The following is a 57,488-nucleotide window of genomic DNA, read 5'->3' as shown; positions in this document are numbered from 1 at the left end:
AAGGAATGTGAGTCCGCAGCCGACGGGCAAGACTGCCCTGAATCTGGCAATGTGCACCGGCTGGCCGGTCGCAGCGTCGTCAACCCGGTCAGTCTGCCCGCCCGCATCGCGCTAGGCAAGAGCCTGTACGCGATGTTGTTTGGCCTGCGCGCTGTGCACAGCGGCGCGCAGCGCTTCGCCGCGAGCGTGCCGCACACAGGCTCGCGCGCGGACTATTGGCCGGACTTGTTCACGGCCAATCCAGCGGAAGCTCTGACCCCTGCTGTCCAGGGGCTGCTGTCCAGGGGTCAGAGCTTCCCGAAGGCGAGACGCTGCCCGGCGGCCAGCGTCTCTATAGCCCCAAGCTGACGGACGCTTGGGGCGACGCCCCCTATGAACCAATCCTGCGTGAGGATTGGTTCAAGGACTGGGGCGCGCTGAACGGGATCAGCGCGCCGCAGCCGCCGTACCTGTGCGACATCAGTCGCGAGCACAGGTACGGCATAACAAAGGCGGCGCTCCCGGAGGGCGCCGCCGACTAAGCAACTTACATGGTTCCGCCTGTACCTGCTGAACCGCGCTGCAGGCGCATAAGCGGTCTGAAGACCTTCTGCAGTACCCGCGGATAAGTTCCCAGCTCTTCCTTACGGACAACGCGTAGAACGACGAGCAATACAGGATAGAGAGCCACCACCGCGACTCCGACGATACAGCATGTGATGAAGAAGGCCACACGACCTGGCATGAAGGCTTCCATCCCGATGCCAAGCTGATTCAGCCCATAACCAACTCCCGTCAAGGCAACGACAGTAAGCAGGAATCCTGCCCAGCGTCCTCCCATAATCGAGAACGGTACGATCTTCTTCATCGAACGCAGATTGAGCAGCGTAATGACGAGGAAGCATAAGGCTGTCGCAATAATAATGCCATAGATACCAAGTAGCGGAGCCAAGGCATAGCTGGCTGCCAGCTTGACGATAATTCCGATGATGACATGCACCATTGATAAGGTCGCCTTGTTAATCCCGAGCAAGATCGAGTTGCTCGTCATCATCGTAATCTGGAAGATCGTTGCAAAAGTAAGCAAGGCTACGATTCCACTTCCGTCACGTGTACTGAAGAGCAAACCGTTGACCGAGTAAGCCGCCGTCCCGAGAGCAAGAATAATCGGCATCCCAGTAAGTACAGCGACCTGCATAGCCAGAGTAACCTGCCGCTTCAAATGCGCCTGATCCCCGCGGGCAAAGGCTGCCGAGATGATTGGAACGAGTGACTGGCTCAGCGCAATAGCAAGAATCGGTGGAATACCAGCGATCATTTGCGCCCGGTTGCCGAGGATCCCGAGTACATAAGTCGCCTCATTCGGACCAATCTGTCCCGACAAGAGCGGCTTCAGGATCGAGTTATCAATGAAGTTCACAGCCGATACTGTCATCGAAGAGACGACGATCGGAATCGACAGCTTGAAGATCTCCGCGTAGATTCGGCCATAAGAAATCCTGGCCTGTCCATCATGAGCCTGTAGCGGTAGCTCGCTGCGGTCCTTCCGGCGAACCTTCATATTGTAATAGAGCATAACGAGCAGCGCGGCGACACCGCCAATGACCGCCCCGAAAGTAGCCCCGGCAGCGATTTTCTCACCCGAATAACCCCAATGATAGAATAGAAAAGCTAGAATCAGACCCGTTCCGACGCGAACGAATTGTTCGATGACCTGCGAAATACCACCGGCAATCATAATATTCCGCCCCTGCAAATATCCACGGATAATCGCGATCAGAGGAAATAACAGCAAGGCGGGCGCTAGCGCCCGAATCGTCACGGCTGTCTCGGGAATACCCGATGCCCGGGCATACACCGGGGCAAAGATATACAAGAGTACAAACATCACAATACCGGAAATAGCAGCAAACATCAGACCGGCATGATAGATTCGTCTTGCTTCCATCGGGCGGTTCAGCGCATGGCGCTCCGACACCATTTTACTAAGCGTACTAGGAATTCCCGCTGTTGCAATCGTCAGCAGCATGAAATAAGCGGCATTCGCCTGGGAGTAAGATGCGTTCCCGATATCGCCCAATATATGCTCCAAGGGAACACGCTGGAACAAGCCCAGCACTCTGGCGATCAATGCCGCTCCGGCAAGAATTAACGTGCCTTTGATGAATGACTCTTTCTTGGACAAAAATAATTCCTTCTTTCCAGGATTACTGCAAGAGTAATGCGCGATATAATAATTTAGATAATCCAAATAATAAATAGAATAATCATGACAAGCTGGAGGATAATCTTAACCACAAAACTGCTGAATAAACCAACAACGGAGCCGATGCCTACCTTAAAAGCTCTATCAATACTCTCCCCTCGGATCAGTTCACCGATCATTGCCCCAAGCAGAGGACCAAGCACAAGCCCAAAGGCTGGTATGACGAAGGGGCCGATAATGATGCCGATGGTACTTAACCAGATCGATAGCTTGCTGCCGCCAAACTTCTTCACACCCCAGGCTCCAACCGCATAGTCGGCCACCATCAGGACAACGACAATCAAGGTTTGAACGGTCCAGAACACCCACCCGAACGAATCGAATGAGAAGAACCAACCGTAGACGAAGAAGGCAAAATAGACAGCAAGTACCCCTGGCAAAATAGGATATACCGCCCCTGCCATCCCGATAGCGAATAAAGCGATGACCAATATCCAGCCCAGCACTGCCATGCAACGATCACTCCTAAGCCAAAATATAATCGCGGATAATTATCGCAATCCCATCATCATTGTTAGAAGCCGTTACGACATCCGCCTGTTCCTGCACTGCCAGTTGTGCGTTGCCCATTGCTACGCCGAGGCCTGCCGCCTGAATGACAGCAAGATCGTTCAAGCTGTCGCCAAACGCTGCGACCTCCTCCATATTTATACCGAGCAGTTCACATATCGTTCGGACTCCACTCGCTTTGTTAATTCCGGCAGGATTGATCTCCAAATTATAAGGGGAAGAATTCGTAATCTCAAGTCCGCCGATATTTTGCAGCTCCACCATTAAAGAATGACGCAGATCATCGTCCTCGGTGTAGTAACCGAACTTCAGCCATTGGTTCTGCTCAAGCAGCTCCGTCCTCCAGTTCTTCTCATTATAAGTTCCCTCTACCGCATCCGCCCAGAACCACACATGATGATCCCGGGACATTTGATACATCCGCTTCACAACCGACTGATCGAGTTGTTCCCGGTGATACAGTTCATGCGGAGAACGCCATACTTCACTTCCATTCACCGTTACCATCGGTGTATCCAGACCAAGCTGTTCACCGAACGGCACCGCATCAACGAATCTGCGGCCTGTCGACAAGCATACATGCACGCCAGCCGCCATCGCCTTGCGTAGCCATTTTTCCGTATCTGGGGAAATCTGATGTTCGTCCGTAAGTAAGGTCCCATCCATATCCAATGCCAGCAATTTATATTTCAACAGTAATCCCCCTGTCTGTAAGTAAGTGTTCAAAAAGGTCGGTTTTCAGCACCGAAGCATATGCTTCCGATGTGCGTTTTTTCAAAACGCTTCAGTTGGATGAAGCTAGGGTCTGAGGAGCGGAGCTACACGTTTTCGGAGAAAACGACTTCGAAAGCATATGCATGTAGTTGGTACGTTGTATAGCTATCATAGGCACAACATAACGTCATTTTATCATAATCCTCATCGCTCCACATAGACACTGCTCACAGGAGGCCATTTTTCCGTTAAATCCACCAAATTTGACGTCGCTCGGATATAGTTTTCCCTCGTAGATCGTCCGTATGAATCTCCCCATCATTTCTTTCACTGTAAAAGAAAAAAAGAATCCCCCACGACAGGAGATTCTTGTATTTTTACATTTTTTCTCTTCATTCATTCTACTGCCTGTTTCAAACTGCCCACCCGCATCTGCTGTCGTTTCGTCCACCGGGAGATTAGCCCATGCGAAGGCGAGAACAGGAACGCCAGAACGAACAGAATTCCACATACCGTGATCATCGAACCGGCAATCGAAGCATCGAACAGCTTTGCCATATAGTAACCACCAGTAGAGCTGATGGCCCCGATGATGACGCTGTACAGCAGCATTAGACCAAGACGGTCGGTCAACAGGTATGCCGTCGCCGCAGGGACAATGAGCATCCCGACGACGAGAATCGCTCCTACGCTTTCGAAGGAAGCTACCGTTGACAGCGAGACCAGCCCCATCAAGAGATAGTGGAACAATACCACTGGTATGCCCAGAGCTGCAGCGAGCGCAGGATCGAAGGCACATATTTTGAACTGTTTATAAAATAACACGACCGTAATCAGCACAATAAGGAAGGTTGCTCCCAGCATCCAGATAGCGACAGGACCTAGATTGTAGCCATTCCAGATCAAAGAATCCCATGGCACATAGGCAATTTCTCCAAACAACACACAATCCAGGTCCAGGTCTATATGCTGGGCATTTCGGCTGATCAGAATAACTCCGATCGCGAATAATGCCGTAAATACAATGCCGATTGATGCATCCGATTGCAATCCGCTGCGCTGCAGCAGTTGAATTAGGAACACCGTAATCAGTCCAAGCACCGCGGCCCCGAACAGCATCAGGAACGAATCCCGCGAACCGCCAATGAGGAAGGCAATTGCAATACCAGGAAGTACGGAATGACTGATCGCATCCCCTACCATTGCCATTTTGCGTAGGACGAGGAAGCAGCCAAGAATCCCGCAGGTTGCCGCGACCAAGGTACCGGTAAGTATAATCCAGAAATCCATCATCCGTCGAGCCCTCCTTCAACAGTTCCTGTACGATGGCGATTCGTCTCAATCGATTGGCTCTGTCGTATATGCTGCTTGGTGCGCGCCCTGCGCCACATTTTAGCTACAAGGCCCCGATTCGGAGCAAACACCGCCGAGACAAAGAACAGAGAGGTTGCAGCCAATACCGTAACTGGGCCGGTAGGTAGATTGGACAACGTCCCGCTGATCAATGTTCCCGTTACACCCGAGAATGCACCGATTACTCCGGCAATAATAACCATAACTCCAAGCGAGTCCGTCCAGTACCGGGCCGATACGGCTGGAGTGATAAGCAGCGCGGCTACCAACACAACGCCAACCGCCTGAATTCCTACGACAACAGCAATCACCGTCATGAATAAGAGCACCTGCTCCAGCAGCCCTACTTTCATGCCCATCCCCCTGGCAAAGCCAGGGTCAAAGCTGACAAGCTTGAATTCTTTGAAAAATATGAAGCATATCAAGATCAGCAACAGCGAGACAGCGCCCATCATATATACATCGGACTTCATCATCGATGCTGCCTGACCGAACATATACTTATCGAGTCCGCTTTGATTTCCGTTCCCACTATGCTGAATCTTCGTCATCAACATAACCCCAATTCCGAAGAATACCGATAAAACAATCCCAAGTGCTGCATCCTGCTTGATGCGTGAATATCGAGTTATGGCATAGATGCCGAAGGTCGCTATCATTCCCGACACGATGGAACCGATCATGAACAATCCAATCGATTTAACTCCGCTTAGCATGAAGGCGATGCATATCCCCGGTAATGCCGCATGAGCAAGCGCATCCCCTAACAGACTCTGCTTGCGTAAATAAGTGAATGAGCCGATAACTCCGCTGCCGATTCCAAGTAATAAGGACCCCATCAGAATCCACTGCATATTAGGATCGGTGAACCAGGTCAATAAGAAAGACATCATGTTCGGCTCACCGCCCCGATCGGTACATCCGCTCCTTCCGCTTCATCCGGTACACTCACACCGTTCGCCGCGCTCGTCAGGCCCGATCTCGCGTTGTTTGCTTTCTTCGCCGTCTTGCTTCTCTTCGGCAAGTCCGATCTCAGATTCTTCTCTTCTTCCTCTTCATTTCCTTGAATCTCCGCCCCGTTCGCTACATCCTGCAGCATGGCAATTCGTCCACCGTATGTCTTGTGCAGATTGGAGGATGTAAATGTCTCCTCGGTTGGACCCGCAGCCACCAGCTTGCCGTTAAGCAGCACTACTTCATCAAAGTACTCCTTCACGGTGGAGAGATCATGGTGCACAACAAGTACCGTCTTGCCTTGTTCCTTAAGCTCGTGGAGCAGACTGATGATCGCTTTCTCTGTCGTCGCGTCAACCCCGGCAAAAGGTTCGTCCATGAAATAGAGCGTTGCATTTTGCGCCAGGGCTCTAGCCAGAAATACTCTTTGCTGCTGGCCTCCAGACAGTTGACTGATCTGTCTGCCAGCGAAATCAGCCATCCCGACCTTAGCCAGACACTCCATGGCGATTTGTCGTTCCTTCATCCCCGGACGGCGAATCCAGCCCAGATGTCCATATCTGCCCATCATAACAACGTCCAGCGCATTCGTCGGGAAATCCCAATCGACCGATTCACGTTGTGGCACATAGCCAACTTTCTTCCGGTTCTCTTGATAACTGCGGCCAAATATCTTCACCGTACCTTCAACGACCGGGATAAGTCCCAGCACAGCCTTAAGCATTGTCGATTTTCCAGCCCCGTTTGGGCCGAGCACGCCGATCAGCTTCCCGGAAGGAATCTGAAACGATACCGAATTCAATACTGGCTTCTTCTGGTAAGCCACCGTCAAATTACTCACTTCAAGCGGGTGCATCTCCATAGTTATTTCCTCCTTATCTCCTTGGCGTAGTCACCGCCTATATTTATTTCAATGCGTCTACGATCGTACTGACATTGTGCCGGACCATTTTGATATAAGTATCAGCGTCTGAGCCTGGCTCTCCCAGGGAGTCGGAATACAGCTCACCACCGATTTCCACCTTATGCCCCTTCTCTTTGGCTCCGGCAATGACCGCTTCCATCGATTTCGTCGGAATACTGGATTCTACGAACACTGCCTTGATCTTATTGTCCACGAGGTAATCCCGCAGCTCGCTCACATCCTTGGAACCGTACTCTGCAGCCGTACTGATCCCTTGCAACCCCATGACTTTAATCCCGTAGGCTTCTCCAAAATATCCGAAGGCATCATGCGCAGTTACAAGTACGCGGCCCGCTTCAGGAATCTCGGCAATGGCTGTTTGCACCTCTTCATCCAATACTTTCAGCTGCTGAATATATTTATCCGCATTGTTCTTATAGAGATCGGCGTGCGCCGGATCATAGCTGGACAAGGCATCGCGGATCGTCTCTGTCGCTGAGATCCAGTGCTTCACATTGAACCAAATATGAGGATCATACTGTGTTCCTCCTGCATCCTCCCCAGAGCGAAGTATCGATGTATCGATTCCTTGGGATACGGCCACCGTCGGCTTGCTGCGCTCCAGTTTCTCGAAGATCTCCGTCATTTTCCCTTCCAGATGGAGGCCTCCGTAGAAGATCATATCCGCCCGATCCAATCGTGTCATATCTCCCTGCGAAGCTTTATATAGGTGCGGGTCTACCCCCGGTCCCATCAAGCCGATCGCTTCAACCTCTTCCCCGCCGACCTCCTGAACAACATCCGTAATCATCCCAATCGTGGAGACAACTTGAATTTTGTTGCCATCCTCGGCTCTTTGGAGATGGGAGGCTTCTCCCTCCACTTTGGAGCAAGCTGCAACGATGACCAGCACCAGCACACTTAATGTAATCTTCGCCCTCTGCATAGGGCCCTTCTTAACTGAAATTTGTCCCATAGATTAGTCCTCCTAATATTTCGAGCAGCGCGCTCTGTTTTTTGCTTAGTAGAATAAATGTTTCGTAGAGATATAATTGTTTCTCCTATTTAAAAAAGTTTCCCTAATGCAAATTCTAAATGATAAACAGGCCAAAAAGCAAGAACTATTTCCATTTTTACTGAAAATAGTTCTCACCCTGGCCCCTAATTTATTAAAATAACGATTGTTTATTAGTCCTTATCGTCTTGCTGCTGAAGGCTTTTCTTCGGAATACCGTCCAGCCCATACTCTTGATCATAAGCATCGAAAATTTTACGGGCTACTGGCGCGGCGCTCCAGGCTCCAAAGCCGCCCTCCGGGATAACTACAGCTACAGCAAGCTTCGGATTCACGCGCGGAGCAAAGGCGATAAATACGCCGTTATCCCGGTTAGCCCCAGCTCCCCACTGCTGCGAGGTCCCCGTCTTCCGGGCAAAATCATATGGGAATCCGGTAAAGGCCGATACATCGGTCCTCATCCCATCAATTACTGTGTCCCAATAAGCATCTTTAAACTCAACCTTATTCAGTACCTTCGGCTTAAATTCTTTAATGATATTCCCGTTCTCGTCCGTAATTTTATTGACGATATGCGGCTCCATTCGCGAGCCGCGACTTGCTAATGTCGCGGTGTATTGAGCTAATTGCATCGTCGTATACCTGGCTTGTTGGCCAAATGAAGCAAATGCTAAACGAGATAGTGGAGTTTCCCCCTCATCTCTATATTCTAATTGGCCTAAAAATTCTTTAGGAAGATCAACTCCGGTCGAAATGCCAAGGCCGAATTTTTCCATGTATTTCTCCCAAACGTCAATACCCTCCGGTCCATATTTTTTCCAGAGTTTCTCGCCCACCATATCGACCATAAAGGCATTGGAGGAATAGCGAATCGCTTCAGTGGGTTTAATTGGACCGTAAGCATGACTCCCCGAGTTGCGAACACTGGAAGAATCATTCTTACCAAAGTACGCGATACCTCTATCATTATAATAATCAGTCGTTGCAAACAGCCCCTCATTAAGACCAATCAATACAGACAAAGGCTTAATCGTTGAACCAAGCAGTACATTTGAGCCAAAATTATGTCCTGAAAGCCCCGAACTATACGGGGTAATCGTCCCATTCTGATAATTTTCGATTATTCTATCCCATACATCGGGATCAATCCCACCGGATTGCCATACGTTCGTATCATAGTCCGGCATGCTCGCCATGGCCACAACATTACCCGTGTCCACTTCCATCGCAACAGCATAACCGGTCTTCGCATAAGGGTGAACTTCACCGGATACCGGATTTTTATGCACCCAATCAATCTGATCCATAATCGCCTGCTCAGCGACCATCTGAATATTCTTGTTAATATTCGTATGCAGATCATAGCCCTTCTCTGGAGGAACGATCTCTGATACGCCTGTAGCCATATTTCGCGGGTCAATTGACACTTTCTTATAGCCATTCTTGCCGCGTAAATACTCCTGATAGTACAACTCCAGTCCATCAGCACCAACGAGCTCGTCACCTGTATAATCCAGAGCAGGGTTCTTGTCCTTTGAAGCATTTGCTTCACGAGTTGAATCGTACAACTTTTCAGCATCCATAAACTTAAATTTCTTCTGATATCCAACCGTCTGTACAGCTACCGTATCCTTATCGTAGTGCCGAACGCTATCCTCAACGACATCGATACCAGGGAATTCGGACTTACGCTCCAGGAAATAAGCAACCTCTTTCTTATTTAATCCTGACTTAATCAGCCTAGGAGAATATCCATTCCCTTGATTATAATTAAGATCCATCCTCTTTATAATTTCGTCTTCCGTCATCGGCTCACTGGTCTTATCACCGTACTTATCGAATACCTCCTTCAGCTTCTTGGCAATTTCCAGTGCTTCGGGTCGGTTCTCCTTGCCCCCCACCGACATGCTGTAGTCTTTCTGCAGTGTAATGTACAACGACTGTACCGCGGTCGAGTAAGCAAGCTTCTCGCCGCCTGCCGCTAAGATAGAGCCGCGAATTGGTGATAGCGGGACATCCTTAACCCGCATACTCGTCTCCAGCTGCGACAGACTTGGCCCTTCTACAAATTGCAAAATCGCCAGTCGAACAATAATGACCGTAAAAATGGCGAACGCACTGAAAAAGAAAAGATTCAGCCTGATATTAAACCGACTCTTCATCATTGCTTCCTGTTCACGTCGGTCTATCGGATAGACGATTTTCAATGAATTCCCCTACTTTCTTCCCACAGAACTGTTAATCGTTAAGATAAAGCCGCGGACAAGTTATAGATAAAAAAACAGCGATCTTTCCCAAGCTATGCCGTGAAAGATCGCTGATGTATCGTCTTTATTCAATTTTAAATTCTCATTGCGTGTTATTCGTTTGATCCGTATTCTGATTATCTGTCTGCTTATTTTGCGTCTTCTTCGGAATGCCATCAAGTCCATACTCTTGATCATAAGCATCGAAGATCTTCCGTGCGACCGGCGCGGCGCTCCATGCACCAAAGCCGCCTTCAGGAATAATAACCGCAACAGCAAGCTTCGGATTTTTGCGTGGCGCAAAAGCGATAAATACCCCGTTATCCCGGTTAGCTCCCGCTCCCCATTGCTGTGAGGTACCTGTCTTCCGGGCAAAATCATACGGAAATCCAGCAAAGGCCACCGGGACATTCGTCTCCATCCCACTGATGACTTCGTTCCAATAGGCATCCTTGAATTCGACCTTATTCAATACCGTCGGCTTGAATTCTTTAATGATATTGCCATTCTCATCTGTAATCTTGTTGACGATATGCGGCTCCATACGCGAACCTCGACTTGCAAGAGTAGCCGTATATTGAGCCAATTGCATAGCTGTATAACCCGCTTGCTGTCCAAAGGAAGCGTAGGCCAGCCGTGAAAGAGCTGTCTCCGATTCTGCATTCTTATAGTTTAGATTACCTAGGTATTCTTTCGGAAGATCGACCCCTGTTGAGACACCGAGACCAAACTTCTTCATATATTGATCCCAGACGTCTATACCTTCATTTCCATACTTTTTCCACAATTTCTCGCCCACCATATCGACCATAAAGGCGTTAGAGGAATGGCGGATCGCTCCAGAAGGTCTCAGTGAGCCATAGGCGTGCCTTCCTGAGTTACGGACGCTGGAGGAATCATTCTTACCAAAGTAAGCGATACCTGTATCATTATAATAAGTGGTCGTCGTAAACAGCCCTTCATTAAGTCCGACCAATACAGACAGAGGCTTGATCGTCGATCCCAATAACACCGTCGAATCGAAATTGTGCCCTGAACGACCTGAACTGATTGGAGTAATCGTCCCGTTCTGATAATTCGTCATAATCTTGGACCAATCGTCTGATGCAATCCCACCGGATTGCCATACATTCGTATCATAGTCCGGCATGCTCGCCATGGCCACAACATTGCCGGTGTCCACTTCCATCGCAACAGCATAACCGGTCTTCGCATTAGGGTGAACTTCACCGGATACCGGGTTTTTATGCACCCAATCGATCTGATCCATAATGGCCTGCTCAGCGACCATCTGAATAGTCTTATTAATATTCGTATGCAGATCATACCCCTTTTCCGGAGGAACGATCTCTGATACGCCTGTAGCCATATTCCGCGGATCAATCGGCACTTTCTTATAGCCATTCTTGCCGCGAAGCTCATTCTGGTAATACATCTCCAATCCGTCCGCACCAACAAGCTCCTCAGACGTATAATCCAGGGCAGGGTCCTTGTCTAATGAATTATTGGCTTCACGGATCGGGTCATACCATTTAACGTCATCCATGGATTTATATTTCTTGAGATATCCAACCGTTTGTACAGCTACCGTATCCGTGTCATAGTGTCGAACGCTATCCTCAACGATATCGATACCAGGGAACTCTGATTTTCGCTCCAAGAAATAGGCGATTTCCTTATCATTCAAGCCCGCCTTGATCAGTCTTGGTGAATAACCATTGCCCTTATTGTAGTCCAGGTCCATCGCCTTAACGATATCTTCCTCCGTCATCGGCTCATTGACCTTATCACCATACTTATCGAATACCTCTTTCAGCTTTTTGGCAATTTCCAGCGCCTCAGGCCGGTTCTTCTTCCCCCGTTCCGATTTGCTATAGTCTTTCTGTAGTGTAATGTAGAGCGACTGCACCGGGGTCGAGTAAGCAAGCTTCTCGCCGCCTGCCGCTAAGATAGAGCCACGAATCGGTGATAGCGGGACATCCTTGACCCGCATACTCGTCTCCTGCTGGGACAGACTTGGACCTTCTACAAATTGCAGGATCGCCAGACGTACAATAATAACCGTAAAAATAATAAATGTACTAAAAAAGAATAAGTTCAAGCGAATATTAAAATGACGCTTCAGCTTGGCTTCCTGCTCGCGAGGATCGTCATTGTATGAGTTCTTCATGGGCGTTTCTCCTCTTTCATGCTTCCATACTTCATCAACTATATTAACATAACGATTCAATCCGATGCGAGGTTACACCCGGCACTTCTATTTTTTAAGCTGTTTTGTCGGGGACATGCGTATCATAGAAAGCAGGCGAATTGAACCAATCCCCACTTTGCGCCCAAGTTGAATCAAGCGGAATCCACTTGTCCTTCTCTGTCAGATATACCTCATTCCAGGCGTGGGGTCCGTATCCTCCTCTACCGTCATATCCTAATCCGGTCACAACCTTCACTTTAAGACCCTGAGACCTAGCCATAACCGCATACAGACGTGAGTAATCGATGCATACTCCCTTCTTCGTATCAAAGGTCATCTGCGGCGTCTGTTCATGCCAGTCCCCCCGCTCTTCATAATCCTTAACCTTACCATAATCATAGCTCACTCTGGAGCCGACCCAGTCATAGAGACGCCTTGCCTTCTCTTCATCCGTACCCGCGCCTTCCGTCACTTTGGCCGCAGCCAGTTCGATATCCTGTGGAATATTGGCATCTATCACCTCATACTTCCGCTGCAGAATACCGTTGAGTTCCGCCTCCACACTGCGAGTGAACACCGGCAGCTTCTCCTTGATCAAGTCTCCGGTCAACGGCTCAATCACTGTGTGTGCTCCTTGTTGGTATACCGTAGAAGCCTGCACATATTGACTGAAGCTACTGTTCGGAAACAGTGTAACGACGATAAATAATAGGACGATCATCATCATACATCTGACCGTACCGATTACGGTACCAATGCATGCCCCGATAATTCTGCTCAGGAATGAAGCTCTAGCCCTTCCGCCGAAAGGAGCGCGCTCAAGCGAAGAACCTCCTAGTAAAAACGCTGAGAGCAATCCCAGTACAGTCCGGATCAACCAATAGCTAATAATAAACAACACAGCGAACCGCATCAGTGGAAAGTCGCGAATCGCGGTGACGATGGTGTAATATACTTGTTCCCATGTTGCCATATCACGCTGCGGGTACGTAACGGAGGAGAGCCAATCTTGTACCTTCGGGGATAACCATATGGTGAGAGGAACCGACCCGATTATACTCACAACAGACAGAATTCCCCCACTAACCAAGGTGAACAATCTTCCCGCCGTACGGGACGCCCCACGCGCCCATCCTTGCAGCACAGATATAAGCAAAATACATATTAGCAATGCGTTAATCCAGTTCATTTCTTGTAATTGTTGAGCCAAGACCATCGTCATGCTTGCCCCCTATCTTGATGACTTATGGTCATAATATTTAAGGCAGACCTTACCCGCTACTTGCGCTTTGCTTCTTCAATAAACGCCTCTATCGTATCATTTATCTTCCATTCACCCACAGATACGCCATGGAACTTAACCTTTACTTTACCATCACCGTCACTGCCTGTGACTTCAAGATTAGGCGTCTTAATCGTAAACGTTCCATCGCTATTCTGAGTGATTTCCGCTTCCGCTGCTTCCTTCTTCATCATCTGCAGAACTTCCGACTTGGTGATATCAGCAGCCTGGTCCTTCACCGTCTCTACCGCATTGCCAATATCCTTAAGAGATATGCCGCTGTATATAATGATGAACGCAGCGATGACAAGGACTAGCGCCCATTTGACTAAGGTCTTAACAAAATTCAGCACCAGAAATAGGATAACCAGGGCTACGACAATGACGAGCCAGTTTTGTTTTAGAAATTCAATCCACACATCAACATTCAAATCCATATCCATTAACACCCCTAAACTCTTAATCATTCATGTTCAAAAATGCCCGTATTCAGCACTTATTGAACTACCTTGCATATGTCAGAGCTACCCGATTAAGCTGACGCTCCCTTATTATACATGATGGCCAGTTCCAATGACAGCTTAACCCCAATTTAACAGGAAATCACAGAAAATTATGTACATCATGTACCGAAAGGGGGTATAAGTTCGTCCCAAGCAACGTACAAGTATAGCATAATGACTTTTAAGAGGTAACTCACTTTTAGAGGAGGGCAAGGCAGTGAAAATCGCTTTCTGGCTTTATTTTTTTATGTTCCTCGCTTTCTTCGACCTGCATGCGCAATATCCTATTCTGACGCCCTTTGCATTGTCACTCGGGGCTGCGCCTGCCTTTATTGGCTGGATGATGGGTATATATGCGCTAACACATCTGCCTGGCAATCTAATTGCTGGACAGGGCGTGGATCGCCACGGAAGCCGTGGCTATATGATATTCAGTCTGCTCTCTGGCGGAGCGATCCTCCTGCTGCAGGCCCATGTCACGGAGCCATGGCAGCTTCTCGTGCTGCGCTCGATTAGCGGATTTGTGCTTGCTTTCCTGTCCCCGGCCTGTCTGGCCCTGCTCGCTTCCCTGTCGAGCAACGCTGTGAAACAGGGGAAGTTGATGGCAGGACACGGGGTCATGCATACCCTTGCTTCCGTCGTCTCCCCGGCAGCCGGGGCCTTTCTTGTCGCCCGCACCGGTTTCACCCTTACTTTCCAGACGCTTGGCTGGCTCATGATCATTACCGGTGTTATCGCCATGTTCACGATCAAAGAAACGCCCAAATTAAAGACCACCCTACAGCAACCTATGAAGAAGGCACCTATGAAGCTCAATATCATTCCTATCTTTTTCTATTTGCTGCCCTTTGCCGTATCCTGCGCCCAAGGGATTCTATATTTTGAACTCCCGCTCCAGGCCGGTGGATTATCCGGGATCATGCACACTGGACTTTACTTCTCGATTATTAGCCTCGGGGCTCTGGCGACCTTATCGTTGTTGTTCCTGAATCACTTCTCGCCGTATATTAGAACCTATCTCGGAATACTCGGTATTGCTCTATCCTTCTTCTCCCTAGCAGCACTCGACTCGGTTCCGATTGTCATTTCGCTATTTGCCCTCGGCCTGGCCAAAGGTATCGTCTTCCCTGCCATGGCTTCCGTCTTTATCGACTTATGCGGGGGCAAACGGCTGGGAACCGTATTCTCACTGCAATCTATTGCGATGTCAATCGGTTCATTCCTCGGCCCCATTATTGCGGGAACGATGCATAATAACTACTCTCCTTACTTCTTTGCCTTCTTGCTCTTAATGCTGGTTATTATCGTCGTTCCTACCTGGAGAGCAAATATGCCTGCTTCCTTCACCGTACCAACGGAAAGATGAAGCAGTTGAGCAGGACTTTTTGAACAACCTCTATAGGGGCATTCACATATAATTTTGAACACGGTTAGGCCATTGCACAGGGCAGGAGCGTAGATTAAACATAGTATATTTTGTAGTTACTGACCCAAGCACAAAAAGGGAGGTGATCAAAAGTGGGTCATATCGAACCGTGTGGACCAGGCGGACCAGGCCCCGTCATCAGCCCAGGAGTTGGCGGGGCCTGGTCATCAGCAGGCACCATCTTGGTACTCTATATTTTGCTGGTGATTATCCTTCGTGCCCCTTTCTGGTAGGATGAAATCACTGCCCGCGGTCTGTCCCCCTCCCGACAGACCGTTTTTATCATGTTTTTGCATGTGATAGCGGTCAGGTATACACTATAAGTGCATGTTTTTGAACAACCTCTATAAGAATTAACCACCCCAACGTAATCGAGGTGAACCGCCATGCCGATCAGCATCATCGTCGAAGGCAAGAATGATCGCAGTAAGCTGCGCAGACTGCTTCATGAAGAGATACATATTCATTGCACCTTCGGAACCTTGAACAATCTCAAGCTGGAATCGCTCCGTAAGCAGGTTGGAGATGATGAAGTTTACTTATTTATGGACAACGACGCTTCTGGCAAGAAGATCCGTGCCATTTTACGGGACACCTTCCCGGATGCCTTCCAGATCTATACGAGAAGAGGCTATGCCGGTGTGGAAGGTACACCTGACGAATATATCATCGCCCAATTAGAAAAAGCCGGGCTAGAGGAATATATTGAATATCCTCCTCCCGGCTTCGTCTGAAAATGAGACAAGCCAATATGAAGCTGAATTACTATTCTTTGGCCAGATTGATAACCCCTTGGGCGATCTCCTGAGGCGTAGACTCTGGACGGTATATTTCCCGCAGGTTGCCGTCCCGGTCAACTAGACCAATCAGATCCATATGGACAAAATTGTTATTCTGATCTTTATTAATTAAAATTTTGAATGAGTTCATGGCCAGATCCATCGTCTTCTGCTGATCTCCCCGCAAGAAATACCAGCCTGAATAATCGGCCTTAAATTTGTCTCCAAATGCCTTAATCGCTTCGCGCGTGTCTCGCTCCGGATCGAAGGAAATCGAGATGATCTCGGCATCCTTGCCGAACACCCCTTTATCCTTGAGGAGGTCCTGTACTTGACTTAAGCGGAAGGTCGTGAGTGGACACACATCCGGGCAACTGGAGAAGAAGAAATAAAATAGCCGAACCTTGCCGTTCGTATCCTCTAACGTAATATTGCGCCCATCTACATTTTCCAAGCTGAAGCTCTCAACTGGCCGGATAATCGGCAGCTTGGGCTTGGCATAGGTAGTCCAGAGCAGATACCCCGCCATGATGATACATAACGCCAGCAAAATCCAGGTCCATTTATATTTCTTGAGCAACGACATCCTCAAACCTCCATTACAATCGTACTGTATCGAGAATCATGACGATCATGCTGACTGTCAAATAGTTGATTGAGAACAAGAATACCCGCTTCGCCCAAGCATCGTTTTCCTGTGAACGGAAGCCTTTTAGCGCCATCAGCAACCAGGATACGGACAGAAGCTCACCAATGATAAGGAACCACATTCCTGTATAATCGTAGACATACATTAATATAGGAATAGGCAGCAGTAGAACCAGATAAGGAATCATTTGCAATTTCGTTCTCGGAATTCCCTTGACGACTGGCAATAACGGGAAACCCGCCGCCCGATACTCCTCTACACGCCGGATGCCGAGCGCCCAGAAATGAGGAGGCTGCCATAAGAACAGCATCGCGAATAACAGAACAGCGCCGAGGTCAACCTTACCTGCAGCCGCTACATATCCGATCACCGGAGGCATAGCTCCTGAGATCGCTCCAACTGAGGTACTCCAGGTCGAGGAGCGCTTCAGCCATAACGTATACACAACGACATATACGAGCATGCCAACGACACCAAATACACCGGCCAGCAGGCCGTTGCCGATAAATAGTACAGACAATCCCAATATGCCTAGTATAACAGCATACCAGAGCACCGTCTTCGGCGACATCTTCCCAGTAGGAAGGACACGATTCTGTGTGCGGGCCATCTTCATATCCAGATCACGGTCAAAGTAGTTGTTGAATACACAGGAGGAAGCCATGACCAGTACGGTTCCCAGCAACATGAGGATCAGTTTGCCGTATTGTAAATGCCACCCTGAGGCCACCCAAAAGCCAGCAAAAGCCGCGATAAGATTTGAACGCAAAATACCTGGTTTGGTTAGCGCGATAAAATCCTTCCAAGTCGCTGTTTTTCCTGGAGGAGTAGGTCTCACGGACAATGCTGCCGATTCTGAAGGTGCAGTGTAAGAAATTCTGTCCATGTCAGATATTTCCCCCTAACTATAAAATTTGTCTTCCTATATAAAGAAGTTCACGAATAATTCAATGAATCCATATTACACTATAAACTTTATCATACCAAGAAGCAGAAATGTTTGACAATCATCCGATAAAAAGCAGTGATTGTGACAATTTAATGAACAGAAATTGTATAACAGAATTGCAATTTTACTATTAAAAAGCCCGGGCATCGATTATGCCCGGGCTAAGTTCTGAATTAATAAATATGTGATCAAAAGTGGACTTTTTAAACTTTCCCTTAGAGGAGGAAGCCCATCATTCGTTGTACATCCTGCAGTACCTTCTCCGCTTCCTCGTTAGCTCTCAATGCGCCTTGACGCAGAATGTCATGAATTTCTCCCGAGTTTCGGATTTCATGATAACGCTGCTGAAGCGGTTCAAGCACGCTAACGACAACTTCAGCCAGATCCTTCTTGAACGGCCCGTACATTTGGCCTTCATATTTCTGCTCCACCTCAGCCACGGACAAGCCAGAACATTGACTGTAGATCGTGATAAGATTGCTTACCTCCGGTTTCGCTTCCGTGTCAAATCTAACCTCACGTCCCGAATCTGTCGTCGCCCGGCTGATCTTCTTACGAATTTCATCCGGGGTATCGAGCAGTGCGATATAGCTTCCCGGGTTCGGGTTACTCTTGCTCATCTTCTTGGAAGCATCGTCAAGTGACATAATTCTGGCGCCAACCTTTGGAATATAAGGATCAGGGAGTGTGAAGTATTCGCCAAAGCGGCTATTGAAGCGCCCTGCCAAATCACGTGTCAATTCGAGATGCTGCTTCTGGTCTTCCCCTACCGGTACCAGATCAGCATTGTATACCAGAATATCCGCAGCCATGAGTGACGGATAGACAAACAATCCTGCACCTACAGATTCTTTACCTGCTGCCTTATCCTTGAACTGGGTCATCCGCTCCAGTTCTCCCATTGATGTCAAGGTAGTAAGGATCCATCCCAACTGAGCATGCTGACGGACATGGGACTGCATGTACACGTTGGATTTATTCGGATCAATACCAGCAGCTACGAACAGAGCCGCTACAGCCTCGGATTGCTCACGCAGATTAGCCGGATCTTGCGGAACTGTAATCGCGTGCAGATCAACAACCATAAAGTTACAGGAGTAATCATCCTGCAACGTAACGAAATTTTTCAGAGCTCCAATATAATTACCGAGCGTAAGCTTGCCGCTAGGCTGAATGCCAGACAGAACTTTTTTCATAAAAAACTGCCTCCTCCATATATTTAGATTTAAAGTTTGAAGTGAATGTTCATAAGTACGGTTTTCAGCACTGGACCACTCTCAAGTTTACTTCGTAATCAAAAGCAGACGCAAAAAAGGTCTCACATCCCTGTGAAGGGACGTGAGACCGTGGTGCCACCCTTATTCGTATAGAACGATAACCAACAGCCGCGACGATCTGCTCGCCTTAAGCCGCTGGAACTATACCTCTAATATCCGTAACGTGGATTGACCGTCCGGTAATACTTGCAAAAGGCTCGATTTCCTTTTGGGTTCATCCGGAACTCCGGGGTCCATTCAGCAAAGTCATTCCTACCGGTTCGCATCCAACCACCGGCTTTCTGAAGGAAATAAGAACATTGTCTACTTGTCCCCATCATCGTGTTCATTTATGATATTCTAAATTATACTCATCATAATTGGCTTATTATACAATGTCAAATCTATTTTTCGTCCTCGAAAAAAAGTGTTATGATAGTGCTAAGCTTTTTTAAAACCGATTATTTCAGATGAATATGTGGGAAAAGGAGCAACGATATGAAAAAAGTGACCAAAGGACAATGGAACGGTTATGACACGTACATTTTAAATAGCCGTGAACTTGAAGTCACACTGCTACCCCGCCTTGGTAATAATGTAATCAGCATTTGGGATCATGTTGAAAAGCGCCATGTTCTTCGTCATCCTGAGGAGAATGAGCTTGAATTCTACTTGCAGAAGCCTTACCATTTTGGCATTCCGATGCTCATTCCACCGGGTCGTATTCGCAAAGGACATTTCACCTATGCAGGACAGGAGTATCAATTTGACCGGAACACGGCCAATGACAATCATATTCATGGACTTCACCGTACACAGAGCTGGTGTGTCAGCGATATCGAGGAAGACGATGAAGGCTGTGCCGTAACTACTGAGTTTTTAACTTCCGATGACCCGAATTGGATGCGTCAGTATCCCGTTCCGCTCAAGTTAGAAATGACGCTCAGGCTTCAGGGTGCTTCGCTGAAGCAGACTTTCAAGGTAACCCATTTAGGTGATAAACCAGCTCCGTTCGGCTTAGGTTTACATACCTGGTTCCTGCTAGACGGCAAGCCTGAGGAGTGGACGCTCAAATTACCGGTATCCGCCATCTATTCCTCGAACGAGGAACTGATTACGACCGGAGATATCGCGCCTTTGGGCGAGCTTAATGCCCTTAATGACGGATTAAATCTGAGCGGTACCAACTTCGATACGATGTTCCAAATTGGAGACAAACCCGTATCGGCCGATCTGCTCCGCAAGGATGGATACGGACTTCATTACTCCGCAGATCCAGCTTATTTCAAGCATTGGGTGCTGTATACAAAAGGCGAAGCCGACCAATTCTTGTGTATCGAGCCCTATACATGGCTGCCAGATGCCCCTAATTCCAAGCATCCTGCCTCTGTCACAGGTCTGATTGACCTACAGCCAGCACAGACATTGGAATTCTATGTGAACCTGGATATGGTTTATCCTAGCTAAGCTACAGAATGATATTCAAGAGAGCCTTCCTTTATCGGAGGGCTCTTGTTTTTTTGTGTATAGGGTGCCTACAAATTTCAAACAATTACCACTTTGCAAATTAGCAGTTATACTGAATATTTTATTCTGCAAAAACCATACTAACATCACAAAGGCCAAAGGAGGTGACAAACATGGCAGGTCAAAACCAAGGCCGCGGAAACCGCTCTAACAACCTTGTCGTTCCTGAAGCAAATTCTGCATTACAACAATTGAAGATGGAAGCTGCACAAGAGTTGGGCGTATCGATCCCGCAAGACGGCTACATGGGTAACTATACTTCTCGTGAAACCGGCTCCTTAGGAGGATACATCACTAAACGTCTGGTTCAAATGGCAGAGCAGCAATTGTCGGGTCGTTCTAACATGTAATTCGCTCTCTCCTGTTCACACCTATAGAAAGACAGGTGATCTGCATCGGCAGGTCGCCTGTCTTTCACTATGATATCCAAGTTCCATAATTCACTTAAAAAATTATGAAGATAAATCTGATCCTTTGTATGTATTCGCTGCATTTACTTTTGGATACCTCTGAATCATTAGGTTTGCCATATTATAATTGGACTCCAGAATAGCATCAACCATAATGGTGCCCTTCTTCAATACGAACTCATAGCTAATCTCTCCATGAGTCCAATAGCGCTTGTACTTCAAAGCCTCAACTGCCATCACGCGAAAAGAATGAATCTGTTCCGAAGATAAGCCCTGTCCTTCTTCCTCCAAATGACCGTTGCGGCCAGTGATCGGATTGTGGCGAATGCCGAATTTACCAATTATATTATTGCGAATCTGAATAAATACAGTGCCTGATGTCATACCTCCAAGTTCTACGGATAATTCCTTAAATACAATATCGACCTGTCTTGCCAACGAGAGCTGATCGACTGTCAGCATACTCCCCCTCCCTTCCTATGTTATCCCCTTGAACTAGGGCTTATGTCTCATTATATTCCAGTATATTCTATTATTCAACAATTAAGAACAAAATTGGTTATAAATTACTATATAAATAACGACTTTATACCCTATTTTCCAGCTAAAATTACATAATTAAACAAAATTCTTCGTTAATGGATTCCCCCCATTCTCAGCCCATGCCTCTCATTCGTAATTACATTCCTCAATAATTGGGGTAGCAAACCGAATTATCATAAAAAAGCCGTCCCTGGTAGGAATGGCCTACTTGGGACGGCTCGTTCGCCTTACTTGGTCATATCAAGGAACATTTGCGCATCCGCGACAGCTAGAGCCATCGCCTCGCGCCAGAAATCAGGCTTCGTTAAATCTGCATTCAAGTGCTTGGACGCCAATTCTTCTACTGTCATGCGACCCGTATCACGAAGAATAGCATCATATTTCTCCGCGAAGCCCTCTCCTTCCTTCAGCGCCCGGGCATAAATGCCGGTACTAAACATGTAGCCGAAGGTGTACGGGAAATTGTAGAACGGCACATCAGTAATGTAGAAATGCAGCTTGGATGTCCAGAAGAGAGGGTGGTAATTTCCAAGCGCTCCATGATAAGCTTCACGCTGTGCTTCTTCCATCAGAGCCGACAGTTCAGAAGCATCCAGCATACCTGACTTCCGCTTCTCGTAGAAGCGGGTCTCGAACAGGAATCTGGCATGGATGTTCATGAAGAAGGATACACTGTTCTGCACTTTCTCGGCGAGCAGTGCCAGCTTCTCTTCTTCGCTTCCCGCATTTTTCAGAAGCGCATCCGCTAGAATCATCTCAGCAAAGGTTGAAGCTGTCTCGGCAACGTTCATTGCATAATCCTGATTGAATTGCGGCAGCTCTTCCATCAGATATTGATGGTACGCATGTCCCAACTCATGAGCCAGGGTAGAGACGTTCGAGTAGTTGCCGCCGAAGGTCATAAATATCCGTGTCTGCTTGCTGACCGGCAATGAGGTACAGAAGCCTCCCGGACGCTTGCCTGGGCGGTCTTCAGCTTCAATCCAGCCGCGGTTAAATGCCTCAGTCGCGAATTCAGCCATCTTCGGGCTGAATTTTCCAAATTGCTTCACAATATCTTCTGCTGCTGCTTGGTAGCTTATCTTCGTCTCCGACTTGGCAAGTGGTGCATCCACATCGCTCCAGCTAAGCTGTTCCACCCCGAGCATCTTGGCTTTACGTTCCAAATACGAGACAAAGATCGGTTTGTTCTCTTCTATGACCTGCCACATCATATTTAGCGTCTCTCTGGACATACGATTGATTTGAAGTGGTTCCTTCAACGCATCTTCCCATCCGCGCTTCTCATAAAGTTTCAATCGGAATCCAGCCAATCTGTTCAATGTATCCGCGCTATAATCGGCTACATCTCCCCAGGCCTTCTCCCATTCCACGAACGTTCTCTCGCGAACTGCACGATCCGAATCGCTCAGCTTATTGGCCGCCTGACCGACGGAGAGCGTAGATTTCTTCCCTTCATCATCAGTAAATTCCACGCCAACTTTGGCTACAATCGTATCGTAATGCTGTCCCCAGCCATGGTATCCATCCACGGCCAAATCCGCAGCCAGATTCTCCAGTTCCGGAGAGAGCTTCTCACGAGCGGAATTACGCTTCTCATTCATGATGAAGGCAATTGGGGCGATCTCATCCCGAGCGATCCATTCCAGCCAAACCTGATCCTCCGTATCGCGCAGCAAACTCTCGAACAATGTCATCACATTCTGCAGCCCTGCCCGCAGCGAGGTTACTTTGCCAGTTAGCTGAACCGCCTTCTTATCATGCTGGTCCTGAGCCGTCAGACATTCAACAAAGGCTCCTGCTTCAAGCACTCTTGCCTGGGCACTTTGCAGCCCCTCAATCGTCTGATCCAAAGCCCGTGTCTCATCTAGATTTCTTGGCGCTGACGCTTGCTTCAATGCCGAATGAAGTTCGGTAAGAATACGGCCCAATTCATCCAGAAACTTCGCGAATTCCTCTGAGGCAGAACCTCCTGGGAAGATGGAGTCCAGATTCCAAGTCTCTACAAGCTGGTCATTTACAGATACCTGTTTCATTGATATATCATCCTTTCTTCTTTTAACCTGCCTCGCAGGAACTGTGGAACTGATTCAAGTAAAAGTGTATAACTATAGGTATACGCTTATTCTAGACAGGAGGCATGTTCCACTATGAAACCATTGCAAATCTCGCCGGAAACGGCCGTGAAGCTGGCCGCAGAACTGAAAGTTCCGATCGAGCACCTAATGCATATGCCACAGCATATTCTGCTGAAGAAGATTGCTGAATTAGCCAGCAAAGACAGCGGGAGCAACCCTTCTGATGTTAAGGATGAATCAAAATGATTCCTTTTAATAAAGCTCTGCCTTATGACATCATTATGGGTGACGTTTATGTCCCGCAATGTCCTTTCTGCCAAAGCGATAACGTTCTGCTTGCCAAATTTAAGCCGGACGATATCGTTCGTGTGCGGGAGGGTAAGAAAAAACTCTTGGTCTTCCCTTGCTGCGGCAATAAAATTACGGTGCTAGACAGCGACAACGATTACTTATTAACCGATACTATCGTACGCAAGGATTAAATAACCAACGGTTAATTCATATGCAAAAAAATAGGGGCTATTCTATATTCATATTTGAATGATCAAGGATCGGATAAGCCCCTATTTTCGGTTAATTTTGCATCTCCTCAGGCAATTCATGCCCACCATTCAACATTTCTTCGCGCAATACTGCCCACTGTTCTCTCGAAGCCCGAATCATGGAAGCATCCATAATCTTCTTGTCATTAATGACTCTCGAGAACCATTTCACGGCATCATTATAATTGCCCGTACGGCGATTCAACTCTCCGATCAGATACATCAGCCTGGCGTCATTGCCAAGATTGCTCTCCGTCTCGTATACGCGTATGTAAGATTCTAATGAGTACTGTAAGAAACGCTGCTCCTGCTCACGATCTTCTTTATACCGATACAGCCAGGATATATGATGCAGAAGACTTGCGATGATCCGTTCCTTCTCATTAATCGTCTGGGCGCATAGTAATCCGAGCTTGTATGTCTCAAGCGCCGCGCTCCAGTCCCGCTTACCTCCATAATCCCGCTTGATCAAGCGCGTCTCAATTTCCTCATGAAAACGTGCAGTCTGTCGTTCATTAAGACGTTCGGTTGAATTTTCTGTAGAGGCAAACCCACAGAATGGGCACACCCGAACCACGTAATAATCCGGATTCTCATTGCGATAATATCCACAAAAATCGGTATCCGTTTTTATCGCTCTTTTGAAGCTGGGGCGGACACGGGAGGTCGTGAATTCATTCTCGCAATAGTTGCATGTCACTTTAATTGTAAAGAGAGGTTCTAGTTCCAAGCTGCATACTTCCTTTCCGTCTCTCATTAAAAAGGTTGTTTAAAAAGTCCCCTTTGATCACGAAGTAAATCATGAAGCTATCAAACAAGGCATCGATCTTGAATTCAGCCGGGCCTAAGCGAATACTTACGAAGTTATGTTTCCTACGGAAACATCTTAGGTGCTCACGTACAAACTACGTACGCTCCGCTCAGCCCTAGCTTCATTCAACCTTCTCGGTGCTGAAAGTCTGACTTTTTAAACTTGCACTTAAAGGGGTGCCACCCCTCAAGAAGTCAATCATTCGTGCTGCTTTCTGTATTCACAAAATGATGCGCAGGGCCCGACAGACGCTGGATAACGAAGCTTCGCAGCGGCTCATCCACCCCGATCTCCTCGAGCGCTGCACTCATGCAAGCCAACCAGGCTTCAGCTCGTTCGGGTGTAACAGGAAAGGCCATGTGGCGTGCCCGCATCATCGGATGACCGTGCATATCGGAATAAAGAGATGGCCCCCCGAAGAACTGAGTCAGGAACATATACTGCTTCTCCATGACCGGGTTAATATCTGCAGGGAATAGCGGACCGATAAGCGGATCAGCTACAACGCGCGGATAAAAAGCCTCGACTAAACGTCTGATCGTCTCTGCCCCGCCAAGATTATCGTAAATACTCAGATTGGGGTTCACCCTGCATTCATCTCCTATTCGTCTATAGAGCTAATTTATCGCACATATAGAAGCTGTACTTAGATAAATTATACCAAAAAAAAATAAAAGCTCCTATCGGAGCTTGTTACAAGTAGTAAATTTAGTTCGTTAGTAGCTACGCCAGTCCTCTTCACCAGGATGGACAAGAGAGGCACGAATGACGTATACAAAGGCGCATACGAGAACACCGGCAACAAAACTCATATTCAACACCCCATCCAAAAATGAATTTATAGTGCTATTTTACCATATGAAACCGAAAAAAACAGCACTTCATGTAATCGCTTTCCTATTTTTTTGGTGATGTTTGTCCCTCCGGGCTCATACACTGGACTATGACTCAAGTGGAGGCGTTATCCATGAACAAAAGCTGGACAAGAGCGATTATTCCTCTATTAGCACTTATTCTCATCGTGATGATGCTGATTTATCCTTCGGCCTCCTGGGAGGCGGGCGTACGTGGATTAGCTATTTGGTGGGACGTGCTCTTTCCGTCCCTGTTCCCTTTCTTTGTGATCTCCGAGCTTATGCTCGGTTTTGGAATTGTCCATTTTATAGGCAAACTGCTGGATCCTTTGATGCAACCATTATTTCGCATTCCTGGAACAGGCGGCTTTGTCGCCGCCATGAGCTTCGCCTCTGGCTATCCCGTCAGCGCCAAGCTCACCACCAAGCTGCGTAGACAACTGCTGATCGGACGCGAGGAAGGGGAGAGGCTTGTCGCCTTCACTACGACCTCAGACCCGATCTTTCTGATCGGAGCCGTATCCGTCGGCTTTTTCGGTAATCCGAAGCTGGCCGGCGCACTCGCCCTCGTTCATTACGGCAGCGCCATCATTGTAGGCTTTATCATGAGATTTTACGGCACGAAGCGAAGTACAGATAAATCAGCTAGTTCTGCGGACAAGAAGTCAAGGGAAACGCGCTTCAGTATCCGGCTTGCTCTAAGAGCCATGCATGAAGCAAGACTCGTGGACGGACGGAGCTTGGGAGAACTGCTGCGCCACGCAGTCACTTCGTCCCTTCAGCTTATGGTCGTCGTTGGCGGGCTGGTCGTCTTTTTCTCCGTCATCCTCGAGGTGTTGACTGCTGCAAATGTAATGGGCTTCTTCTATAGCACAGTGCAAGGGATACTTGCTATTCTACACTTGCCCCCTGAGTTAGCCCAAGCCTTTGTAGGCGGAACGTTCGAGGTCACACTTGGGGCTAAAGCATCAGCATCCCCCGCCGATGTCCCGTTCATGTTCAAGGCAGCCGCGGCAGCCTTCATTCTATCCTGGGGTGGTCTGTCGGTACACGCACAGGTAGCCAGCATCTTGAATGATGCGGATCTGCGCTATCTTCCTTTCTTCTTCGCCAGGCTGATACATGCTTTTCTGGCCGCGGCTCTTATGCTTATAGCTTGGAAGCCACTAATGGGTGCAAGCCCCTCCTTCAAGCCGCTGGAGCAGCCTGAACAGCTGCTGCAACGATGGAGCGAAGTGCCTAGCCTTTTTATCGTGTTCGTAAAAATTGTAGTAATACTGCTTATTTTATCTCTTTTGGCGCGAATCATTCAGCAGTTCCTGTCATCCTTGCCTAAACAGAAAGGAAAACCGAAAAAATGAAACGTTGTGTTATTTTTCATAATTGATTATGATCTTTACAGGTATTATAAAAGATTTGCAAAGGAGCCTATCACCTTGAGATATTACGTTCTGGACCGCGGAGATCAACTATCCAGAGATCTTAGCAAGTCCTTTCACAAGCTGGCGGGGGAGCATGGACTGATACTGGATGCCGAATCCCCTGATATTGTTGTGTCTATTGGCGGGGACGGCACGATGCTCCATGCATTCCACTCCTTCATTAACCGCGTATCTTCTATCGCCTTTGTTGGAGTACATACTGGCCATCTCGGCTTCTATGCCGACTGGAAAGCGGATGAAATCCCCGAACTCATCCAACTTATGAGCGGACAGAAAGACCGCCGGCAGTTGAATCCCAGAATCGTCCATTATCCTCTACTCGAAGTGGAAGTGGTCAAGAAATCCGGTACCTCCTCGTCCATCTGCCTCAATGAATTTACTCTCAAAAGTGTGGATGGCGGTACGATCGTAGCCCAGGTTGACATTAACGACCAGATGTTCGAAATGTTCAGAGGGGACGGTATTTGCGTATCTACCCCTTCAGGAAGTACGGCGTACAACAAGAGCCTTGGGGGCGCCATGGTACATCCTTCTATAGAAGCTATGCAGATTTCTGAGATTGCTTCGATCAACAACCGTGTATTCCGTACGATGGGCTCAGCTCTGGTGCTGCCTAAGCATCACCATTGTGATATATACTCACGCAAAGAACAGAATTTGATGCTTACTATTGATCATATCAATACGCCTGTGGATGACCTTATCTCGGTTCGCTGTCAGGTTGCCAAGCAGAAGATCAGTTTTGTACGCTATCGTCCTTTTCCATTCTGGAATCGGGTACGCAATGCCTTTCTAGGTTAATCTTATTTTGCAAAGGATGGACAATAATGAAGTTGAACAAGTTAGGTAGGAGATTACTAGTTCCTCTACTGGCCCTGATGCTTACCCTCCCGCAGGCTGCAAGCGCCGCTGCCGAAAGTACGGAACAGACCAAAGATTCAGAGCTTAAGATTCTGCAAGAGGTGCTCGATTATCTAGATGCTTACAATATCGAAGGGACACAGAGACAGGAATTTATCGATAATGCAATACGCGGAATGATCTATACCCTTGATGATCCATACAGTGACTATTTAACTCCTGAAGATATGGAGCAATTTGCCGGCAGCATCAACCAGGAATATGTCGGCATCGGCATCACGCTTAGATATGCTAAGGACAAATTGTATATTACAGGCGTACTAGACGGTTCTCCAGCTAAGAATACGGGACTCAAACAAGGAGATATCATTACGAAAATTAATGGTGTTCCCGTTGCCGATATGGAAGATATCGACCTGAGCGGACAAGCAGGTACCGTCATCCGCATTACAATTAAGCGCGGTTCTGACAGTCTTACTTTCCCCGTCAAGCGTACTGAGTTTTCACTCACATCGGTAACAGGAAAGCTCATTCCGTCCAGCAAGATCGGATATATCTCCATCGCTTCATTCTCGGAAGACTCGGATAAGGAATTCGCCAAGATATTAGCTTCACTGCGTAACCAAGGCATGAAATCGATGGTACTCGACTTGCGTGATAATCTGGGCGGCTATGTGGAATCTGCACAAAATATCGCCAGCCAATTCATGAAAAACGGTACACTTATGTACACATCGGACCAGAGCGGCAAGCTGCAGAAGGTAAACATCACGAACGGCAAAGATATTGGAATGCCGGTCACAATTCTGACTAATGAATGGACGGCCAGCGCCTCTGAGATTCTTACTGGTGCGCTGCATGATAATGGAATCGCCAAGGTCGTTGGTGCCCAGACCTATGGAAAGGCTCGGATTCAGAACGTCTTCCAATTATCCAATGGTGGATACCTCAAAATGACCATCGAACGTTATTTAACACCAAATAAAGAAGACTTCAATTATATCGGCCTGAAGCCCGACATCGAAATTACAGGCAATCCTGTCGCTCAGCTCGTTACCGCACTGTACAAAGCTGGACTGAAACATGTGGAACTTAGCGGCAGCGCCTATTCGTTGAAGGTGAATGGCGTTGAGCTGGGCGGTTATATTGACACAGTTCAAAACGGCAACAAAATCTACGTACCGGCCAAAGTGCTGGCGGCCCTTGTACAAGGCAACACTACTTGGAACAAAGCGGCTCAGAAGCTGGTTATTACCGATCAGAATGGCAAGAAGACCGGCTTCACTCTGGCCTCCAAGAGTATAAAAATAATCGACGATGAGTCCTATGTGGAACTCCATGATTTCGTGCAGAAGTTTCCTGATTTGAAATGGAGCTATCAGCAAGGCATTATCCATTTATCTTATTAAAAAATAACATAATATAACGGCTGCCGATTTACTCGGCAGCCGTTTTCTCTTCTTCTTGGACTGTTTTGTTGGAAGGTTCTTTTTGAGTATCTTTCATCTTCTGCAGAACAAAGTAGGCACATCCAAAATTGCAGTACTCGTTAATATACTCAGTAATGCTGGAATATGCTGAATCGCGTGTCACCTTCGGATGATTGTCACGCAGGAAGCCCTTCAGACGCAGCTTCTCATAGCCCCAATCGCCGATAATGTAATCATAACGATCCAACACTTCGCTGTATCTTTGCTTGAATGCTTCCTGATCCCAAGCATTCTTATGATTGTATATCAGTTCATATGTTCTGCCGCCAATGTGGATCATTGGCTTTCCCTCCTTAATCGCCCTTAAGACAGCGCAGTCGCGCCATCTTTGTGGCTCTTGGCCGATTTAACCTGCTCATGCGCATGATAAGAGCTGCGAACGAGTGGGCCTGATTCAACGTGGCTGAAACCGCGCTTCATTCCCTCTTCCTTCAGCTCTGCGAATTGCTCAGGTGTATAATACTTATCAACACGGAGATGCTTCGGTGACGGCTGTAGATACTGACCAATCGTCAGGATGTCGCAATCTACCGCCCGTAAATCATCCATCGCCTGTAGAATTTCGTCCCATTCCTCGCCTACGCCAAGCATAATACTGGACTTCGTAGGGATGTCAGGCTGCATTTGCTTCGCTCTTTGCAGCAATTCCAGGGAGCGGCGATATTTCGCCTTAGCCCGGACACGATCGGATAGGCGTTCTACTGTCTCGATATTGTGATTCAGAATGTCAGGCTTCGCATCCATCACGATACGCAGGGAATCCTCATCCCCCATAAAGTCGGGAATCAATACCTCAACAGAGCAGAGGGGCAGACGCTTGCGAATAGCGGCGACTGTTCCTGCAAAGATCGAAGCGCCCCCATCCTTCAGATCGTCTCTAGCTACGCTGGTAACAACGCAATGGCGCAGATTCATATTTTCAGCAGCTTCAGCAACACGTTCCGGCTCTTGCAGATCCAGTTCAGTAGGCATTCCCGTGTTTACCGCGCAGAAGCGGCATGCGCGTGTACAAATATCGCCCAGAATCATGAAAGTTGCTGTACGATTCGCCCAGCATTCATATATATTCGGACAACGTGCCTCTTCACAAACAGTATGTAAAGTTTTGGAACGCATCATTGTCTTGATGTCTTGATAGTTATCGCCGGTTGTCAGTTTAATTCTAATCCAGTCCGGTTTCGGTTCATTTGCGAGCTTCGACAAGATAGAAACCTTCCTTCTTTATTGGTTTGTATTGAAGATCATTGTAATCCCACAATGACATTTATTATACCATGAATCCACTAGGAATACCTACTTAATAAATTGGAATAAAAACACATCATTTGATCCAACCTAAGTGTGGAGCTACGTCTATTGACTATAAGCGTGTTTTCAAAAAGTTCGGTTTTCAGCACCGACCTGCCTCTACAAACCTCTCATTAAGGAGGAGACGATACCTTGAAGATAACCTTAACATCCCTATACAGCAAGACGATGGGCTGTCTTATCGCCGCTTCATTGGTGACAGTACCTTGGCCTTTTAGTGAATCCCCAGTCACTACGGCCCATGCCGCTACTCCGGAGAAGCCAGGAACAGCCCAAACCGGCCTGAGCGTCTATGAGCTAAGACGGGACCTATACGAGGAAATTAGCATTCAGACGCAAATTCCGTGGTACTGGCTTGCTGCTATCGATCAATATGAACGGACCATAACCCCGCGTTCTCGTAAAAAAGTGAAGCAGGAAGAGCAAACCGATCGATTAACGAGCATCCGATTTAAAGAAGGCATCTGGTCCGGGCCTATTAATCCCGATCCGGCCGACAAAAACCTGACCACGATTGCCTTGTTCGGCGGAATTGGCAAGGATGCATCGGCGGACGGAGCCGCCGACCCGACAGATGATCATGACGCCATGTTCACCATGGCCTCTTATTTGATCAGTATCGGTTATAAGGAAGAGGACTTTCAAATCGCTCTATGGCGTTATTATCAGAATGATTCCGCGGTGAAGCGTATCCGGCAATTTGCCAAAATCTACAAAGCATTCGGACCGATCAATCCTACCGCCAGCGCGTTTCCACTCCCGATCAAGAGCATTTACACCTATCGCGATACGTGGGGAGACCGGCGCGGATGGGGCGGCCTTCGCATCCATGAAGGGACAGACCTGTTCGCCTCCTACGGCGTACCGGTTCGCAGTGTATGCTATGGAATCATCGAGACCAAGGGATGGAATCCCTATGGCGGCTGGCGAATTGGCATTCGCGATCTGAATAATCGATATCATTACTACGCCCATCTGCAAGGTTATGAGAAGAAGATCGAGATCGGCGACATGGTCACACCGGGCCAGGTCATCGGTTGGGTCGGTAGCAGCGGATATGGCCCTCCGGGAACACAAGGGAGGTTCCCTCCTCATCTTCACTATGGGATCTACCGCGATACCGGTACCACTGAGTGGGCCTTCAATCCGTATCCCCTGCTTAAGCAATGGGAAAAGGCCGAGCGTAGCCGCAGCAAGTAAGCACCGGATTATCGGAACACTCATTTGCTATGGACTAGAATCAGCCTATTCTTTTAATGCTCCGACGATTGCATCGTATCTTGCCCGTTCACCTGCTCCCCATCTTTCGAGGGGGCGGTTCCCTCTATAGGCGAGTTGCTGCCCTCCTGAGGCAGCTGCTCGTCTGTTTTATTAGGAGCCGGTATGGCAATATTAGGCGCCCCGGCTTGATTGCCGACGGGATTTCCTTTGCTATCGTAGTAATACATCGGAACATCGCCGACGACGAGCAAGTAAGAGACAGGGATCTCGGTCTCAACAGATTGCGGCTCCATATCAAATGGAACGACGACAGCCAGCTCCGCTTTGACCCTCAAATATACCTCCACCAAGATCATATTAATGCCTGCATCCTGTTTACGGGTGCTCAAATCAACCTTCACGTCCCCCTGCGGCTCGATCTTAATCGGAATTCGCGGACCGAATGAAGCAAGAATCGGACTGCCTAGTGCTTGCCCTAGCGGAATCGTCTCCGATAAATGCGATACTTCCTCCAGCGTGTCCCGGACTGTTGCGATCGTATCCGATGTAATCTTCATGTGTGAAGAATAGTTCAACATGAACCCGGACACTTTCCCGTTGCCATCCATCTTCCAATCGATCAACCGGTCGACTTGATCTGTATTCGCTACCTGCGAAGTGATCGCTTCATTGATCGCATCCGTGGCCATCTGCTTCACACGGATACTGGCCAAATGCATAATCGGTCCTTTCATATGCTTCTCTACATAATTATAAAACTGTAAAAATCCAAATATGGTGATCACCACGATGATCAGCCACAACCACCGTCTGCTCCCAGACTTTCTTCTTGGCCGTCTCCTCCGGCTACGCCAACCCCTTCTGAATCGCAGCATCTCTCACCCTCCCAGCCAGCAGGCAACTTCTAGAGGTTTGTTGTTCAAGCCCGCTCTTGAACACACACTTCTAGAGGTTGTTCAAAAAGTCCGCTTTTGATCACGAAGTGAATCAGGAAGCAAATTCGACATCGAATCTTGAATTCAACCGGGCCTTCTGGTGCTCACGTACAAACTACGTACGCTCCGCTCCTCAGTCCCTAACTTCATCCAACCTTCTCGGTGCTGAGAACCGGCCTTTTTGAACACACACTTCTATACAAGTTATGCCGAACCTGGCCAAAAAAGAAGGACTGCCTTTCTAGGGGTCATTCTCTGTTAGCAGTCTCTGATAGGATAAAATTCATCCGAATAGTTGCATACAAGCAGCTATATTCCCTATTGAGGGTATAGAGGACAGAATCTATGGACAAAAAAAGACTGGATTAAGGATCGAGCAGGTTAGCTGATCCCATTTCCGGTCTTTGGTTTTCTTGGACACTGGTTTTTATCCTAATGGACACTTATTTAGGGTCGTGGACAGGAATTATTGTTCAGTTAAAATAACGCTGCCGCAGCCCTTCATACAACAGCACCGAAGCAGCCATGGCCACATTAAGCGATTCCGCCTGACCGCGCATCGGGATGATCAGTCCATCATCCATCAGCGCACGGACTTCTTCGCTAAGCCCGCCGCCTTCACTGCCGAACAGCAGCCAGACTGGGCCGGTAAAATCATATTCGTAGCAGTTAACCGCCGCCTGCAGACTTGTGCCAGCAAGACGAATGCCTCGTTCCTTGGCTTGCGGTAAGATTTCCGACAACCGGCCGCGCAAAATCGGCAGATGAAATAACGATCCCATCGTGGAGCGGATCACCTTGGGGCTATAAATGTCGGCGCTTCCTGAGCCGATAATGACGCCGTCGGCACCCACGGCATCCGCTGTACGAATAATTGTGCCAACATTGCCGGGATCCTGGACTCCGTCGAGCACGACAACAAGGCTGCGATCCTTGTTCAGCAGCGACTTCATCTGTACCAGCTCATCTGGCTTGCGCAGAACGGCAAATACCGGCTGAGGCGTCTTCGTATCGCTACACTTGGCGATCACCGCCCCGGACACAGCGATCCAGTTCACATCAAGCCGTGCAGCAGCAGCCGAAGATAACTCCGCCGGAATTCCGTTCTCCTTCTCATAACATATACACTCTATGTCCGCACCTGAACGAAGCGCCTCCTGAACTAAATGGATGCCTTCGATCAAGAATTTATCCTGCTTATCCCGATGCTTCTTCTCAAGCAGCAGTGCCCACTCTTTCACTCGAGCATTTTGCGGCGATAAAATTTCCATCATGTTTATTTCATCCTAACCGATCAAGATTCTGCATAAGCTAGTTCCAGCTTCGTTAAATCGTTCTTCTGTCCTACGATAATCAGAATATCGCCTTCCTCAAGACGGTCATCCGCTGTAGGTGAAATATTCATCTTCGTCCCCCGCTTGATCGCCATCACGTTACAGCCGAATTTGGCCCGAACGTCCAGCTCCTTCAGGTTCTGACCAAGCATGCCAGAAGTGGCCCGCATCTCTGCGATACTATATTCATCTGATAACTCAATATAGTCCAGAATATTAGGTGAAGTTAGATGATGCGCTACCCGAAGCCCCATATCTCTTTCCGGATAAATGACTTTATCGGCTCCGATCTTGTTCAACACTTTACCATGAAGCTCATTCTGCGCTTTTACGACGATCAGCGGTCCCCCGAGATCTTTTAATATTAGGGTAGTGAGAATACTCGCCTGAATATCCTGGCCAATCGCCACAACAACTACATCAAAATTACGGATGCCCAGCGCACGCAGCGCTTCTTCATCCGTCGAATCTGCGGATACCGCATGTGTTACAATATTGGATACAGCCTGGGTTCTTTGCTCATTTGCATCGATCGCAAGAACATCGAATCCCATGCCACTAAGAGCACTCGCGACACTAAGACCAAATCTTCCCATACCTATTACGGCAAATTGTTTTTTTTCTGTGCGTGCCACAATTATTCACCCCGAACTTTTGGATTCGATCTAGTATACCATATTCGATACAAAACTTGAATTTATACAGACCGGATCGGGAACATTAACGACTGGGCCTATACTATTTCAAGGAGGGTTCTCCATGTCAATTATGCTTGATCTGCGTCAGGCTGTCATTCACAAGGTACATGGCAAGGACAAGGAGGGGCTGCGTGAGATGATCGAGGGCTCCATAGACGCTCAGGAAGCAGCGCTGCCCGGGCTTGGTGTCATGTTCGAGATCATCTGGAAGAACATCGATCAGACCAAGCAGGACGAATTGCTCGACATTCTCAATCAGCAGCTTGCTCAAATGGAATTAAAGCCTTTGAAATAAGGTGGCTGCCCCATGTATAGAACAAGCCTTTACTAACCGATATTCGGCCAAGTAAAGGCTTGTTTTATATAGCGTTGTTTAAAGCTTTTTAAAGGTTACTTACGGAGCAGTCTCCTGGAACTTCGCATCCGGATTTTTCTCCATCGCCGTACGCATCGCATATTCATTCTCGAACAGGGCCACATAGTTGCCCTTCTTATCCGTTACAAGCGTTGAATTAATACGGAATTTGGACGGATCCACCTTCTCGGCAACGATCCAGCGTGCGAATTGAAATGGCATCCGCTGTAATTGTACATCCACACCATATTCATTCTTCATTCTGTACTCGAACACTTCGAACTGAAGCTGTCCGACAACGCCCAACAGCGTATCCTCAAACCCAACGGTTGTGAATACTTGGATCGTCCCTTCTTCGGTCAGCTGGTCGATCCCCTTCTGGTACTGCTTATGCTTCAACGCATTCTTTACAGTAACTTTAGCAAATATCTCTGGTGAGAAGGTTGGCATCTCATCAAAGACAACACCTCCACCCTGGCTTAACGAATCCCCGATACGGAAAATACCTGGGTCAAACAGACCGATAATATCTCCCGGATAAGCTTCACTCACAATATCCCGATCCTGAGCCAAAAATTGCTGTGGCTGAGAAAGCTTAATGTCCTTACCGGTTCTCATTTGCTTCACCGACATGCCGCGTTCGAATTTGCCGGATACAATACGCAAGAAGGCAATCCGGTCACGGTGAGCCGGGTTCATATTCGCCTGGATCTTGAAAACATAGCCAGAGAACTTCTCATTCGTAGGCTCAACGGGTCCATCCTTACTGCGACGTGGCTCAGGCTTAGGTGCAAGCTGCAGGAAATTCTCCAGGAAGGTCTGAACCCCAAAGTTATTTACTGCACTACCGAAAAATACAGGAGTAAGCTGTCCATTCTTTACTTTTTCCAGATCAAATGGGTCCCCTGCTACATCGAGCAACTCCAGATCCTGACATAGCTGATCATGCAAATATTCTCCAGCCATCTCACGGATGATTGGATCATTGTAACCTTCAACCTTCTTCACTTCAATATGATCGTGATCGTCTCCTTGGAACAGCTCCACCTGATTCTTCATCCGGTCATATACACCGCACAGTTCACGTCCAGAACCGATTGGCCAGTTCATCGGTACAGAACGAATACCTAGAACCTGTTCAATTTCCTCCATCAGATCAAACGGACTACGTCCTTCACGATCCAGCTTATTAATAAATGTAAAGATCGGGATTCCCCGCTTGGCACAGACCTGGAACAACTTAATTGTCTGTGCCTCGACGCCTTTGGCCACGTCGATCAACATGACGGCGCTGTCAGCGGCAGTCAATGTACGATACGTATCCTCACTAAAATCCTGGTGACCCGGAGTATCCAGAATATTAATGCGATGTCCTTTATAATCAAATTGCATTACGGAAGAGGTTACAGAAATCCCCCGCTGCTTCTCAATCTCCATCCAGTCACTCGTTGCATGCTTGCTTGCCTTACGTGCCTTAACTGAACCGGCTAGACGGATCGCTCCCCCGAACAGCAGCAATTTCTCAGTTAAAGTCGTCTTCCCGGCGTCCGGGTGGGAAATGATTGCAAACGTTCTGCGTTTATCCACTTCCTGCTGCAGCTCTTGCTCCAATGCTTTGCTCATTCTCACTTTCCTCTCGCTTCACAAATTCATGCCTTTTATTTTAACATATTTTTTTATACAAGTACGCATATTCCTTCACGCCACTCGGCAAAAAAAGACGCACCAAACTGTTTCCCGTTTGGCGCGACTCTCTACAAAGCTTATTATCGTTAAATCCAGTATCAGATATACTTACTGCTTGATCCAGATTACGTTGTCTTCTTCCTGTCCGTTCACCGGCCACCAGTGGAATCCATCCAGGGCAAGCAGCTCATCGGCTTGCTCAGGTCCCCATGATCCTGCAGGATACATCTGGATGTCAGATGGGTTCTTGGCCCAAGCTGAAGCGATGCGATCCACGAAGGACCAAGCTGCAGCCACTTCATCCCAACGAGTGAAGTAAGTAGAATCGCCGTTAGCCGCATCATAAATGAGACGTTCATAAGCTTCAGGCGAGTTAATGCCTACCTGGCAGCTTTGGCAGAATTCCATCGCGAACGGCTCGATCTTCGACTCCGATCCCGGCTTCTTGGCATTGATCTTGATATAAATGCCTTCCATCGGATTAACACGGATGACGAGCAGATTTGGCTCTAGATTATGCTTCTGACCCAAGTAAACGTTCGTTGGCATTTGCTTGAATTCTACCACGACTTCCGTAGTCTTCACGGGCAGACGCTTACCGGTACGAATATAGAACGGTACCCCAGCCCAGCGGAAGTTATCTACAAATACCTTAGCAGCAAAGTAAGTTTCCGTGTTGGAATCTGGATCTACTTTGTCCTCTTGACGATAGCCCGGCATTTCTTTGCCATGGCTCTCTCCGGACTTGTATTGACCACGAACGACATGAGCCTTCACATCTTCTTCAGATTCATATGGACGCAGTGAGCGAAGTACTTTAACCTTCTCATCACGGATATCCTCCGGATATAGACGGCTAGGCGCCTCCATAGCAATCATCGTCAGCATTTGCAGCATATGGTTCTGACCCATGTCACGCAATGCCCCCGCATGATCGTAGTAGCCGCCGCGCTCTTCCACGCCGACCGTCTCGCTCAGCGTAATCTGTACGTTGGCAATATGCTTATTATTCCATAATGGCTCGAAGAAGGAATTCCCGAAGCGAATAACCTCGATATTCTGAACCATCTCTTTGCCGAGATAGTGGTCAATCCGGAAGATCTCCTCTTCCTTGAACACTTGGCTTAATTCTTCGTTCAACTTCTGAGCAGAGCTCAGATCGTAGCCGAAAGGCTTCTCGATCACCAATCGATGCCAGCCTTCGCTAGCAAGCATGCCGCCCTTCTTCAGGTTGAAGGATACGCTACCGAACAATTCAGGAGCGAGCGCGAGATAGAACAATCGATTACCTGGTATATTAAAGCGGTCTTCCACGGATTCCGTCAAATCCCGCAATTCATGATACCCATCTATATTGTGGATATCCAACGATTTATAAGAGAAATGCTCCGCAAACTTCGCCCAAGTCTCAAGATCATTGTCTTTGACTTTATAACGGCAGAACTCTTGGATGGAACGATACAGATCGTCCCGGAACTCTTCATGAGAACGTGGTCTCCGAGCAACGCCGATAACTGCAAAATCCTCAGCCAGCTTCCCTTCGCGATACAGCGAATAGATAGCAGGAAAGAGCTTACGACGCGCCAAGTCCCCAGTAGCACCAAAAATAAAAAATACCGCTCCCGGTGTCTGAAGTGATTCTAGATTTTGATTTTCAGTCATGGCTCCTCATTTCTTTCTATATATTATAGTGTATATTTATTCAATTCCCATCAATACCATCACTTTACAAGGCATCACTAGGTAGTGATGTAATTTTAGCACATTAACGCGAAGGTTGCCATCATATTCATATCAAAAATTGTTGGGTTTCCTGAAAATTCATCTAATATTAATCTAACATTAATTTTAAGTTCATCTTATGCATTGTTTTTAATATTCTACCGTGAGCAGCGGGGATCCAAAGGAGATTTCCTTCTCTCCAGTGTCCGCATTATAATGTACTGCCATCTGAAGTGCGACATTATAATCTCCGCTGCGGACAGACATTAGCAGTCCATCAGCTTCATAGGAGCGGCTTATCGTCTGCGAGTCTTCATCAATATACTCTTCAGCGCTATGAAGCTTGAATGCCGATCCCGTCTTCTGTTCAATCTTATTCAATAGCTTCTGAATCGAGGCACTAGAATATTCAGGCGACTGAGCCTCCATCTCTAACTCTTTGGAAAGACCTGAAGCTACGGAACCTTGCAGGGCCGCATTCCAGTTCACATCAACCCCCTCATCCTGAAGCGAATGACCATAAGTGGTCTGTAATTCACTGAAAACATCAGCATTCGCACGGGCATCCCCTTCTATGAGCAGGATGACATAATAGGAGGTCCCTCCCTCTTCAGGCATAACAGATAACTTTGAATAGACGCCGGCGTTAAAACCTTGAGCGTTGTAGACGATATGTCCTTGAACTTCATTCTCTTCCGGTGTGGACAATCCAAGCCTTGTAGCTAGTGCATAAGCAGCTTCACTAGGCTCGAGTAGCGAAATCCATGTTCCCTGCCACTTCACTGTGGCGCGGAGCTCTCCTTCCGACGAGCTTTCTGCCAGTGCAAGCACGCTCGTCCATTGTTGATCCGCTGCATCGACTTTATTCACCTTACCCTCATCCAGTCCAGCAAAGCCAATGATCACCATTATAAGTGCAAAACCGATCATAACGAAGCCACAACGCTTCAAAATATTAAGTCCTGCTCGTTCTCTTCCCGGCATCTCAAGTCCCCCGATTCTGGAATCTACTAATCTATAAATCTAGGATTCCCTGCCAGGGAAGATTTATACTCGCTCAATTTGCTCCCTTTTCACTCTTTCATGCATGTTGCCCCCAAACAAAAAAGACCCGGCTATACGCTGGGTCCTAATTCGCAATTTATAGATTCCCATGTGGTCCATTTATTCCGCAAGCCCATTCTTGTAGGCATAGATCGCCGCCTGAGTACGGTCATCTACGCCAAGCTTGGCCAAAATATTCGTAACATGGAATTTGACCGTCTTCACACCAATGATCAGATCATCGGCAATTTCCTGATTGGACTTACCTTGTGCCAGGAGCCTGAGCACGTCCATCTCCCGATCCGTAAGCTCTTCATGGGCAGGTGTCTCCGCCTTCGGCTGTCTCAGCCGGTTCATCATCTTCGAGGCCACCTGCGATTCCAGCACAGACTGCCCTCTGGCAGCTGCACGGATCGCTTCGGCAATCTCCGAAGCACGCGACGTCTTTAGCAGATAGCTGAACGCCCCCGCTTCAATAACAGGGTACATCTTCTCATCATCCAGATAACTTGTCAGCACAATGACTTTGCAGTCCGGATACAATTTCAGCAACTGTCTTGTTGCTTCAATCCCATCCATCCCCTCCATCACAAGATCCATCAGGACCACATCGGGCTTATATTCCTGAGCGAGACGGATACCTTCTTCCCCGCTGCTTGCCTCTCCGACAACTTCGATTCCATCTTCGGTTCCAAGCACGGCAGCCAGCCCGATCCGCACCATCTCATGATCGTCGACTAGCAGTACCTTGATGTCTCTTTCATTATCTATCTCATTCTCCATGATGATGATCCTCCCCGTTCTCTTCGTTCATTAACGGAATTGTGATTTCTATACGAGTACCTTTGCCTGGAGCGGTAATAATCTGGATTGAACCTCCGACCTCAAGCACCCGCTCCTGCATGGTTGATAAGCCATAAGAGGCTTGCTTCTTATCATCTAGCTGAAAGCCCATTCCATTATCTCTTAGTGTGACCTTGACGACATCCCCCCGCCGATGAATACGAATCTCCATCTTGTCAGCCTTGGCATGGCGCATCGTATTCGACATCGCTTCCTGAATAATGCGGAACAGATGATTCTCGATCCCTTTCCCGAGATTAAGCCCTTCATCCATCTCCAGTATCAGCTCAATCGGTACCTTCGCTTTCAGTTCACTAACGAGCTCTAGCAAGCCCTGGGACAACTGCTTGCCCTCTAAATATACTGGCCGCAGATGCAGCAGAAGTGCCCGCATCTCGGACTGGGCTACTGAGGCCATCTCCTCAATTAGCTCCACCTGTCGCCTAGCTTTCTCAAAATCTCTATCCATGGTCCGTCCTACTGCTGTAGCGGTCATAGATATGGCGAACAACTGCTGGGAGACTGCGTCATGAAGCTCACGAGCCAGGCGCTGCCGCTCCTCGACGATCGCTGATACGCGAGCTTGCTCGGCAAGCTGCGCATTATGGGTCGAGAGGCGCTGCAAGGAGGTTACTTGCTCTTCCCAACGCTTGCCGATTCGTACAAGCTGCTCGCCTAACTGTCCGATCTCATCCTCACCCAACTCTGGAACTGTTCCGGTCTGGTTCCCCTTCTCCCATTGCAGCAGTGCATTGCGCATCGAATCTACTTTTTTCTTATATTTGTAGCCTTGCCAGAAGCCGTATACCGAACCTAAGCTGATCAGTAGCGTCAGCAGGGTTAGCCCTGCCATAATCGCTTTCTTCCAGGAATCGGTCAGTTGGAAATAACCGTATGTATATAGAACATATAGAATGATCGCTAATAAAATAAAACAGAAGAGGATCCCTCCGCGCATACTGCGTGAGACTATACTGACAGGCTTTTTTCTCTTCATGCGGCGCAGATCCTCCTCTTTCTAGACTAAGTTCAAGATAGACGTATATCAATATCCCCTATAATATAGGAAATCATTATTTTCACTTTTTGCTCACAGGCATCATAGTTCGGCGATCTCCAGTTCACCCGATTAAATATACCTGTGCGACGCTCTTGTCCCAATTCGATTTGCCCGAACAATACAAAAGCTTCGATCTCAATTCCATATCCCTCGAATAAGTTCATATCAATGTCCCCAACGACCCCTTGGAACATCAATACATTATGAGAACCTTCCACAATTGCCAGCGACAGATCAATATCCAATTCGCCAAGAATATGCCACATGCTCGTATTCTGCAGTACCCAAGGATCGCGGTCCCAATGGACGGAGGAAGTGATATTCTGTCTTTGTGTATAGCTGCCGTGCGGCTGAACCTTACGTACTTTCGCATAATAAAGGCCAAGTGAGATCATCAGGATGGCTACGACCAGCATGAAATTATTAAGCAGGATCAAACCGACACCAATAGCAAGCAGGATATATCCTGTCTTCGCTTCCTCTCCTTGGCGGACCTTATAAATGCCATAACCCAATAAGAAGAGCGCGACAATGGTAAAGAAGCTTAGCCCTTTCCCGAATATCATCATGACGCCGAGTACAATCAATCCCGCGGCTAAGAGTCTTTTTCGCTTATCCATGTCGCACCTCCTGCCGTTCTAAGAGTTGGAAAAGCCATAGGTATATTCTACCGTATGGCTTCACCACGTCTAGCATAACATATTGTCCATAAGACTTGTAGCTATTATTCTGCGCTCTCTTTACCCGCTGGGGTTGTGTTGAGTTTAGCCTTCAAGGCTTCCAATTGAGCATCTACTTTCAATTGCTTCTCTGCATCCGCAGGATTCACATAAGTCGAGGATGGATCTCTGCGGTATACTACACCTGCTACTTCAGCTTCTGCTTCCAACTGCATGATCTTCTCTTCCATGCGTTGGAAACCAAGCGATGCGCTGCCGCTGTCGATCGAATGCAAACTGCTGGCCTGCGACATTTGCTTTCTTGCTTTAGCCATTTGTGCACGGCTTACAAGCTCATTGCGTTTGTTGCGCAGCTTGTAGAACTCATCCTTCATTTCATGAAGCTGTTCTTTCAATTCAGCAGCATGAGCTTCAGAACTGGTATGCAGTTGGCTGAATTCAGCTTGCTTCTGATCATAGTGGAGCTTCTCTTCCAGCAATCTGCGGGCAACTTCCTCTTGACCATTCTTCAGAGCAGCTTCCGCTTGAGCTTCTCTCTGTGCAGAGATGCGTACAGCTTCTTCCAAGCGCTGTTTCATTCTGCGTTCATCCGCCATTTGCTTAGCAACTGTCACCTCAGCATCACGGATTTCCTTCTCCATGTCACGCAAGTATTGATTCAGCATGACAATTGGATCTTCCACCTTATCGAGCATATCGTTAACCGACGCCTTTGTGATATCCTTAATTCTTTTAAAAACTCCCATTTTATAAATCTCCCTTCTCGTATTTGGAGACCTTCTTGCGAAGCTCCTCGATTTCTTTTTTCATTGCCTTCATCTCAATGTCTTCCATCATGGAGTCCAGGTCCGAATTCCCGCGGTTAGCGGAGTTAACTCCTGGACCGCCGAATTGTCCTGATGGACCGTTATAGAAATTGCCGCCGTTAGGCCGGCCATTCCCGCCAAAGTTGCTTCCAAATCCTCCTGGACCGCCTGGTGCTCCTCCACCAGGACCACCAAAGCCGCCGTTGCCGTAACCACCGCGATTCTGCCACCCGCCGTTAAAATACGGGTCATGAGGGATATAAGGTTCTTTGGATATGACTAGGGAAGCAATCAGATAGATCATGATCGTCGTCCCGCCCGTAAAGAATACACTGAAGATCGTTATTACTCTAAGTAAAGCAGGACTTATTCCAAATTTCTCACCTAATCCGCCAAGCAGACCGGTGAACCATCTGTCACGTCTTGAGCGGTACAATCTATCCATACGTCTCACTCCTCTCCCTTGTCTTGCAGCTTCTGCTTCAGACGAGAGAGCTCTTCATCTAGCGTAGAGTTCGCTTGACCTACGAAATCTTGTCCTGTCTTGCGGAGTTCACGAAGGCTGCGGGCTTCCCATTCCATATCGGACACCCGATCCTCCAGACGATTGAACATTTTGGGCACATCCTGTGTTCCAAAGCCATTCATCCGCTGATTCATGCGCTGCTGCAAGCGAAGTGTTTCCATTCTTGCAAAATAATATTGTCTCTTGCTATAGACTACCTGATATTCGGTCTTTAATTCATTCAACTGACTCTCAAGATCTTGCAGTGACTGCCGGCTTTGTTCATAAAGGTCGGCGTACTGGGCAATTTTCTCTTCATACAGCATCTTCTCCTGCAGGGCGAGCTTAGCCAGATGTTCCTCTTCAGCCTTGAGAGCAAGCAGTGCTTGTTCTTCACGTTTATCGCGCATCACTTTAGCTTGATCAACCTGCTGCTTTAACTGTTTGGTGTGGCCCGCATATTGATAATGTAATTTCTCTGCCTCAGCTATCTCTTGGCGAGTCTCAATCAGAAACTGATCGATCAATCTGACCGGATCCTGTGACTCCTCCAACCATTCATTTAAATTCGCTAATGTAATATCCCGCACTCTACGAAACACGCTCATGGCTTTCCATCCCTCCTATACGATCGGTAATTCGTTCGTAAGTAAATTCGTTATTCATATCAATATCCATGGTTCCCTCTAAGTAAGGAGACACCGTAGATGATAATACCGATACCGATTGCCGGTACGATCAACCAGGCTAATTTAGAGATCAAGGACAGGATCCCGAAGAACAAGACGATCCATCCAAAAAATGCATTTCCACGGCGGATTCCATAATACCCTAGTGCAATCATCGCAACTGCGAACAATATTCCGAACAAGCCGCCAAGTACACTTCCCAGAAGCGGAGACAACTTGCCGAGCAGGATCAGAGCGCCCAGAGCAATAAGTATTACCGCAAAACCATTTGACCGGTTGGTTCTCATTTCATATTCACCGCCTTTCAAGTTGATTAACCTTATGTCTATATTGTAGGTGGAATCAAGCTTTCTCAAAACGGACCGAGGACGGTTCTTTATACTAGACCTAAGTCGGGGACACAGTCAGACCTTAGAGAGGTAGTTCAAAAAGCTCGCTTTTGATCACGAGGTATACCTAAAAGCGGACTCGATATCGATCGGGATTTGAAACTCCATATTTACATTCAAAACCATTTATAATAAAATATACAGCAGTGCAATTTGCACAACAGATTTAATACAACTTAAGACGACAGTTAACGGAGGAGCCTGCCATGTTGCGGGCTCTTTTTTGTCCTTGAAATCCATTCTCTGGATAATGTAGCCTTCACGTGGAAAAATAACGGCAATCCTATCTGTCATCGTTTGGAGGAAAATATGGAACATCAAGCAATATGGGCCATTGGTATATTCTTGCTCACCTATGCGCTCATCATTTCTGAGAAGGTTCACCGTACCGTGATCGCCATGATCGGTGCCGCACTCATGCTCATTCTCGGCATTATCAATCAGGATATGGCGATTCATCACATCGATTTCAATACACTGGGGCTGTTGATCGGCATGATGATTATCGTCAATACGATGGCCGAGACAGGGCTTTTCAATTATATAGGTATTTGGACGGCGAAGAAGGCTAAGGGCAAGCCTGTAATGATTCTGTGCTTACTTATGATAATTACAGCTGTAGGTTCTGCATTTCTTGATAATGTAACGACCATTATTCTTATGGTACCTATCGCTTTCAGTATTACCCGCAAGCTTGAGATCAAGGCGTTCCCTTATGTATTCTCGATGATTATTGCATCCAATATCGGGGGTACTGCGACCTTAATTGGTGATCCACCTAATATTATGATCGGAAGCGCCGCCAAAGATTTGACGTTTATTTCGTTCATAACGAACCTTGCGCCGATAGTCATCTTTATCATGGCCGCTACGATTCCATTAATTACTGTCATTTTCAAGAAAGGCATGACGACCTCTGAGGAGAACCGCAAAGTCATCATGAATATGAAGCTGGACGGCCTAATTACGGATTCCAAGCTCATGATTAAATCGCTGATCATCCTAGGCATAACCTTATTAGGTTTCTTCTTACACCAGAGCTTGCATCTTGAATCAGCGACGGTAGCCTTAACTGGTGCTTTCCTTCTCCTCCTTCTAACTGGAGAACAGGTCATGGAGAGAGCGTTCCAGTCCGTGGAATGGCCGACGATCTTCTTCTTTATTGGGTTATTTATACTTGTTGGTGGGTTGGTTGAAACGGGAACCATCAAGCTGCTTGCTGAGCGTACCGTAAATCTGACGGGCGGAGATCCGCTGCTTAGCTCTATGTTAATTCTGTGGCTCAGCGCGATCGCTTCCGCTTTTCTCGACAATATTCCTTTTGTAGCTACGATGATCCCGATGATTCAGGATATGGGCAACATGGGGATTTCTAATCTTGAGCCATTATGGTGGAGTCTTTCGCTCGGGGCATGCCTTGGCGGCAACGGCTCATTAATCGGGGCCAGCGCTAACTTGATCGCAGCCGGAATGTCAGCAAAAGAGCACGAGCCCATCAGCTTTATGAAGTTCTTGAAATACGGTTTTCCGTTCATGCTGCTGTCAATCGTGATATCCAGCGTTTACATCCTGCTGAGGTATTTTTAGCGACTCTTTTCTTTTGTGATATCAGGCGTTTTATGCTATCTTTAAAGTACCTAGCTATCAAAAGGGGGGGGCAGCCGTGACGACGAGCAATAGAGGAAATGTCGCAATCATTTTTCTTATTATTCTCAGTCTCGCCTTAGTCATGTCTGTCTCTCTTATTAATTACTCGGGAGAAACAGCCCCCGAACAGGGGGAGCATCAAAAGTCGGTCTATAAGCATATTTATAAGACGAACCATCCTACCCGACATTTTGTAAGAGCTAGCACTTTTTTTCCGAATAAACTTCCCCTCGAGAAAGCATTTGTTCAATTTCTCTGGGTACTGTCAATTACGGCATATTATTTGCTGACCACACCTAGAGGTTCCTTTCGACCGCTTTTCTCTCTGCGCCTCAAGCGCACCCTTTTAACACCTATAAAATTTACCAGCAAGTTTGTGACTTAAGCACAAGAATCCTTGTCGATTTGTTGCCTGTAACAATTTCGGAGGGATTTATTGCTATATGCTTTTCCTTATTTGTCATTTTTATAACTGGAGGCCTGAAGTAAAATGAATCTCAAAGAAACGGATTTGCCAGGAATCGGTAAAAAATTCGTAGTCGAAACCAAAAGCGGTGATAAGCTTGCCATTATTATTCATGATGACGGCAGACGTGAAGTGTTCCATTATGACAGAGATGACCATGACGAGATCAACTCGCTGGTTACACTTAACGATGATGAGGCAAGATATGTATCAGCTATTATTGGCGGAATAACCTATAAACCGACTGCTCTCGAAAATATCGAAGTTGCTCTTGGTGATCTTATTATTGAGTGGTACAGACTTGATCCTCAATATAAAGCGATCGGCAAGACGATCGGTGACCTGCGCATTCGCCAGCGCTCCGGAGCTACCATTATCGCGGTAATTGAGAAGAACCATTCCAAACACATCAATCCAGGACCGGATTTACTACTTACTTCGGATGCATTGGTAGTCGTTCTTGGCGAGCGTCTTCATCAGCAACAGATTAGACAGATATTATTGAGTGGAATTTCTTGATTTAGAGCACATCGGATTTGAAGTCAGGTTGGCGCAGACTCTTAGCACTACCGCCAGCCTGATTTAATCCGGCAAATCGATTATTTACTGATGACGTTCCTCCAGTACGATTGATGTACCCTATCACAAACGCCTGGTCTAACAAAGCATACTTCAGGAAGAGAACCGTCCTTCCTAAACCGCTGCTTTTCGGATAGTATCTTATAACTATCCCGCCAGGCAATACGGTTTGGAAAGGGGAAATGAACTTGAACGGCAAATTCACGTTATTCTCTCCCGTGAAGCGGCAGCTTCACGCTAAAGTTCCCAACTCCCGGCTTACAAGGGTATTGGGTGTCATTGCCGGAGCGTTACTCGCTTCTATCGGCCTGGAGCTGTTCCTGATGCCACACGGAATCATCGTAGGCGGGATGACCGGACTATCGGCATTACTCGCCTTTTATACAGAGATGAGGCTTGGCCTGTTCTTATTTCTGCTTAATCTGCCGCTGCTGATGTTGCAGCGCTGGAAGCGAATCGGCGGCTTCACATCTCTATCCATCCTGGGACTGCTTGTACTATCGCTCGGATCATTTATGCTCCATCCCTTCCCGGCGCTTACCAGTAATCCGGTTCCGGCTGCACTCGCCGGAGGATTATCATTAGGCTTTGGGGTTGGTCTCGCCGTTCGCTTCGGCGGGGCTCTGGATGCATCGGAGAAGCTATTCGATTGGCTGCACTGCAGATTGCCACTATCCACAGATGCAATGATCTGGTTGTTCAACTGCCTTATATTCGTCAGTGCCATTTGGCTGCTTGGCTTTGAACAGGCAACGCATTCAGTTATCGCTTATATCTTTGTCTTTGAATCGGTCAAACTATCGCTTCGTGGTATAAGACTCCATGTCTCTGTAATAATCAGCAGTCGTAAAAGTGAAGAAATTCAGCAAGAGATCGCTCTTTATTTGAACCGTGAATCCAGCTATGAGGAATCGTCCTCAAGTCAGGATGCTCTACTCCATTGCAAATGCCATCGCTGGGAGCTCAGCCGTCTCAAATCCATTGTTAAAAATTGCGATCCACATAGTGAAATCACGATCAAAAGCTAATTAAGAAGCCGCTTTTTCCAATGATAACGGAAAGAGCGGCTTCTCTTTATTATTCATATGAAATAGCTTGCCCTGCCCTCAGGCTTTCCTGGATATGAATGACTCGCTGATTGTTTGAACCACGCCACTTCAGCTTCAAATTTCGTTCTTCCAGCATAAATTTGCCGTCGATCAGAACATCGCAGTTTGAGAGCAGCTTCAGCTTATGGGCATCCGCAACAATCTCCTCAAAGGTATATCCGGACCAGATCCAAATATCCTTCCCGGGGCATTCACTACGGACCCTTGAGATTAACGGGGACAGAACTTCCACATTCTGAAAGGGCTCGCCTCCTAATATGGATAGCCCCGCTATCTTCACATCCGTCATATTCAAATCGGCGATGATCCGATCCTCCAGTTCCTTGGTATAAGGCGTCCCGTAGTTGAAATTCCAGGTAGCCGCATTGAAGCAGCCCTTACAGTGATGCGTACATCCCGAAGTAAACAGCGAATGGCGCAGCCCTTTTCCATTGATGACATCAAACTTCTTATAATCAGCAATATACATAGGCATCACATATGCTTAACACGGGACAGAACTTCCTTCTGTTTACCGGCGTTGAACGGACGTTGGCTTGGCTCCGATAAATAACCGCAGCAGCGCCGGATGACGGATGAAGTTTTCGGGTTGCTATTGCCGCAGTTCGGACATTGGAATCCGCTGTTAGTCGCCTCGAACTCCCCCTCATAGCCGCATTCCAGACATTTGTCCGTCGGTGTGTTGGTCCCGAAATAAGGTACTCTTTCATAGGCGTAATCCCATACGGCCTCCAGTGCTTCAGAATTATTCACCAAGGAGTCGAACTCGCAATAGGTGATAAAGCCACCGTTCGCATGCTGCGGATACACCTTCTCGAATTCAATCTTCTCGAACGGAGTCACTTTCTTATTTACGTCAAGATGGAAGGAATTCGTGTAATACCCTTTATCCGTTACGCCAGGAATTACGCCGAATTTCTCCTCATCCAGCTTGCAGAAGCGATAGCACAAGGATTCCGCAGGGGTTGAATACAAGCTGAAGCCGTACCCCGTCTCTTCCTTCCACTCCGCTGTCTTACGACTTAAATATTTGACGATCTCCAAACCTTTGGCCCGGAGCACTTCATCTTCAAATATGGATTTGCCGTATAGGGCCATCATCGTCTCATGAATACCGATATAACCAAGCGAAATGCTAGCCCGGCCATTCTCCAGCAGGTGATCGATCGTATCTTCTGCCTGAAGCCGGCTGCCCGCCGCTCCCTCCATGTACAGAATCGGAGCCACCTTGGCCTTTACCCCTTTTAGCCGCTCAATCCGATAGAGCAGCCCTTCTTTACAATCCTCCAGCAGCTCGTCCAGAAGCCGATAGAATTTCCCCTCCGAACCTTGCGCACGAATAGCAATACGAGGTAGATTAGCGGTCACAACCCCCATATTGAAACGTCCATCATGCAGTAGCTCTCCATTCTCCTCATATACCCCCAGGAAAGAACGACAGCCCATTGGAAATTTGAAAGAACCCGTAATCTCCTTCACCTTTGGAACAGATATAATATCCGGATACATGCGCAGCGTGCTGCATTTCAAGGCCAACTGCTTAATATCGTAGTTAGGATCGTTTGGCTTCAAATTAACGCCATCCTCGATAGCAAAGATCAGCTTCGGGAAAATAGCCGTCTTCCCGTCCCTGCCCAGACCGCGGATTCGGTTCTGCAGTATAGATATCTGAATCTGACGCTCAGCCCAAGACAAGCCGCGGCCAAAGCCAAACGTGCTGAAAGGGGTCTGCCCATTAGCGCTCACGAGCGTATTAATCTCATATTCAAGAGATTGGAAGGCGTCGAAGGTCTCTTTCTCCGTCAGCTTCTTCGCATAGTCCAAGCAACGAGGATATTTCTCGTGCAATTTTTCATTCTCCCAAGAGATATCAAGCTCATTGATCTCGGACTCCTCCAGCATATACAGCCATTCCAAGCCCCTGTGATAATGCTTCTTGAATGATTCCAGGACATAGGGCGCCAGAATTTTATCGATTTCATTGATCGTATTCCCACCATAGATGTGGCTGGCTACCTGGGCAATAATCTGCGCAGTAATTGCAGTCGCCGTGGTAATCGATTTCGGTGTCTCTATCTGAGCATTGCCGAGCTTGAAGCCATTCTCGAGCATCCCCTTCAGATCGATCAACATACAATTATAGATTGGAAAATATGGGCTGTAGTCCTGATCGTGAAAATGCAAATCACCGCTATTATGAGCCTCAACCACGCGTTTAGGAATCATATAGGTCTGAGCGAAGTCCTTAGCCATTATTCCGGCCAACAAATCGCGTTGTGTTGGAATCGTCGCCCCGTCTTTATTGGAATTTTCCTTCAGCACCTCTTCATTCGTCAGCTCGAGCAGTCCGAGTACCTTCCGATCCAGGCTGCTGCGCTCGCGCCGCTTCAAGGTTCTGACCTCACGATAGCCGATATAGGCCTCGGCGACGTCTTTTCTTCTACTATTCATAAGTGCAGATTGAACTTCATCCTGGATATGCTCAATGTCTACTTTATCGAGTTTGGAGATCTTGTGCATCACCTTGTCCGCTAATTTATGAGCAAGCTCCAAATCTACTTTCTTCTCCGTACTGTTCATGGCTGCGCAAATCGCATCTATAATTTTCTGCTGATTGAACGCAACCTCTGAACCATCTCGCTTAATTACTAGCATTTAGTTCATCCTTCATACAATTTTTTGTAAATACCCTCCTGCTAAGGGGCCAAACCAACTGTTATCGAAATATGCCCAGAGAGTATAACATAATGAAAAAATTTGTACGGTGATGCTGGACACTTGACAAGTAGCCTTGAAGGAAGTATCGAATTACGATTTCCTTATATCGATCTCTTGATCATACTGATAGATTAGGGACGGACTGTCGGGATCATGATGCTTCAACGTCTTATTCACCGCTTGTTCGCTTTGCACAGCGTAGCAGTACATACAGTTAAATTTGCAGGTGTTGTATGCCCCAACGTCTACCGATTCGACACATTGACAGGCTCCCCGCTGATTTTTGTCCTTCGTGGCCTGAATATCTCTACCAAGCAGCCTAGAGATCAATTCCCCATCTATACAACTCCCATGCTGAATCCCGCAATGAGCTAGCTCTACAGCCTCAGCGCAGGTCTCGACCTGCATTCCGTTGGCATGACCAATACGGCTTAGCTGCTGTGCCATCCCTTCAAGCTGCTCTTTATATTCCGGTTTCGTTATATCTGTGAAAGAAACATCATTTAGGCCTGGCTGCTTCTTAATTTTATTCTCTGTCTTCCCATAGAAATCCATGAAGCTGATTACTAGCCGATGGGTGTATGAGTTCAGTCGCTGTGCCAAAGCCTCAATCCGCTGTAAATGATACTCTACTGGCGTCAGGCTGCTGATAATGATTGGATCGTAGCGCCATATTACCCGATTCGAACCGATTTGTTGGCTTAGTCTTTTGAATACCTCCACCCTGTTGTCCAGCGCCGGAAGATTTGGCTCAAATTCGGACGGATAGTCATTTAACGTGAATTGAAAGTAATAACTATAACCCTTGTCATCTAATGCAGACAGATGATTCAAAAAAGGCCGCGGATTTTTCGTCCAAAACACGATCATATCCACGTCCTCCGGCTTCAGGCTAAAACCGCTGACCTGCTTTGTATTGAACGGATTCACCCTGTAGAAATAGCCTTGTTCTATCCTCTTCATGAACCAATCTCCAAAAAAAGCGGGAATATCCGTCCTTCTGCTGGCGCTGATTATCAATCCGTCCACTGCCTTCCTCTAAGTTCTATTTCTCCTTATTCTACGAGTTCTTACATTCCGAAAACAACTATAACTAAAGTTTCCATTCATAATTTACATAAATTTACATATTGTTCAGTTAAAAAGTCATAAATGATGCTACACTAAATTCAACTTAAATAAATGGAGGCGTTATACATGCGGCAATTCAAAAACGATATGACGAAAGGAACATTCCATCTAATGAACAAAATAGTGAGGTTATATAATGAAAACGATAAATATAGGGGTACTTGCCCATGTTGACGCTGGAAAAACAACTTTAACGGAACGAATTCTACTTGAGACAGGTATTATCAATGCCGTTGGCTCTGTAGATAAAGGCAATACAGTAACGGATTCCTTGGAATTGGAACGGAAAAGAGGAATCACGATTAAAGCCTCTGCGGTATCCTTCTGGATCGGAGACGTGAAGGTCAACCTGATTGATACACCAGGTCATGCCGATTTCATATCAGAGGTAGAGCATTCCCTCAGTGTCCTGGACGGAGTAATTCTCGTCATCTCCGCTGTGGAGGGAGTTCAGTCGCAAACCAAAGTACTGATGAACACATTGACGGAGCTGAAAATCCCGGCGATTCTGTTCATTAATAAAATCGATCGAACCGGTGCAAATTACGGCAAAGTTATAGAAGAAATCAAGCTTTCGCTTACGGATGCAGTTATTGAGCTAACAGAAATCAGCAATGAAGGCAGCCCTGACGTTGCAATAAGAGATCGCCAGTTAGTGACAGATGTATGGGTGGAGCGCTTGTCGAACCATAATGAGCGTCTGTTATCCGACTATATCGAGAATGTAATGATTCAGGACGTTGAGCTGTTTACAGAATTGTGCGTGCAGACCCGAACAGCCAAGATCTTCCCCGTGCTTGCGGGATCGGCCGCTCTTGGGATCGGCGTTGACCGATTATTGGAGTATTTGCGTCAATTTTTCCCGATCAACCTTCACCGTGATGAAGCTCCTCTATCTGCTATCGTTTTCAAAGTGGGAAAGAGCGTTGCTGGTGAGAGACTCGCTTACATCAGGGTCTATGAAGGCTGCCTGACTATTCGCAGTGAAATTGTCGTTGTTCGGGCAGATGCAGACGAGAAATTCGGTTTTAAAATCAAGAAGCTTGAAACTTTGGAGCTCGGTGGAAGAACTTCAGCCTCCTGCGTGAGCAGTGGGGACATAGCTGTGCTGTTCGGTACAGATTTACGGATCGGCGATATTCTCGGACAGCGCTCCGAACGTATGAAGGTGATGGCTTTCCAGGAACCACCAATCCGTATTCAGATTGCCGCTCGGCAAATCGAGGATACTCACCGCCTTCATGAGGCATTAGCGGAACTGAATGCTGAAGATCCTTTCATTCAATATGCACAGAACCCTGCAAATCATGAAATGAGCATCAAAATTTTCGGGGACATTCAGAAAGAAGTCATTGAAGAAACTTTAAAAAATCAATTTGGCCTTGAAGCGGATTTCTCCAATCCCGAAGTCATCTGCATTGAAAGGCCCGTATCCAGCGGGTTCGCGGTCGAATTTATGGGCGAAGCAGGCAACCCATTCTATGCCACAGTAGGCTTCCGAATTGAGCCTGGGGCAGTCAGCTCAGGACTGCAATATCGTCTGGAAGTGGAGCTCGGCTCACTGCCCTTGCCTTTTCAAAGGGCGATTAAAGAAAGTGTTGAAGATACACTTCGTGAAGGACTGCTTGGATGGGAAGTAAGAGATTTGATCGTCACGCTGACACACACGGGTTATTCCAGTCCGGTGACGACTGCTGGCGATTTTCGCAATCTCGTGCCTCTAGTCCTGATGAAGGCGCTTCATGAAGCAAGTACTCTGGTTTACGAGCCTTACCACAGCTATTTTCTACGTATTCCGGAATCCAGCTTGAATAAGGCCCTATATTATTTAACTATGCTGCAGGCCACATTTTCCGATCCAACCTCTGAGCCAAACGGATATAGCCTCCAGGGAGCCCTTCCGGTTCGTAATACTGATTCGTTGAAGCAGGTGCTGTATTCTTTTACAGGAGGAGAAGGCTTTCTCTCCACTAAGCCGGGAGAGTATTATCCCATTGCCGGTGCACCCCCGGAAAAATGTAGAAGCCGCCCTAATCCGCTGAATCGAAAGGCATATTTGCTTCATATTCATCGTATTATCCAGTGACCCCTTTCTCTACCCCTTGTAATCATTTATTGCTTCCAATTCGAAGTAATAATAAGATATACTAAAAAGGGAACATTCGTTCCGAATGTCAGTCTTGGAGGTTCTGAATTGGATATAACTGAATTTCAACAATGGGTGAAGCAGCATTATAAGGACAGAGGCTGGTCTGATCTGGACATCTTCGTACGCATCGGCTTCCTTGCAGAGGAGACCGGTGAGGTGGCAAGAGCCATTCGGGCATTAGAGATCGGCAGAGACCGGCCGGATGAGATCGAGGGCACATTTGAAGAGAACAGACAGGAACTGATCGAGGAATTAGGAGATGTGCTCGGAAATTTGATGATTATTGCAAACAGATACGACATCTCTCTGGAAGAAATATTTCTATCCCATCAAGCCAAATTAAAAGGCAGATATTCAAGTGAAGGAGAGAAAGCTGAACTATGAAAAGTATAGCAGTATATTGCGGCTCCAGTATTGGAGCATCCCCGGTATATCAAGAGGGGGCACGGGCGTTAGGTTATGAACTAGCCGAACGCGGCATTGCACTGATTTACGGCGGCGCAAGCGTCGGACTCATGGGTGAAGTAGCCAGCTCTGTCCTTGAGAGAGGCGGACATGCGATAGGAGTTCTACCAAGCTTCTTGCAGGACCGTGAGATCGCCCATACAACTCTATCAGAGCTGATCATCGTGGATTCCATGCACGAGAGAAAGGCAAAGATGGCTGAACTGGCTGACGGCTTTATCGCCCTGCCAGGGGGTCCCGGAACGATGGAGGAATACTTCGAGATCCTAACCTGGGGGCAATTAGCATTGCACCATAAGCCATGCGGGCTTCTAAACATCAATCACTATTATGACTCCCTGATCGCTCTGTTCGATCATATGACCCAAGAGAGATTCATGCACGACAACTATCGCTCCATGGTCATTACAGACACTACCCCAAGTGGTATTCTGGATCAATTCGCAAACTATACCCCTCCGGCTGTGAAGACCTATCGGATGGATCAGCGAGCGAGAAGCTAGCTTATATCGGATTCAGCTGTAACTTTCTTCATCATACAAGTAGCTCCCGGAAGCATCCAAGTCAACGGTATGCTTTCGGGAGTATTTTTGTAGTGCTTATTTATAAGTAGAACAAAAACGGGTTTATAAAACTGCCCTTAAGCAATTTTATAAACCCGTCTGTGTGATGCCGGTGAAGGGACTCGAACCCCCACGGTTTCCCTCACGATTTTGAGTCGCGCGCGTCTGCCAATTCCGCCACACCGGCATAATCAAATGTTTAGTTATATGGCGCGCCCTAAGAGATTCGAACTCCTGACCTTTTGATTCGTAGTCAAACGCTCTATCCAGCTGAGCTAAGGGCGCATGAGTTCAAACAATGCGGAAGACCAGACTTGAACTGGTACGATAGTCACCTACCGCAGGATTTTAAGTCCTGTGCGTCTGCCGATTCCGCCACTCCCGCAAAATTTAAATGGAGGCGCCACCCAGATTTGAACTGGGGATAAAGCTTTTGCAGAGCTGTGCCTTACCACTTGGCTATGGCGCCATGAAATAGATGGAGCGGACGACGGGAATCGAACCCGCGACCCTCGCCTTGGCAAGGCGATGCTCTACCGCTGAGCCACGTCCGCATATAAATACTGGGGATATAGGATTCGAACCTATGAGTGACGGAGTCAAAGTCCGTTGCCTTACCGCTTGGCTAATCCCCAATAATACTCATTTTAAAATTAAATGGGGCGATCGATGGGACTTGAACCCACGAGTGCCGGAGCCACAATCCGGTGCGTTAACCCCTTCGCCACGACCGCCATAATAAATATTCTTTTCTTTTTAAAAAATGGCAGGGGCAGCAGGAATTGAACCCACACCAAAGGTTTTGGAGACCTTTGTTCTACCTTTAAACTATGCCCCTATAAAACTGGTGGAGGCTGATGGATTCGAACCACCGAACTCGTACGAGAACAGATTTACAGTCTGCTGCGTTTGGCCACTTCGCTAAGCCTCCATGTGGTGCCGGCGAGAGGACTTGAACCCCCAACCTACTGATTACAAGTCAGTTGCTCTACCAATTGAGCTACACCGGCGCTTTGTCATTATTCATATTATGGTGGCTCGGGACGGAATCGAACCGCCGACACGAGGATTTTCAGTCCTCTGCTCTACCGACTGAGCTACCGAGCCATATAATAATGACAGTAATAAAAATTATATCATATTTTATTGATAAATCAATACTCTTATTCCGTTAGGAATAATGGCGGAGCCGACGGGATTCGAACCCGCGGTCTCCTGCGTGACAGGCAGGCATGTTAGGCCTCTACACCACGGCTCCACACTATGAGATTGAAACCAATTGCGGGGGCAGGATTTGAACCTACGACCTTCGGGTTATGAGCCCGACGAGCTACCGGACTGCTCCACCCCGCGTCAATTGTATGGTGGAGGCTAACGGGATCGAACCGCTGACCCTCTGCTTGTAAGGCAGATGCTCTCCCAGCTGAGCTAAGCCTCCATACATGGTGACCCGTAGGGGATTCGAACCCCTGTTACCTCCGTGAAAGGGAGGTGTCTTAACCCCTTGACCAACGGGCCATGCAATATAGTATAACATGTAAGACAATTATGGCGGAGAGAGAGGGATTCGAACCCTCGAGACGCTTGTGACGCCTACACGATTTCCAATCGTGCTCCTTCGGCCAACTCGGACACCTCTCCATAATGGCTCCCCGAACAGGACTCGAACCTGTGACAACTCGATTAACAGTCGAGTGCTCTACCAACTGAGCTATCAGGGAACATTAACTATCAGGCTTGATCACCTGAAAACTGGATACGAAACTTCATTTGCATTTTAAGATTTGTGGATAAGCCCTCGACCGATTAGTACCTGTCAGCTCCATACATTGCTGCACTTCCACCTCAGGCC

55 protein-coding genes, 17 tRNA genes, 1 pseudogene and 1 other annotated feature (1 of these 74 running past the window's edge) are annotated in these 57,488 nt (G+C 47.5%); of the genes and pseudogenes, 19 read left to right on the top strand and 54 right to left on the bottom strand.

Going from position 1 to position 57,488, the window contains the following annotated elements; translation table 11 throughout:
* On the top strand, positions 1-348 hold the end of the coding sequence (locus ABD014_RS14565) for a DUF2515 family protein (RefSeq protein ID WP_343862284.1). It extends 831 nt beyond the left edge of the window; the window shows 348 of its 1,179 coding nt (coding positions 832-1,179); the start codon falls outside the window, past its left edge; it ends in the stop codon at positions 346-348.
* A gap of 178 nt (positions 349-526) precedes the next feature.
* Here the strand turns inward: ABD014_RS14565 and ABD014_RS14560 are convergent, their stop codons facing one another.
* The 11 genes and pseudogenes from ABD014_RS14560 to ABD014_RS14510 all read right to left on the bottom strand — a co-directional run bounded on the left by ABD014_RS14560 (position 527) and on the right by ABD014_RS14510 (position 13,851).
* A complete protein-coding gene (locus ABD014_RS14560) occupies positions 527-2,164 on the bottom strand; it encodes a putative polysaccharide biosynthesis protein (RefSeq protein ID WP_343862282.1) in 1,638 nt (545 codons plus the stop codon).
* Positions 2,165-2,217: 53 nt separating this feature from the next.
* Positions 2,218-2,697: a DUF456 domain-containing protein gene (locus ABD014_RS14555; RefSeq protein ID WP_343862279.1), complete on the bottom strand. Its 480-nt coding sequence runs from the start codon at positions 2,695-2,697 to the stop codon at positions 2,218-2,220.
* Between the two features lie 13 nt (positions 2,698-2,710).
* Entirely contained in the window at positions 2,711-3,448 is a 738-nt protein-coding gene (locus tag ABD014_RS14550) for a Cof-type HAD-IIB family hydrolase (protein WP_343862275.1), read from the bottom strand.
* A 417-nt stretch (positions 3,449-3,865) separates the two neighbouring features.
* Positions 3,866-4,762: a metal ABC transporter permease gene (locus tag ABD014_RS14545; RefSeq protein ID WP_343862273.1), complete on the bottom strand. Its 897-nt coding sequence runs from the start codon at positions 4,760-4,762 to the stop codon at positions 3,866-3,868.
* On the bottom strand, positions 4,759-5,712 hold the full coding sequence (locus ABD014_RS14540) for a metal ABC transporter permease (RefSeq protein WP_343862351.1): 954 nt from the start codon (positions 5,710-5,712) through the stop codon (positions 4,759-4,761). The genes ABD014_RS14545 and ABD014_RS14540 overlap by 4 nt, the downstream gene beginning before the upstream one ends.
* Positions 5,713-5,909: 197 nt before the next feature.
* Positions 5,910-6,638 (bottom strand): annotated as a pseudogene (locus ABD014_RS14535) (metal ABC transporter ATP-binding protein); the annotation flags it as partial.
* A 43-nt stretch (positions 6,639-6,681) separates the two neighbouring features.
* Entirely contained in the window at positions 6,682-7,656 is a 975-nt protein-coding gene (locus tag ABD014_RS14530) for a metal ABC transporter solute-binding protein, Zn/Mn family (protein WP_343862271.1), read from the bottom strand.
* 212 nt (positions 7,657-7,868) lie between these two features.
* Positions 7,869-9,860 (bottom strand): peptidoglycan D,D-transpeptidase FtsI family protein, encoded by a 1,992-nt coding sequence (locus ABD014_RS14525; RefSeq protein WP_343862349.1) that lies wholly within the window; start codon positions 9,858-9,860, stop codon positions 7,869-7,871.
* A 184-nt stretch (positions 9,861-10,044) separates the two neighbouring features.
* Positions 10,045-12,111, bottom strand: coding sequence for a peptidoglycan D,D-transpeptidase FtsI family protein (locus ABD014_RS14520; RefSeq protein ID WP_343862268.1), 2,067 nt, complete (start codon positions 12,109-12,111; stop codon positions 10,045-10,047).
* A gap of 94 nt (positions 12,112-12,205) precedes the next feature.
* On the bottom strand, positions 12,206-13,354 hold the full coding sequence (locus ABD014_RS14515; RefSeq protein WP_343862266.1) for a transglutaminase domain-containing protein: 1,149 nt from the start codon (positions 13,352-13,354) through the stop codon (positions 12,206-12,208).
* Positions 13,355-13,410: 56 nt separating this feature from the next.
* A complete protein-coding gene (locus ABD014_RS14510) occupies positions 13,411-13,851 on the bottom strand; it encodes a hypothetical protein (protein ID WP_379339948.1) in 441 nt (146 codons plus the stop codon).
* Between the two features lie 283 nt (positions 13,852-14,134).
* On the opposite strand from ABD014_RS14510, the gene ABD014_RS14505 reads away from it, so the two are divergent.
* From ABD014_RS14505 to ABD014_RS14495, 3 genes are all read left to right on the top strand, one after another.
* Complete coding sequence (locus ABD014_RS14505; RefSeq protein WP_343862264.1) at positions 14,135-15,283, top strand: MFS transporter; 1,149 nt, start codon at positions 14,135-14,137, stop codon at positions 15,281-15,283.
* A 152-nt stretch (positions 15,284-15,435) separates the two neighbouring features.
* Positions 15,436-15,576 (top strand): hypothetical protein, encoded by a 141-nt coding sequence (locus ABD014_RS14500; RefSeq protein WP_379339945.1) that lies wholly within the window; start codon positions 15,436-15,438, stop codon positions 15,574-15,576.
* 153 nt (positions 15,577-15,729) lie between these two features.
* Positions 15,730-16,077: a toprim domain-containing protein gene (locus tag ABD014_RS14495; protein WP_343862261.1), complete on the top strand. Its 348-nt coding sequence runs from the start codon at positions 15,730-15,732 to the stop codon at positions 16,075-16,077.
* A 31-nt stretch (positions 16,078-16,108) separates the two neighbouring features.
* On the opposite strand, the gene ABD014_RS14490 is transcribed toward ABD014_RS14495, so the two are convergent.
* From ABD014_RS14490 to trpS, 3 genes are all read right to left on the bottom strand, one after another.
* A complete protein-coding gene (locus ABD014_RS14490; RefSeq protein WP_343862259.1) occupies positions 16,109-16,708 on the bottom strand; it encodes an SCO family protein in 600 nt (199 codons plus the stop codon).
* Positions 16,709-16,721: 13 nt separating this feature from the next.
* Entirely contained in the window at positions 16,722-17,657 is a 936-nt protein-coding gene (gene cyoE / locus ABD014_RS14485) for a heme o synthase (protein WP_343862257.1), read from the bottom strand.
* Positions 17,658-17,935: 278 nt separating this feature from the next.
* Entirely contained in the window at positions 17,936-18,916 is a 981-nt protein-coding gene (gene trpS / locus ABD014_RS14480; RefSeq protein WP_343862255.1) for a tryptophan--tRNA ligase, read from the bottom strand.
* A 133-nt stretch (positions 18,917-19,049) separates the two neighbouring features.
* Positions 19,050-19,326, bottom strand: a binding site (T-box leader).
* 148 nt (positions 19,327-19,474) lie between these two features.
* On the opposite strand from trpS, the gene ABD014_RS14475 reads away from it, so the two are divergent.
* Both ABD014_RS14475 and ABD014_RS14470 read left to right on the top strand, forming a co-directional pair.
* Positions 19,475-20,443 carry an aldose 1-epimerase gene (locus tag ABD014_RS14475; RefSeq protein ID WP_343862253.1) on the top strand — a complete coding sequence of 323 codons (969 nt, stop codon included), beginning with the start codon at positions 19,475-19,477 and terminating at the stop codon, positions 20,441-20,443.
* A 173-nt stretch (positions 20,444-20,616) separates the two neighbouring features.
* A complete protein-coding gene (locus ABD014_RS14470; protein ID WP_343862251.1) occupies positions 20,617-20,853 on the top strand; it encodes an alpha/beta-type small acid-soluble spore protein in 237 nt (78 codons plus the stop codon).
* 102 nt (positions 20,854-20,955) lie between these two features.
* Here ABD014_RS14470 and ABD014_RS14465 read toward each other — a convergent pair whose 3' ends face one another.
* Together ABD014_RS14465 and ABD014_RS14460 are read right to left on the bottom strand one after the other, a co-directional pair.
* The gene (locus tag ABD014_RS14465; protein ID WP_343862249.1) at positions 20,956-21,375 is read right to left on the bottom strand and encodes an O-methyltransferase; all 420 of its coding nucleotides are present in this window, start codon (positions 21,373-21,375) and stop codon (positions 20,956-20,958) included.
* A 308-nt stretch (positions 21,376-21,683) separates the two neighbouring features.
* Positions 21,684-23,492, bottom strand: coding sequence for a M3 family oligoendopeptidase (locus tag ABD014_RS14460; RefSeq protein ID WP_343862247.1), 1,809 nt, complete (start codon positions 23,490-23,492; stop codon positions 21,684-21,686).
* 114 nt (positions 23,493-23,606) lie between these two features.
* Between ABD014_RS14460 and ABD014_RS14455 the strand changes: the two genes are divergently transcribed.
* Both ABD014_RS14455 and ABD014_RS14450 read left to right on the top strand, forming a co-directional pair.
* Positions 23,607-23,780, top strand: coding sequence for a YycC family protein (locus ABD014_RS14455; protein ID WP_343862245.1), 174 nt, complete (start codon positions 23,607-23,609; stop codon positions 23,778-23,780).
* The gene (locus ABD014_RS14450; protein ID WP_343862243.1) at positions 23,777-24,016 is read left to right on the top strand and encodes a hypothetical protein; all 240 of its coding nucleotides are present in this window, start codon (positions 23,777-23,779) and stop codon (positions 24,014-24,016) included. The genes ABD014_RS14455 and ABD014_RS14450 overlap by 4 nt, the downstream gene beginning before the upstream one ends.
* Before the next feature lie 91 nt (positions 24,017-24,107).
* Here the strand turns inward: ABD014_RS14450 and ABD014_RS14445 are convergent, their stop codons facing one another.
* Complete coding sequence (locus ABD014_RS14445; RefSeq protein WP_343862241.1) at positions 24,108-24,806, bottom strand: DUF2225 domain-containing protein; 699 nt, start codon at positions 24,804-24,806, stop codon at positions 24,108-24,110.
* Positions 24,807-25,081: 275 nt separating this feature from the next.
* Positions 25,082-25,474: a globin domain-containing protein gene (locus ABD014_RS14440; RefSeq protein WP_343862239.1), complete on the bottom strand. Its 393-nt coding sequence runs from the start codon at positions 25,472-25,474 to the stop codon at positions 25,082-25,084.
* A gap of 380 nt (positions 25,475-25,854) precedes the next feature.
* Between ABD014_RS14440 and ylbJ the strand changes: the two genes are divergently transcribed.
* From ylbJ to ABD014_RS14425, 3 genes are all read left to right on the top strand, one after another.
* Positions 25,855-27,102, top strand: a complete 1,248-nt coding sequence (gene ylbJ / locus ABD014_RS14435) for a sporulation integral membrane protein YlbJ (protein ID WP_343862237.1) — start codon at positions 25,855-25,857, stop codon at positions 27,100-27,102.
* A gap of 75 nt (positions 27,103-27,177) precedes the next feature.
* On the top strand, positions 27,178-27,984 hold the full coding sequence (locus ABD014_RS14430) for an NAD kinase (protein WP_343862235.1): 807 nt from the start codon (positions 27,178-27,180) through the stop codon (positions 27,982-27,984).
* Between the two features lie 26 nt (positions 27,985-28,010).
* Positions 28,011-29,453, top strand: a complete 1,443-nt coding sequence (locus tag ABD014_RS14425) for a S41 family peptidase (protein ID WP_343862233.1) — start codon at positions 28,011-28,013, stop codon at positions 29,451-29,453.
* A gap of 28 nt (positions 29,454-29,481) precedes the next feature.
* Here ABD014_RS14425 and ABD014_RS14420 read toward each other — a convergent pair whose 3' ends face one another.
* Positions 29,482-29,814 (bottom strand): YutD family protein, encoded by a 333-nt coding sequence (locus ABD014_RS14420; protein WP_343862231.1) that lies wholly within the window; start codon positions 29,812-29,814, stop codon positions 29,482-29,484.
* Between the two features lie 23 nt (positions 29,815-29,837).
* Complete coding sequence (gene lipA / locus ABD014_RS14415; protein WP_343862229.1) at positions 29,838-30,737, bottom strand: lipoyl synthase; 900 nt, start codon at positions 30,735-30,737, stop codon at positions 29,838-29,840.
* A 273-nt stretch (positions 30,738-31,010) separates the two neighbouring features.
* Here lipA and ABD014_RS14410 point away from each other — a divergent pair, with 273 nt between their 5' ends.
* Positions 31,011-32,042, top strand: a complete 1,032-nt coding sequence (locus tag ABD014_RS14410) for a M23 family metallopeptidase (protein ID WP_379339971.1) — start codon at positions 31,011-31,013, stop codon at positions 32,040-32,042.
* A 53-nt stretch (positions 32,043-32,095) separates the two neighbouring features.
* On the opposite strand, the gene yunB is transcribed toward ABD014_RS14410, so the two are convergent.
* The 3 genes from yunB to ABD014_RS14395 all read right to left on the bottom strand — a co-directional run bounded on the left by yunB (position 32,096) and on the right by ABD014_RS14395 (position 34,967).
* Entirely contained in the window at positions 32,096-32,938 is an 843-nt protein-coding gene (gene yunB / locus ABD014_RS14405) for a sporulation protein YunB (RefSeq protein ID WP_343862225.1), read from the bottom strand.
* 533 nt (positions 32,939-33,471) lie between these two features.
* Positions 33,472-34,269, bottom strand: a complete 798-nt coding sequence (locus ABD014_RS14400) for a TrmH family RNA methyltransferase (RefSeq protein WP_343862343.1) — start codon at positions 34,267-34,269, stop codon at positions 33,472-33,474.
* Positions 34,270-34,292: 23 nt separating this feature from the next.
* Positions 34,293-34,967: a potassium channel family protein gene (locus tag ABD014_RS14395; protein WP_148466492.1), complete on the bottom strand. Its 675-nt coding sequence runs from the start codon at positions 34,965-34,967 to the stop codon at positions 34,293-34,295.
* Positions 34,968-35,091: 124 nt separating this feature from the next.
* On the opposite strand from ABD014_RS14395, the gene sspI reads away from it, so the two are divergent.
* The gene (gene sspI, locus ABD014_RS14390; RefSeq protein WP_343862221.1) at positions 35,092-35,325 is read left to right on the top strand and encodes a small acid-soluble spore protein SspI; all 234 of its coding nucleotides are present in this window, start codon (positions 35,092-35,094) and stop codon (positions 35,323-35,325) included.
* 99 nt (positions 35,326-35,424) lie between these two features.
* On the opposite strand, the gene ABD014_RS14385 is transcribed toward sspI, so the two are convergent.
* From ABD014_RS14385 to ABD014_RS14340, 10 genes are all read right to left on the bottom strand, one after another.
* Positions 35,425-37,008: a peptide chain release factor 3 gene (locus ABD014_RS14385; RefSeq protein ID WP_343862219.1), complete on the bottom strand. Its 1,584-nt coding sequence runs from the start codon at positions 37,006-37,008 to the stop codon at positions 35,425-35,427.
* Between the two features lie 171 nt (positions 37,009-37,179).
* The gene (zwf, locus tag ABD014_RS14380) at positions 37,180-38,733 is read right to left on the bottom strand and encodes a glucose-6-phosphate dehydrogenase (protein ID WP_343862217.1); all 1,554 of its coding nucleotides are present in this window, start codon (positions 38,731-38,733) and stop codon (positions 37,180-37,182) included.
* A 210-nt stretch (positions 38,734-38,943) separates the two neighbouring features.
* A complete protein-coding gene (locus ABD014_RS14375) occupies positions 38,944-39,777 on the bottom strand; it encodes a hypothetical protein (protein WP_343862215.1) in 834 nt (277 codons plus the stop codon).
* Positions 39,778-39,957: 180 nt separating this feature from the next.
* Positions 39,958-40,620: a response regulator transcription factor gene (locus ABD014_RS14370; RefSeq protein WP_251415240.1), complete on the bottom strand. Its 663-nt coding sequence runs from the start codon at positions 40,618-40,620 to the stop codon at positions 39,958-39,960.
* Entirely contained in the window at positions 40,610-41,677 is a 1,068-nt protein-coding gene (locus tag ABD014_RS14365; protein ID WP_343862212.1) for a sensor histidine kinase, read from the bottom strand. Before ABD014_RS14365 ends, ABD014_RS14370 begins: the two co-directional genes overlap by 11 nt.
* Before the next feature lie 32 nt (positions 41,678-41,709).
* Positions 41,710-42,360, bottom strand: a complete 651-nt coding sequence (gene liaF / locus ABD014_RS14360) for a cell wall-active antibiotics response protein LiaF (protein WP_343862210.1) — start codon at positions 42,358-42,360, stop codon at positions 41,710-41,712.
* A gap of 104 nt (positions 42,361-42,464) precedes the next feature.
* Positions 42,465-43,166, bottom strand: a complete 702-nt coding sequence (locus tag ABD014_RS14355; RefSeq protein WP_343862208.1) for a PspA/IM30 family protein — start codon at positions 43,164-43,166, stop codon at positions 42,465-42,467.
* A gap of 1 nt (position 43,167) precedes the next feature.
* Positions 43,168-43,671, bottom strand: coding sequence for a PspC domain-containing protein (locus ABD014_RS14350; RefSeq protein WP_343862206.1), 504 nt, complete (start codon positions 43,669-43,671; stop codon positions 43,168-43,170).
* 5 nt (positions 43,672-43,676) lie between these two features.
* A complete protein-coding gene (locus tag ABD014_RS14345) occupies positions 43,677-44,339 on the bottom strand; it encodes a PspA/IM30 family protein (RefSeq protein ID WP_343862204.1) in 663 nt (220 codons plus the stop codon).
* 59 nt (positions 44,340-44,398) lie between these two features.
* Positions 44,399-44,707, bottom strand: a complete 309-nt coding sequence (locus tag ABD014_RS14340) for a hypothetical protein (RefSeq protein ID WP_068778035.1) — start codon at positions 44,705-44,707, stop codon at positions 44,399-44,401.
* 411 nt (positions 44,708-45,118) lie between these two features.
* Here ABD014_RS14340 and ABD014_RS14335 point away from each other — a divergent pair, with 411 nt between their 5' ends.
* Both ABD014_RS14335 and ABD014_RS14330 read left to right on the top strand, forming a co-directional pair.
* Positions 45,119-46,396 carry an ArsB/NhaD family transporter gene (locus tag ABD014_RS14335; protein ID WP_343862201.1) on the top strand — a complete coding sequence of 426 codons (1,278 nt, stop codon included), beginning with the start codon at positions 45,119-45,121 and terminating at the stop codon, positions 46,394-46,396.
* Between the two features lie 550 nt (positions 46,397-46,946).
* Positions 46,947-47,441 carry a cation:proton antiporter regulatory subunit gene (locus tag ABD014_RS14330; protein WP_068778038.1) on the top strand — a complete coding sequence of 165 codons (495 nt, stop codon included), beginning with the start codon at positions 46,947-46,949 and terminating at the stop codon, positions 47,439-47,441.
* Position 47,442: 1 nt separating this feature from the next.
* On the opposite strand, the gene ABD014_RS14325 is transcribed toward ABD014_RS14330, so the two are convergent.
* Complete coding sequence (locus ABD014_RS14325; RefSeq protein WP_343862196.1) at positions 47,443-47,706, bottom strand: hypothetical protein; 264 nt, start codon at positions 47,704-47,706, stop codon at positions 47,443-47,445.
* On the opposite strand from ABD014_RS14325, the gene ABD014_RS14320 reads away from it, so the two are divergent.
* Positions 47,690-48,529 carry a YitT family protein gene (locus ABD014_RS14320; protein ID WP_343862194.1) on the top strand — a complete coding sequence of 280 codons (840 nt, stop codon included), beginning with the start codon at positions 47,690-47,692 and terminating at the stop codon, positions 48,527-48,529. The two genes, ABD014_RS14325 and ABD014_RS14320, sit on opposite strands and share 17 nt — an antisense overlap.
* A 49-nt stretch (positions 48,530-48,578) precedes the next feature.
* Here the strand turns inward: ABD014_RS14320 and nrdG are convergent, their stop codons facing one another.
* The 3 genes from nrdG to ABD014_RS14305 form a co-directional block, all read right to left on the bottom strand.
* The gene (gene nrdG, locus ABD014_RS14315) at positions 48,579-49,079 is read right to left on the bottom strand and encodes an anaerobic ribonucleoside-triphosphate reductase activating protein (protein WP_343862192.1); all 501 of its coding nucleotides are present in this window, start codon (positions 49,077-49,079) and stop codon (positions 48,579-48,581) included.
* Between the two features lie 5 nt (positions 49,080-49,084).
* Complete coding sequence (gene nrdD, locus ABD014_RS14310; RefSeq protein WP_343862190.1) at positions 49,085-51,265, bottom strand: anaerobic ribonucleoside-triphosphate reductase; 2,181 nt, start codon at positions 51,263-51,265, stop codon at positions 49,085-49,087.
* A 153-nt stretch (positions 51,266-51,418) separates the two neighbouring features.
* Positions 51,419-52,357 (bottom strand): DUF1848 domain-containing protein, encoded by a 939-nt coding sequence (locus ABD014_RS14305; protein WP_343862188.1) that lies wholly within the window; start codon positions 52,355-52,357, stop codon positions 51,419-51,421.
* A gap of 238 nt (positions 52,358-52,595) precedes the next feature.
* Here ABD014_RS14305 and ABD014_RS14300 point away from each other — a divergent pair, with 238 nt between their 5' ends.
* The 3 genes from ABD014_RS14300 to ABD014_RS14290 all read left to right on the top strand — a co-directional run bounded on the left by ABD014_RS14300 (position 52,596) and on the right by ABD014_RS14290 (position 55,576).
* On the top strand, positions 52,596-54,545 hold the full coding sequence (locus ABD014_RS14300; protein WP_343862186.1) for a GTP-binding protein: 1,950 nt from the start codon (positions 52,596-52,598) through the stop codon (positions 54,543-54,545).
* A 108-nt stretch (positions 54,546-54,653) separates the two neighbouring features.
* Positions 54,654-54,992, top strand: coding sequence for a MazG nucleotide pyrophosphohydrolase domain-containing protein (locus ABD014_RS14295; protein ID WP_251415211.1), 339 nt, complete (start codon positions 54,654-54,656; stop codon positions 54,990-54,992).
* Positions 54,989-55,576 carry an LOG family protein gene (locus ABD014_RS14290; RefSeq protein WP_343862181.1) on the top strand — a complete coding sequence of 196 codons (588 nt, stop codon included), beginning with the start codon at positions 54,989-54,991 and terminating at the stop codon, positions 55,574-55,576. Before ABD014_RS14295 ends, ABD014_RS14290 begins: the two co-directional genes overlap by 4 nt.
* A gap of 167 nt (positions 55,577-55,743) precedes the next feature.
* On the opposite strand, the gene ABD014_RS14285 is transcribed toward ABD014_RS14290, so the two are convergent.
* From ABD014_RS14285 to ABD014_RS14205, 17 genes are all read right to left on the bottom strand, one after another.
* Positions 55,744-55,823, bottom strand: a tRNA-Leu gene (locus ABD014_RS14285).
* A 21-nt stretch (positions 55,824-55,844) separates the two neighbouring features.
* Positions 55,845-55,921, bottom strand: a tRNA-Arg gene (locus ABD014_RS14280).
* Positions 55,922-55,935: 14 nt separating this feature from the next.
* Positions 55,936-56,021: transfer RNA gene (locus tag ABD014_RS14275), tRNA-Leu, on the bottom strand.
* Positions 56,022-56,031: 10 nt separating this feature from the next.
* Positions 56,032-56,105: transfer RNA gene (locus tag ABD014_RS14270), tRNA-Cys, on the bottom strand.
* Positions 56,106-56,115: 10 nt separating this feature from the next.
* Positions 56,116-56,190, bottom strand: a tRNA-Gly gene (locus tag ABD014_RS14265).
* Positions 56,191-56,199: 9 nt separating this feature from the next.
* A tRNA-Gln gene (locus tag ABD014_RS14260) sits at positions 56,200-56,271 on the bottom strand.
* Between the two features lie 23 nt (positions 56,272-56,294).
* Positions 56,295-56,370: transfer RNA gene (locus tag ABD014_RS14255), tRNA-His, on the bottom strand.
* Between the two features lie 30 nt (positions 56,371-56,400).
* A tRNA-Trp gene (locus tag ABD014_RS14250) sits at positions 56,401-56,474 on the bottom strand.
* 7 nt (positions 56,475-56,481) lie between these two features.
* Positions 56,482-56,567, bottom strand: a tRNA-Tyr gene (locus tag ABD014_RS14245).
* A gap of 3 nt (positions 56,568-56,570) precedes the next feature.
* Positions 56,571-56,646 (bottom strand) — tRNA-Thr (locus ABD014_RS14240).
* A 21-nt stretch (positions 56,647-56,667) separates the two neighbouring features.
* Positions 56,668-56,743, bottom strand: a tRNA-Phe gene (locus ABD014_RS14235).
* A 74-nt stretch (positions 56,744-56,817) separates the two neighbouring features.
* A tRNA-Asp gene (locus tag ABD014_RS14230) sits at positions 56,818-56,894 on the bottom strand.
* Positions 56,895-56,915: 21 nt separating this feature from the next.
* Positions 56,916-56,989: transfer RNA gene (locus ABD014_RS14225), tRNA-Met, on the bottom strand.
* A 9-nt stretch (positions 56,990-56,998) separates the two neighbouring features.
* A tRNA-Val gene (locus ABD014_RS14220) sits at positions 56,999-57,074 on the bottom strand.
* A gap of 5 nt (positions 57,075-57,079) precedes the next feature.
* Positions 57,080-57,154, bottom strand: a tRNA-Glu gene (locus tag ABD014_RS14215).
* Positions 57,155-57,185: 31 nt separating this feature from the next.
* Positions 57,186-57,277 (bottom strand) — tRNA-Ser (locus ABD014_RS14210).
* Positions 57,278-57,281: 4 nt separating this feature from the next.
* A tRNA-Asn gene (locus tag ABD014_RS14205) sits at positions 57,282-57,357 on the bottom strand.
* Between the last annotated feature and the right edge of the window lie 131 nt (positions 57,358-57,488).

It is taken from the genome of Paenibacillus motobuensis, from assembly GCF_039521865.1.
Classification (GTDB): Bacteria; Bacillota; Bacilli; order Paenibacillales; family Paenibacillaceae; genus Fontibacillus; species Fontibacillus motobuensis.
Note: the sequence above shows the minus strand (reverse complement) of the source record. Positions and strands in the feature narration are given on the sequence as shown.

What these genes read in the sequence shown, in the direction of transcription:
- ABD014_RS14495 (WP_343862261.1), top strand. Translation starts at nt 15,730, where the DNA reads ATGCCGATCAGCATCATCGTCGAAGGCAAGAATGATCGCAGTAAGCTG.
- ABD014_RS14515 (WP_343862266.1), bottom strand. Translation starts at nt 13,354, where the DNA reads ATGACGATGGTCTTGGCTCAACAATTACAAGAAATGAACTGGATTAAC.
- ABD014_RS14370 (WP_251415240.1), bottom strand. Translation starts at nt 40,620, where the DNA reads ATGGAGAATGAGATAGATAATGAAAGAGACATCAAGGTACTGCTAGTC.
- ABD014_RS14365 (WP_343862212.1), bottom strand. Translation starts at nt 41,677, where the DNA reads ATGAAGAGAAAAAAGCCTGTCAGTATAGTCTCACGCAGTATGCGCGGA.
- ABD014_RS14345 (WP_343862204.1), bottom strand. Translation starts at nt 44,339, where the DNA reads ATGAGCGTGTTTCGTAGAGTGCGGGATATTACATTAGCGAATTTAAAT.
- cyoE (WP_343862257.1), bottom strand. Translation starts at nt 17,657, where the DNA reads ATGGACAGAATTTCTTACACTGCACCTTCAGAATCGGCAGCATTGTCC.
- ABD014_RS14290 (WP_343862181.1), top strand. Translation starts at nt 54,989, where the DNA reads ATGAAAAGTATAGCAGTATATTGCGGCTCCAGTATTGGAGCATCCCCG.
- nrdG (WP_343862192.1), bottom strand. Translation starts at nt 49,079, where the DNA reads ATGTATATTGCTGATTATAAGAAGTTTGATGTCATCAATGGAAAAGGG.
- ABD014_RS14355 (WP_343862208.1), bottom strand. Translation starts at nt 43,166, where the DNA reads ATGGGAGTTTTTAAAAGAATTAAGGATATCACAAAGGCGTCGGTTAAC.
- liaF (WP_343862210.1), bottom strand. Translation starts at nt 42,360, where the DNA reads ATGGATAAGCGAAAAAGACTCTTAGCCGCGGGATTGATTGTACTCGGC.
- ABD014_RS14340 (WP_068778035.1), bottom strand. Translation starts at nt 44,707, where the DNA reads ATGAGAACCAACCGGTCAAATGGTTTTGCGGTAATACTTATTGCTCTG.
- ABD014_RS14455 (WP_343862245.1), top strand. Translation starts at nt 23,607, where the DNA reads ATGAAACCATTGCAAATCTCGCCGGAAACGGCCGTGAAGCTGGCCGCA.
- ABD014_RS14555 (WP_343862279.1), bottom strand. Translation starts at nt 2,697, where the DNA reads ATGGCAGTGCTGGGCTGGATATTGGTCATCGCTTTATTCGCTATCGGG.
- ABD014_RS14330 (WP_068778038.1), top strand. Translation starts at nt 46,947, where the DNA reads ATGAATCTCAAAGAAACGGATTTGCCAGGAATCGGTAAAAAATTCGTA.
- ABD014_RS14465 (WP_343862249.1), bottom strand. Translation starts at nt 21,375, where the DNA reads ATGCTGACAGTCGATCAGCTCTCGTTGGCAAGACAGGTCGATATTGTA.
- yunB (WP_343862225.1), bottom strand. Translation starts at nt 32,938, where the DNA reads ATGCTGCGATTCAGAAGGGGTTGGCGTAGCCGGAGGAGACGGCCAAGA.
- ABD014_RS14375 (WP_343862215.1), bottom strand. Translation starts at nt 39,777, where the DNA reads ATGCCGGGAAGAGAACGAGCAGGACTTAATATTTTGAAGCGTTGTGGC.
- ABD014_RS14300 (WP_343862186.1), top strand. Translation starts at nt 52,596, where the DNA reads ATGAAAACGATAAATATAGGGGTACTTGCCCATGTTGACGCTGGAAAA.
- ABD014_RS14425 (WP_343862233.1), top strand. Translation starts at nt 28,011, where the DNA reads ATGAAGTTGAACAAGTTAGGTAGGAGATTACTAGTTCCTCTACTGGCC.
- nrdD (WP_343862190.1), bottom strand. Translation starts at nt 51,265, where the DNA reads ATGCTAGTAATTAAGCGAGATGGTTCAGAGGTTGCGTTCAATCAGCAG.
- ABD014_RS14475 (WP_343862253.1), top strand. Translation starts at nt 19,475, where the DNA reads ATGAAAAAAGTGACCAAAGGACAATGGAACGGTTATGACACGTACATT.
- ABD014_RS14410 (WP_379339971.1), top strand. Translation starts at nt 31,011, where the DNA reads ATGGGCTGTCTTATCGCCGCTTCATTGGTGACAGTACCTTGGCCTTTT.
- ABD014_RS14350 (WP_343862206.1), bottom strand. Translation starts at nt 43,671, where the DNA reads ATGGATAGATTGTACCGCTCAAGACGTGACAGATGGTTCACCGGTCTG.
- ABD014_RS14335 (WP_343862201.1), top strand. Translation starts at nt 45,119, where the DNA reads ATGGAACATCAAGCAATATGGGCCATTGGTATATTCTTGCTCACCTAT.
- ABD014_RS14490 (WP_343862259.1), bottom strand. Translation starts at nt 16,708, where the DNA reads ATGTCGTTGCTCAAGAAATATAAATGGACCTGGATTTTGCTGGCGTTA.
- ABD014_RS14510 (WP_379339948.1), bottom strand. Translation starts at nt 13,851, where the DNA reads ATGGATTTGAATGTTGATGTGTGGATTGAATTTCTAAAACAAAACTGG.
- ABD014_RS14470 (WP_343862251.1), top strand. Translation starts at nt 20,617, where the DNA reads ATGGCAGGTCAAAACCAAGGCCGCGGAAACCGCTCTAACAACCTTGTC.
- ABD014_RS14540 (WP_343862351.1), bottom strand. Translation starts at nt 5,712, where the DNA reads ATGTCTTTCTTATTGACCTGGTTCACCGATCCTAATATGCAGTGGATT.
- ABD014_RS14420 (WP_343862231.1), bottom strand. Translation starts at nt 29,814, where the DNA reads ATGATCCACATTGGCGGCAGAACATATGAACTGATATACAATCATAAG.
- sspI (WP_343862221.1), top strand. Translation starts at nt 35,092, where the DNA reads ATGTCAATTATGCTTGATCTGCGTCAGGCTGTCATTCACAAGGTACAT.
- ABD014_RS14385 (WP_343862219.1), bottom strand. Translation starts at nt 37,008, where the DNA reads ATGAGCAAAGCATTGGAGCAAGAGCTGCAGCAGGAAGTGGATAAACGC.
- ABD014_RS14460 (WP_343862247.1), bottom strand. Translation starts at nt 23,492, where the DNA reads ATGAAACAGGTATCTGTAAATGACCAGCTTGTAGAGACTTGGAATCTG.
- ylbJ (WP_343862237.1), top strand. Translation starts at nt 25,855, where the DNA reads ATGAACAAAAGCTGGACAAGAGCGATTATTCCTCTATTAGCACTTATT.
- ABD014_RS14450 (WP_343862243.1), top strand. Translation starts at nt 23,777, where the DNA reads ATGATTCCTTTTAATAAAGCTCTGCCTTATGACATCATTATGGGTGAC.
- ABD014_RS14400 (WP_343862343.1), bottom strand. Translation starts at nt 34,269, where the DNA reads ATGGAAATTTTATCGCCGCAAAATGCTCGAGTGAAAGAGTGGGCACTG.
- ABD014_RS14525 (WP_343862349.1), bottom strand. Translation starts at nt 9,860, where the DNA reads ATGATGAAGAGTCGGTTTAATATCAGGCTGAATCTTTTCTTTTTCAGT.
- ABD014_RS14520 (WP_343862268.1), bottom strand. Translation starts at nt 12,111, where the DNA reads ATGAAGAACTCATACAATGACGATCCTCGCGAGCAGGAAGCCAAGCTG.
- ABD014_RS14530 (WP_343862271.1), bottom strand. Translation starts at nt 7,656, where the DNA reads ATGGGACAAATTTCAGTTAAGAAGGGCCCTATGCAGAGGGCGAAGATT.
- trpS (WP_343862255.1), bottom strand. Translation starts at nt 18,916, where the DNA reads ATGAAAAAAGTTCTGTCTGGCATTCAGCCTAGCGGCAAGCTTACGCTC.
- zwf (WP_343862217.1), bottom strand. Translation starts at nt 38,733, where the DNA reads ATGACTGAAAATCAAAATCTAGAATCACTTCAGACACCGGGAGCGGTA.
- ABD014_RS14545 (WP_343862273.1), bottom strand. Translation starts at nt 4,762, where the DNA reads ATGATGGATTTCTGGATTATACTTACCGGTACCTTGGTCGCGGCAACC.